Raw genomic sequence first — 55,490 nt, 5'->3', positions numbered from 1 at the left:
CTGTAGCCCAGGAGGTGCCGCATGACGATCACGTCGAACTGGCGTCCAGGGAGGCGTGCGATGGCCTCGTACAGGCCGAGGCTGCCCCCCTCCAGCCGTTCGAGGGCCCCCCTGGCCGCGTCCATCAGCTGGGGCAGCCGGGGCTCGGGCGTCCGGAAGCCGGGGTGGGACTGGACCGTGTGCCGCAGTACCTTCCACGCCCAGGCGGCCGGCTGTTCCGCGCTGAGGAAGCTGTGCCAGTTGGCGAGCAGCACGGCGAACGCCTCGGTGACCGCCTCCTCGGCCGCGGCCCGTGACGGCAGCTGGGCGAAGGCGTACTGCGCGTAGCCCCGGTAGTTCAGCGCGTGGAACGCCTTGAAAGAACGGGGCATCCGGGCGGTCGCCTCTGCGAGGTCGGAATCCGGCATCATCGCGAGGCCCGCCCCGCGGCCGCGAGGCCCCACGGATCCCGCCGACTGCCGGTCGGCATCGGCGGTACGCTCCGAAGGCGAGGCGCCCGGCGTCCTCGGGCCCGGCAGCGGCGCGGGGCCTCCGGGGGGCAGCTGGTCCCCCTCCGGCTCGTCCCCGTCGGCCTCGCCGCCCGTATCGAGGCCGGGCCGCCGCGTCGGTTGCCCGTATCCCGCCGCGGTGTCCGGCCCGCCTGCCTGGCCGCCCCGGTCCTCCTGCCCCTCCTGACCGGCCCGCTTCTCGATGGTGTTTCTGAGGGATGCCACGTGACGCGTTACCGCTTCGCATTCCCGCCGCAGCCGGTCGCGTTCATGCGTGACGGCGTCGAGTTCCTTGAGCGTCCGGGCGAGCCGTTTCCCGCACTCGGCGACGTTCATCTGAAGCCGAGAGACCAGCTGGAGCAGCTCTTCGACGTTCGTGCCGGGCACCACCGGCCGCCGGTTCGGCGGCACGACGGTCCCGGGCGCCCGATGCAGCGGCCCGGCCCTTCCCGCAGGCTGCCGTACCGGCGCCGGTACGGGAGAACGAAGCCCTTGCTTGGCCTGTTCCGCCTGTACCGATCTGGTCCGCTCGTCCGGGAAGCAGATGGCCGCGACGGCGTCGACGAACTCCTCGGTGAGGCCGCAACCCGCCAGCCGGAGCCCCACGGTGCTGCGGCTGGGGACCGGCTCGCCGGAGAAGTGATCCGAGGTCAGCGAGAGGTGCAGGGCGCTGATCGTCAGCCTGTCCGCCTGGTCCATCCACGTGCGCAGCACGCCGGCGGTGATGTTCTGCGCCTCGGTCTTACCTTGTAACGGTCCCCATGGTCGGGATGTGCGGCCGCCTGGCATCCGCGACTCCTCGTTCGTCTCGGAGCGCTCACTTTGCTGGCCTGACGACATTCAGGAAAGTTGTCCAACAGCGGCCCTTGGACAACTGCCACCTCCCTTCCGATCCGTCGGAGACGGCCTGGGTTCGCGCCCTCCGGAAGGAGGCGTACGCCGGGGCCCGGCCTGCGAGTTCACGCCGGCCGCCTGTTCACCAAGGCATCGGCGGGCATCGTGCCCGACGGCTGATCCGTGCTGACGCCGAGGTGCGCCACGGTTGGAGGTTGCGGCGGCGGCCCGGGCGTGTGAGCCGGGGCCGGAGCCCCTCCGCGGTGTTTGCTGGGGGGAGGGAAGAACCGCGTCCGCGGGGACCGCCGTACGCCAGGAGGAACCGAACAATGAAGTTCGCCCAGATCATCGACTTCGAGACGGAGCGTATCGACGAGGTGCGCGACCTGCTGCGCACCTACGAGGAGCAGGCCCGCTCGCAGGGCCGCACCGGTGCCCCGACCGCCCGCACCCTGCTCCGGGACCGGGCGAATCGCAGCCGCTATCTCGCCGTCGTCGAGTTCGAGTCGCACGAGGCGGCCATGGCCAACAGCAGCGCGCCCGAAACCAGCGAACTGGCCGCGCAGCTGTCGGCACTGATGACGAGGCCGACCGTCTACACCGACTGCGATGTCCAGGACGAGTGACGAGCGGTGGGAGGGCAGTGAGGCTCGGCGGGCAGCACGAGCAGCCGGCTGACCGCGCTCGGCACGCCGTAGGCCTTCCGGGCGCGTTCGCCTGCAGCGGCAGGGTGTGTGCCTGGAGGCGGCGCCTCGCGGTGGCCAGGTCGGGCACGACCTTGTGCGCGCCGACGCTCCAGACGGCCCGGCCGGTTCCGCCGGAGCGGGCGGGTAGTCGGCTGCCGCTGCCCGGGGCGACCACCAGGGAGCCGGTCTCCGTGACCGCGGCGACGCTGCCGGGGTCCGAGGGGCGGACGACGTTGGGCCGGACGGCCGGCGGACACAGACGACCGCGCCGCCCCGGGTGTGCAGGTGGAACTGGGCTCAGCGCGGGTCCTCGTGGCTACGGCTCCCGCCGCGGTCCGTGAGGAGGTCCGCCAGGCGGCGGGCCGGGGCGGAGGGGTCGGCCGGGTGGAGCAGTTCGGTGCGGTGGACCAGGCGGGGGGCCCGGACCGGGACCGCCGTCACGCCGGGAAGGGCGGCGGCCAGCGGCAGGGGCAGCGCGGCGAGGCCGTGATCTGCCGCGGCGAGTGCGGCCAAGCCGTGGACGTCGGTGCCGAGGTGGCGGAACCGGGGGCGGAATCCGTCTGCGCCGCAGACGGCGCGCAGCCGGTCGAGGGGGACGGCCGTGTCCGGGGAGTCGATCCACTGGGCCTGCGCCAGGTCGGTCAGCCGCACCGAGTCCCACCCCGCCAGCGGGTGGCCGTCCGGGAAGACCACGGCCAAGGGCCACTCGAATGCGGCGAGGGTGACGGTCGGGCCGAGGTCCGGCAGCGGAAGCGGGTCGCTGGGTGCGGCCACGCCGTCGACGAGGCCGAGGTCGGCGCGTGCCGTGAGTACCTCTTCGATCACCGCTTTCCGGCCCACCACCCGTACTTCGACGTCCACGCGGGCCCGGGTCCGCAGCCGGGCGAGGGCCTGGGCCACGGACGGGCCGAGCGCTGCGGGGGAGCAGGCGAGGGTCAGCCGGTCGGAGGGGGCACGGTGCAGACGGGCGATGTCGGCGCGGGCGGCGTCCAGCCGGAGCAGCAGCGCGGGAGCGTGTTCCATCAGCCGGGCGCCGGCCGGTGTGGCCGCCACGGGACGGCGCTCGACCAGCCGGGCGCCCAGATCCGCTTCGAGCGCGGCGATGTGCTGGGAGACGGCGGACTGGGTGTAGCCGAGGGCCGAGGCGGCGGTGGAGAAGGAGCGGTGGTCGAGGACCGCGACGAACGTGCGGAGGAGATGCGGATCCATGTGCATCAGTATCGCTAATGCGCGGACCGGCAATCATCGTTGGACCTGATGTCCTGCGGTCCGCAGGATGGTTCCCATGAACAGCGCCCCGCACCGCACCCCGATGCACCGGACTTCGACGCACCGGACTTCGAACGAGCCTCCGCAGTCCACCGCCTCCACCGCCCACACCGCACGCACCGCCCGCATCGCCCTCGTCGGCGACCGCTCCGAGGCCGTCCGCGCCCACGCCCGGATCCCCGGGCTGCTGCAGGCACTCTGGCTGCGCGAGGGGCTGGAACTGGACGCCTACTGGATCCCCACCGAGGACGCAGGCCAGGGCATGGACGGCTTCGATGCCGTCTGGGTGCTGCCCGGCAGTCCGTACCGCAGCGAGGGCGGAGTCCTGTCGGCGATCCGGACCGCGCGCGAGGGCGGCATCCCCTTCCTGGGCACATGCGGCGGCTTCCAGCACGCCCTGCTGGAGTTCGCCCGCAACGTCTGCGGCCTGGACCGCGCCGTACACGCCGAGAACGACCCGGCCACCGCCGAGGCGGACGCCGTGGTCGTCCCGCTGGCCTGCTCACTGGTCGGCCACGAGGGCACGGTCCGGGTCACCCCCGGATCGCGCGCCGCCCGCCTGCTCGGCGCCGACCGTACAGAGGCGCGCTACCACTGCAGCTACGGCCCCAATCCGCACCACCTGGACCTCCTGCGGGCCCACGGCCTGACCTTCACGGGCGCCGACGAGTCCGGCGACATCCGCATCGCCGAACTGGCCACCCACCCCTTCTTCCTGGCCACCCTCTTCCAGCCCGAACTCGACGGGGACGGAACCCGCGCCCATCCGCTGATCGCCGGACTCGCCGCGGCCGCCGTGGAGCACGCCCGCCGCCGCCGCTAGCCGCCGCCGGCGGCACGGCGGACCGGAGCAGGGGCTCCGGGCCGCTTCGACCCGGCGGGCGTCAGCGCGCGGCTGGTTCGCTCGCCACGGTCGCCCAACTGCCGCCGTTCACCGCGTACACCGTCAGCCGCCGGTTGACCGTGTCTCCGGCCGCGTCGAAGGCGACGCGACCCGTGACGCCGTCGAAGGTCAGTCCCGCCACCGCCCGGGGCAGCTTCGCCCGGGCGTCGCCGGGGAGGGTGCCGTTGCTGGCCGCCACGACGGCCTTCACCGCCTCGATGAGGGTCCAGGTCGCGTCGTACGCATAGGGGCCGTACCAGCCGGCCGCCTCGGGGTACCCCGCCTTCTGGTAACGGGAGAGGAAGTCCTGCCCCGCCGCCGATTCCTCGGCGGCCACGCCGATGTTGGTGGCGAGGTCGCCCTCGGCCTTCGCGTTCGCGGTGAGGTACTGCTGGTCGAAGATGCCGTCGCCGCCCATCAGGGGGACGTTCACCCCCGCCTGCTTGAGCTGCTGGGAGAGCGGTGCCGCGGTGTCGTAGTAGCCCCCGAAGTAGACGGCGTCGGCTCCCGAGGACCGCACCCTCGCGGCGAGGCCCGCGAAGGCGCGTTCCGCGGGATCGACCTGCTCGGTACCGACGACGGTCCCGCCGAGCTTCGTGAACTCGGCCGTGAAACCAGAGGTGAGGGCGGTGCCGTGGGCGCTCGCGTCGTCCACCACGTAGAGCTTGGTCTTCTTCGCCTCGCCGTGCAGGTACCGGGCGGCGAACGGCCCCTGGTCGACGTCCGTGGCGACGGTGCGGAAGTAGGTGGTGTAGGGACGGGACTTGGTACCTGCGGCCCAGTCGGGGCCCAGCGTCAGCACGGGGTCGGTGTTGCCCGGGGACACGACGGCCAGGTTCGCCTGCGCGAGCGGTGCCACCAGAGTCTTGGCGACACCGGAGTTGAGGGGACCGACGACGCCCAGCACCTTCTCGTCGGACACGAACCGGACGGCGTTGGGTTCCCCCTTGGCGGGGTCGGCGCCGTCGTCCAGGGCCTTGATCTCGAAGTTCACGCCGGGGACGTGCCGGGTTTCGTTGGCGGTCCTGACCGCCAGGTCGGCGGCGTTCTTGACACCGACGCCCATCGAGGACAGTGCGCCGCTGAGCGGTGCGTCCACCCCGATCACCACCGTGACGGAGGATCCCCCCGAGCCACTGCCGGCCGCCCCGCCACCGCGGGGCGCGTCATCGTCACGGGTGAGGGTCCAGGTCAGGACGGAGCTCGTGGTGAGGGTGGCCAGCACCGCGCCCAGGACCACGGCGCGCCGGGTGAGGGGCCGGCGCCGGGTGGACGCCCGCCCGGACGCGTCCTCGGCCGCGTCCTCGGCCGGGGGCTGCGGCACGGGCGGGCGGGCCGGCCGGTCCGGCACGGGTCGCCGCGGGGCGCCCGAGGCGAATCCGGAGTCCAGGGCCGTCGGGGTCTGCGGTGACGGCGTTGTCGACGGTGCCTGCTCGGGCACCGTCGGAGCGGAAGCGGTCGTCGCCGCGTCCGGTGCCGGTGCGGGGGTCGTCCTCGGGTCGGGGGTGGGTGGGGAACCGGGCTCGGATGCGTGCCCCTGCCCGGCGGACGCGTCGGGCCCGGGCGTCGAGGACCGCAGCACCGCTGCCAGCATCTCGGCCGCTGCTGTGGCGTCCACGCGCTGCGCCGGGTCCTTGGTGAGGAGGGCGTCCAGCACGGGTGCCAGCGGGCCGGCGTGGACCGCCGGCCGGTACGGGCGCGTGAAGACGGCCACGGCGAGGGCGTGGAGCCCCTCCGCGTCGAACGGTGGGTGCCCCTCGACGGCGTGGTACAGAGTTGCGCCGAGCGCCCACAGGTCGTTGGCCGGGGTCGGGCGCTTACCCTCCAGCTGCTCCGGCGGCATGTACTGCGGCGTGCCGATGACCATCCCGCTGTGGCTCAGCTTGGTCGTCGCGTCCGCGAGGTGGGCGATGCCGAAGTCGGTGAGGACGACGCGGTCCTTGGTGAGGAGCACGTTGTCCGGCTTGATGTCACGGTGGACGATCCGCGCCCTGTGTGCCTCGGCCAGCGCATCGAGCACGGCGGCGCCGATCTCGGCCACCCGCCGGACGGGCAGCCGGCCCTGGCTGCGGATGGTGGCGGCAAGGGACTGCCCGCGGATCAGCTCCATCACGATGACGGGGACGCCGTCGTGCTCCACGACGTCATGGATGGTGATGATCCCGGGGTGGCTGAGTGTGACCGCTGCGCGCGCCTCGCCGATGAAGCGCTGAAGCAGCGCGGCGCGGTCGCCGTCATCCATGCCCGGCGGGAAAAGGATCTCCTTGACGGCCACCTCGCGTCCGAAGAGGTGCTGGTCGAGGCCGCGCCAAACCCGGCCCATACCGCCCTGGCCGATACGTTCGACCAGCTGGTACCGGCCGGCGATGAGTTCGGGATTCTGCTCGGTCACGCGCACACTCTAGGTCCTGCTGAGCCGATCAGGTGACGAAAGAATGGCTTGATCACACCCATGGGGAGAGGCCGTGCCTTCGCGCCCGATGACGGCCGGCCCCCTGGTCCGCCTCGGCACGGACGACTGGTTCCAGCCCCGCAGTACGGAGACCCGTGCGCAGCCCCACGGCTGCTCGTCCCCGTGTGCGCAGGTGCCGGTGGTCTGCGGCTTGCGCGTCTCGACGAGTTGAGCGAAGGCGCCGACCGGGCCGACGGTCGAGGTCAGCGGCGGCGGCGGTTGAGTTCGCCGGGCGGGGCGTACACCCTGCGCGCCGGGGACAGCTTGTCGAAGCGGGCCTCCTGCCGGGCCCGGTCCTCCGTCTGCAGCCCGTCGAGGTTCTTGGTCCGTGTGGCTCTGTCACTCCAGAGGAGGAACGCGACCAGTGCGGCGACAGGCAGTCCCAGACATGCATAGAAAACGATCATGCCGTTCATCGCTCCCCCTTGCGAAGATCAGTAAGCGTGCCGAGTCTGCTGGCGGCGCGGGGCGTGAGTCAAGGCCCGAGGCGCCGAACTCGGTGCAACGCTCACCGCGCACCCGGCGACATCGAGATCGCCCTTGCCGGATTGGTGGTGCGGGGGAGTTTCAGACGACCGCTGCGCACTAAAGCCGCCCTCCGGTCATCCAGATGCGTGCCATCGCATCGGCCAGGGCGGGGTATCGGGCGGCCTCGCAGAGCATTTCCGAGAGCACGAGCATTCCGTGAGCGGTGCTCCGCGGATCGCGGTTCTGGTGCAGCCGGATGACCGCGTCGCCCAAGGGCCGCCGCCCGAGCAGGATCCCCGAACGCCGGACGGCTGCGGCCGTCTCCAGGTCGGCGCGGGCTCCGCCGAACGGCAGGGCTTGCGTTCGGCGGAGGCCCGACGGGGCGACCGCGTCCCGCACGTGGCGGACGTACGCTTCCGGCGGGGCCTGGCCGTTCTCGAAGACGTTCCGGAACCCGGCGATCCGGAGGCTCGTATTGCGTGGGCGGAGCTCGATGTAGAGCTCGATGAACAGACCGCGCAGTTGGACGTGGAGGGGGAGGTAGGGCATCTCGCCCACCTTGCGCCCGGCTCCGCCGAAGAATCCCTGTGCATCTTCCGCTTTCGACCGGATGGTCGACGTCAGGGATCGATACTCGTCGGCCGAGGCGAGTGCCGGGGAAAACAGCATCGGCATCAGCATGGCCGGCATCAGAGGAGAGGTCCAGAACTCGGACTTCCCGTGAGCGATCTGACCGCAATCGCTTGGATCCTGCTGCACTCACGCATGCAAATCACCACCTTCGCCATATTCCGACGAGGGGTTTATCACCCCTGTCGGTGCCGGGTTCGGTCCGATGCGCTCCTTTGTAGTCGCCCGGGTGGAGGCCAAGAGAATTGTTGGCCTCTGATGCTAAGAAATCAGGCAGCGGGACCGCAGCGAGACGGCCGGGGGCCGATCCGCTCTGAATGCCGGAGTTCCACTCGGTTTAGTCGGCAAGGGAGTCGGTGCCGCGCCGTCGAGCGGTGCCAGAAGTGCGCGCTTTCAATGCACCCTGTTCGGCGGCCCGGTGATGCATGACCTTGCCCGCCGGGTGCCGTGGTGGGCGGGGCGCACATACTTCGGGGCCCAACTGTGGTGACGCGCTACATGTGCGGCTGACCTGGGCGTTTCTATGGTGTGGCGACACGGAATCGTCCCCGCCCCCGTCGGAAGTGGTACTCATGGCCGCCGCTGCAACCGCTCCTCCAACCCCCGGCAGCATCAAGCGCGTCGTCGCCGCCAGTCTGATCGGCACCACCATCGAGTGGTACGACTTCTTCCTCTACGGCTCGGCCGCCGCCCTGGTCTTCAACGAGCTGTTCTTCCCCGGCAGCGAGCCCCTGGTCGGCACCCTCCTCGCCTTCCTCACCTACGCCATCGGCTTCGCCGCCCGCCCGCTCGGCGGGCTGGTCTTCGGCCACTACGGGGACAAGATCGGCCGCAAGCGGCTCCTCGTCCTCAGCCTGCTGCTCATGGGCGGGGCCACCTTCGCCATGGGCCTGCTCCCCACCCACGCGAGCATCGGCGTAGGGGCCCCGATCCTCCTCACCCTCCTGCGCCTGATCCAGGGGTTCGCGCTCGGCGGGGAGTGGGGCGGGGCGGTGCTGCTCGTGTCCGAGCACGGGGACGACAAGAGCCGCGGCTTCTGGGCCTCCTGGCCCCAGGCCGGCGCGCCCGGCGGGAACCTGCTGGCCACCGGGGTGCTCGCGGTCCTGGCCGCCGTCCAGTCCGACGAGGCCTTCCTCGCCTGGGGCTGGCGGATCCCGTTCCTGCTCTCCGGCGTGCTGGTGATGATCGGCCTGTGGATCCGGGTGTCGGTCTCGGAGTCCCCGGTCTTCCTGGCGGCCCAGGCGCGGGCCGCGGCACAGGCCGCCGCCGGTGTCCGGGCGAAGCCGCCGGTCGCCGAGGTGTTCCGTACGAACTGGCGCGGCGTCCTGACCGCGATCGGCACCCGCCTCGGCGAGAACATCTCGTACTACGTCATCACCGCCTTCCTCCTCGTCTACGTCACCAGCCACCTCGGGCTGCCCAAGAGCGACGGCCTGAACGCCGTACTGATCGGTTCCGCCGTCCACTTCGTGGCCATCCCCGCGTGGGGTGCGCTGTCCGACCGCGTCGGCCGCCGCACCGTCACCCTCATCGGCTCCGTTGGCATGATCGGCTGGGCGTTCGCGTTCTTCGCGCTGCTGGACTCCAAGTCCTTCCCGGTGATCGCCGCGGCCGTGACCGTCGGGCTGCTCCTGCACGGCGCGATGTACGGACCGCAGGCGGCCTTCATCTCCGAGATGTTCGACACCAAGGTCCGTTACTCCGGCGCCTCGATGGGGTCCCAGCTGGCCTCCCTCATCGGCGGCGCGCTCGCCCCGATCATCGCCGTGGCCCTGCTGCGCGACTACGACTCGTCCCTGCCCATCTCGGTCTACCTCGCCGCCGCCGCGGCGGTCACCACGCTGACCGTCCTGGTGGCCAAGGAGACCCGCGGGCGTAGCCTGGCCCGGGAACACACCCCGGAACGCGACGCCGTTCCCGCCGCGCGCCGGGCCGGGCACGACGACCCGGTGGCGGCCGACAACTGACCTGCCGGTCGCGGGCGGTACCGGGATACCGGATCACCGGGGCGACCGGTGCCGCCCACCCGTCCGCGTCCAGCACCACGGAGAGCGCCCGATGCCCACCACCGAAGACAGCGGGACGGTCGGCAGCGGTACCAGCACCGGCACCAGCACCGGCAGCGGCGTGCTGTGGCAGCTGCGGAACCTCCTCGACCTGCTGGATCAGGGCGCCCCCGCCGAGCAGTTCACCGCGCCCCCCGACGGCGAGCTCTCCGCCGCCGACGCGACGGTGATCGCCGACGCGACCCGCGTCGCGCTCCGCATCCGCCGCACCCTCAGTCAGCACCGCCGCCGCGAGGCCGAACTCTCCGCCCTCTTCGACACCGCCGGCGACCTCGCCCGGCTCCGCGAGCCGGACGCCGTGCTGAAGGCGATCGTCCACCGGGCCAAGCTGCTGCTGGGCACGGACGTGACGTACCTGTCCCTCAACGACGAGGAGGCGGGCGACACGTACATGCGGGTGACGGACGGCTCGGTCTCCGCCGCGTTCCAGCAGGTGCGCCTCGGCATGGGGGAGGGGCTGGGCGGACTGGTCGCGGAGACCGCCCGCCCGTACTCCACCGGCGACTACCGCGACGACCAGCGCTTCAGGCACACCACGACCATCGACAGCGCCGTCACCGAGGAGGGCCTGCGGGCCATCCTCGGCGTACCGCTGCGGCTGGGCACCCGGGTGATCGGTGTCCTCTACGCGGCGGACCGCACCGCCCGCACCTTCACGCCCGACGAGGTCGCCCTGCTGTCCTCCCTGGCCGACCACGCCGCCATCGCCATCGACGGCGCCCGCCTGCTGGACGAGACGCGCACCGCCCTGGTCGACCTCAACGAGGCCTCGCGGACCATCGAGGCGCACAGCGAGGCCATGCGCCGGGCCGAGGAAGCCCACGACCGGCTGACCGATCTCGTCCTGCGCGGCGGCGACGTCACCGACGTGGCCACCGCCATCGGTACCGTCCTGCAGGGCGGCACCCTCATCCACGACGCCGAGGGGGCCGAACTGGCCAGGGCGGGCACCGATTCCGGGCCCCCGTCCGCGCGGGCCGTCGCCGCCTCCCGCTCCGGCGGACGCGCCGTCTCCGTCCGCGGCACCTGGGTGTGCGCGGTCCTGGCCGGGCACGAACTGCTCGGCAGCATCGCCCTGACCGGCCGCGCCGACCTCGACGACGCCGACCGCCGCCTCTTCGAGCGCGCCAGCCTCGTCACCGCCCTGCTGCTGCTCCTGCGCCGGTCGGTCGCCGCGACCGAGGACCGGGTACGCGGCGAGCTGCTGGGAGACCTCCTCACCCGGGCCGCCGACCCGGCCGGGCTGTCGGCGAGGGCCCGCCGGCTCGGAGTGAACCTGGGCCGGCCGCACGCGGTGTTCGTCCTGCACACCGGGGCCGCGCCCCGGGCCCGCCTGCTGGCCGCCGCCGCCCGTATCGCCCAGGCCCGCAGGGGCCTGGCCGGGCTGCACCACGAGGATGTCGTCCTGGTCTGCCCCGCCGAAGCCCCCGGCAGCGAAGCCGACGACATCGATGCCGCCGACACCGATGCCGCCGACGCCCCCGGCGCCGATGCCGCCGGCCTCGCCGCCGAGCTGCGCCAGGCCCTCGCCGTTCCCGTCACCGTCGGAGCCGCCGGCCCGGTCACCGGTCCCGCGGAGTTCGCCGACGCCTACGCCGAGGCCCGCCGCTGCCGGACCGCACTGTGTGCCCTGGGCCGCGAGGGCACCGGCGCCGCCCTCCACGACCTGGGCTTCCTCGGCGTGCTGCTCGGCGACCAGACGGACCTGGGCGGATACGTACGCCAGACCCTCGGCCCGGTGCTCGCGTACGACGCGAAGCGCGGCACCGACCTCACCCACACCCTCCGGACCTACTTCGACACGGGCACGAGCCGGTCCCGCGCCGCGGAGGCCCTCCACGTACACGTCAACACCGTGGTGCAGCGCCTGGACCGCATAGGCAGCCTGCTCGGCCATGACTGGCAGCGCCCCGAGCGGGCGCTGGAGCTCCAACTCGCACTGCGCATCCACCGGGTGAACCGCCACGACCATCCCGGCCCGGGGGACTTCGCGGCGTAACCGGCGGGAACCCGCTTCGGATGGCAGGGTGGACGGCATGTGCGGCCGTTACGCTTCCACCCGCAGTCCCGAGGACCTGTCCGGCCTCTTCGAGGCCAGGCTCCCGGACCCGGGGCACCTGCTGGAGCCGAGCTGGAACGTCGCTCCCACCGATGCGGTGTGGGCGGTGCTGGAGCGCGCCGACCGGGAGAGCGGGGTGCTGGAGCGGCAACTGCGCCCCCTGCGGTGGGGCCTCGTGCCCTCGTGGTCGAAGAGCCTGTCCGGCGGCGCGAAGATGATCAACGCGCGGGTGGAGACGGTGCACGAGAAGCCGGCGTACCGGCGCGCGTTCGCCAAGCGCCGGTGCCTGCTGCCCGCCGACGGGTTCTACGAGTGGCAGCCCGTCCCCGCCTCCGGCTCGGTGAAGGCCTACAAGCAGCCGTACTTCATCCGCCCCGAGGACGGCGAGGTGATGGCGATGGCCGGGCTCTACGAGTTCTGGCGAGACCCCGCCGTCGCCGCCGACGACGATCCGGCGGCGTGGTGGGCGACCTGCACCGTCATCACCACCGAGGCCACCGACGCGGCCGGCCGCGTCCACCCCCGGATGCCGCTGGCCCTCGCCCCCGCGGACTACGAGGCCTGGCTCGACCCGGCCCACCAGGATCCGGAGGAGCTGCGCGGGCTGCTCGCCGCTCCCGCGGGCGGCCGCCTGGACGTCCGCGCCGTGTCGACCGCGGTCAACAACGTGCGCAACAACGGTCCCGAGCTCCTCGACGAGCCCTCCGCCCCGGGGCGCTGAGCCGCACCCGGAGACGGGACCGGCCGTGATCACCCCGCACCGCTCACCGGTGACCGCTGCCCGGTGAAGTAAAGAAGTATTGACACCATGTCCTGATTCCTTGACACTGCCGATGTCTGGTTTTCTTTACATGGGGAGTCGCATTGGCTGTCGAGGAGAAACGCGCGTGGATCATGATCGTGGTCACGGTCGTGTCGTACGCGGCGTACCTGGCCGTCGTCCTCGGACGGTCCGGGAGCGGGCCGCTGGCTCAGCAGCCGTACGCGGCCGCGCTGCTGTGGACGGTCGGTGCGGCGATCGCCGCCTCGATCGCCCTCCACATCGCCGTGTCGCTGCGCACTCCCGAGGAGGGCAGGATCAGGGACCAGCGCGACCGGGAGATCCACCGGTTCGGTGACCACATCGGACAGTCGTTCGTCGTGATCGGCGCCGTGAGCGGGCTGCTCCTGGCGATGGCCGAAGCGGACCAGTTCTGGATCGCCAACGCGATCTACCTGGGGTTCGTCCTGTCGGCGCTGCTCGCCTCCACGGCGAAGATCGTCTCCTACCGGCTGGGCTTCCACCCGTGGTGAGGCCCCCCACCCGGGTCACCAACACGATCCGGGCCCTGCGCTTCGCCAACGGCGAGATGACCCAGGCCGAGCTCGCCCGCCGGATCGGCGTGACCCGGCAGACCGTCATCGCCATCGAGCAGGGGCGCTACTCGCCCTCGCTGGAGAAGGCGTTCGAGATCGCCGGCGTGTTCCAGGTACCGCTCGACAGCGTGTTCCAGTACACCCCCACCGAGGGAGACCCATCATGAAGGCCATCGTCCAGGACACGTACGGACCGCCCGAGGTCCTGCGTCTCGAAGAAGTGGAGCGGCCGGCGCCCGGCCGGGGCGAGGTCCTCGTACGGGTGCACGCGGCCGGCATCGACCAGGGCGTCTGGCACCTCATGGCGGGCATGCCCTACGCGGTCCGCGCCGTGTCCGGCCTGCGTACACCCAGGACGCGCGTCCGCGGTATGGACGTCGCGGGGGTGGTGGAAGCCGTCGGTCAGGACGTCACACGCTTCCGGCCGGGCGACGAGGTGTACGGCAACTGCCACGGGTCGTTCGCCGAGTACGCCCGCGCCAAGGAGGGCACGCTCGCGCCCAAGCCGCGCAGCCTCAGCTTCGAACAGGCCGCGGCCGTGCCCGTCTCCGGGTGCACCGCACTGGGCGCCGTACGGGACAGCGGACAGGTCCGGGCCGGTCAGAGCGTCCTGGTCCTCGGCGCCTCGGGCGGCGTGGGCAGCTTCGCCGTACAGGTGGCCAAGGCCTACGGCGCCCATGTCACCGGAGTGTGCAGCACCGCCAAGACCGACCTGGTCCGCGCCCTCGGCGCAGACGAGGTCCTCGACTACACCCAGGAGGACCCCGTCGACGGCAGCCGCCGCTACGACGTCATCCTGGACATCGCGGGCAACCGCCCCCTCGCCCGGCTGCGCCGAGCCCTCACCGCCCGCGGAACCCTCGCCATCGTGGGCGGGGAAGGCGGCGGCAACTGGATCGGCGGCAATCAGCGCCAGCTCGGCGCGATGCTGCTGTCGCCCTTCGTCGGCCACCGGCTCCGCGCGCACGGCACCCTGGTGCGCCACCGCGACCTCGAAGCCCTCACGGAGCTCATCGAGGCCGGCTCGGTGACGCCCGCCGTCGACCGGACCTACCCACTGGCCGAGGTGCCCGACGCCATCCACTACCTGCGCGAGGGCCGCGTACGGGGCAAGATCGCCATCCGGCTATGAGGCGCCGAACCTGATACGGGCGGCGACCGGCAGGTGATCGCTACCGGTGGCGGGCAGGGTCCAGAGCTCGGAAGCGGTGGCCGAGCGGGTCAGGATCTGGTCGATCCGGGTGACCGGGAAGGCAGTGGGCCAGCTGAAGGCGAGCCCCCGCCGTGGCGCGCTCAAGCGGGAGGTGAGCGGGGCGAGTCCCCGGTCGTCCACCGTGCTGTTGAGGTCACCCAGCAGGATCACCCGCTCCAGCCCCTCCGCGGCTACGGCCGCGCCCAGCAGGCGCGCGCTCTCGTCCCGCGGGCCGGAGCCGAAACCGCTCGGCCGGATGCGGACCGAGGGCAGGTGCGCCACGTACACCGCGATCTCACCCCCGGGCACACGCACTCCGCACCGCAGGCCACGGCTCCAGCCCTCCCCGATGCCCGCCGGTCTGATGTCCAGCCGGCGGGCGTCCGTCAGAGGGTGCTTCGACCAGAGCCCGACCGTGCCCTCGACCGCGTGGTACGGGTACTCGGGCGCCAGCGCCGTCTCGTAGGCCGGCAGCGCGGCAGGCGTCAGCTCCTCCAGGGCGATGAGATCCGGGGCGGACCGGGCCAGGGCGCGCGCGGTGCCCGCGGGGTCGGGGTTCTCGTCGCTCACGTTGTGCTGGACGGCCGTGATCTCGTGTGCGCCGCCGTCCGCGGGGAGGAGCAGGCCTCCGAAGAGGCCCGCCCAGGCGGCCGCGGGCAGCAGCACGGCCACCAGCGCGGTGACCGAGCGGCGTACCAGAGCCGATACGAGCAGGACCGGGACCGCGAGGCCCAGCCAGGGCAGGAACGCTTCCAGCAGACTGCCCAGGCGCCCCACGGCATTGGGGACGGCGGAGTGGAACACGAGCAGGACGGCGGTCAGGAGGGCGAGCGCCGCGAGGACGCGCCCGCGCGTCCAGGACGTACGGCCCCGCGCGTCGGTGCCCCAGGACCACCGGGCGATGCGCCGCGCACCGCTCCTCTCCACGCCCACCACCGGAGCCCCACCCGTCTGTCCGCCTCGTCGCATCCCCTACGACGCGTGATCCGGCGGTCGGGTTCCCGCCGGAGCGTGTGTGGAAGAGTGACCGACCGGGGCTGCGGCCGCGCAGGGCGGTCCGAGGCGTGAGGACGGGAGGCCCGTATGGGTGCGGAACGAATCGCGGTCGTGACGAGCAGGAACGGCGCCGACGAGGACGCGGATCTCCCACTGGTCCTGGCGGCGCTGCGCGCCGCGGGCCTGTCGGCGGAGGCGGTGGCCTGGGACGCGGACCGGCCGGGATGGGACGGGTTCGACCTGGCGGTCATCCGGTCCACCTGGGACTACGCGGACCGGCTGCAGGAGTTCCTGGCATGGGCCGACGCGACGGCCCGGGTCACCCGGCTGTGGAACCCGGCGCCGCTCGTGCGCTGGAACAGCGACAAGCGCTATCTGCTGGAGCTCGCCGGGCGCGGGGTCCCCGTCGTACCGACCCGGTTCGTGGAACCGGGCGGGGGCTACGCCGCGGAGGACTTCGACGGCCCGCACGGGGTGGTGGTCAAGCCGGCCGTCTCCTCGGGCGCACGGGACACCGCGCGCTACGAGCCCGGCCGCCGGGCGGACGCCGAACGCCACGCGCGGATGCTGACGGACCAGGGCCGCACCGCGATGGTCCAGCCGTACCTGCCGCTCGTGGCGGAGGGGGAGCGGGCCCTGGTCTTCTTCGGCGGCGCCTTCAGCCACGCGATCCGCAAGCAGCCCGTGCTGACGGAGGCGGGGCTGATCGACAACTTCCGGGTGCCGCACCCCGGGGCCGCCCCCTACCGGCCTTCCGAGGCGGAGCTCCGTACGGCGCGGGCGGCGCTCGCGGCGGTTCCCACCCCGGGCGACCTGCTGTTCGCCCGGGTGGACCTGGCCTTGGACGAGGCCCGGGAACCGGTGCTCATGGAGCTGGAACTCATCGAGCCGAATCTGTTCCTCAGCCTCAACCCGCAGGGGCTGGAGCGCCTCGCCGGGGCGGTCACGGCCGCCCTGGCGACCGGCCGGGCGACGGCTTAGCCGAGCCGCTGCAGCCGTACGCGCCGGCGGCGGCGCAGGACGAGGCCCACGGCCGCACCGGCGACGGCGGTCACCGCCACGCCCGCCGTCGTCCACCAGAGCGCGTACCCTTCGGTGCCGGCGGCCGCTTCCGGTGTCTGCGCCAAGGACGCGGCCGGGGCCGACGCGGGGGAGGCCTGCGACGAGGCCGCGGCGGACGGAGTGACGGGAGCCGGTGCGACGGCTGTCGCGGTGCCCGGCGCCGGGTCCACCACGGGTACGCCCACCTCGAGTTCGCCGTGTCCCAGGGCCGGGAAGCCCACGTCGACGCTGACCTTCCACGAACCCGGCGGCAGGGCTTCGGCCGTGGTCCAGCCGGCCGGCGCTGCGGCGGGGTCGCGCACCAGGCGCCAGGGCCCCATGGTGCGGGAGCCGTCACCACTGACCGCGTTCACGGTGGCGGCGACTGCCTCGTCGACGGCGTCCCCGTCGTTCTCCCAGGTGACGTCGGCGGTGACATGGCCCTCCCGCTGCCCGGTGACCACCACCTTCACGGTGTCGCCGTGGGCGTGGGCCGCGGCGGGGAGCAGGAACATGAGGCCGAGTGCGGCCAGGGCGGCCGAGAAAACGATTCGTATGCGCATCGTCGGGGTGCTCCGGTCGAGATGAGGGGTACCGGCGGACGGCCGCTCGGGGCGGCCGTCCGCCGGGGTGGGTTCACGCCGTCAGGGCGTCAGGGTGCTGCTGCGCCGTGGCGGTGATCAGCCGGACTTCTGGAGGGTCCAGGCCTGCGCCGCGCGGCCGTCCGCACGCTGGAGGTCGAGCAGCCAGTTCCCGTAGTAGGGACGGTTGCTGACGGTGAGGGCGAAGCCGCCGCTCGGGTCCGTCACGGCCACCGTGCCACCGCGCGAGGTCAGCTTCCAGGCCTGCGCGGCGTTGCCGTTGCCGCAGGGCTGCTGGGCGACCCACATGCCCGCGGCGGGGGTGCCGCCCGGCTGGAGGCACTTGCCGGAGGCGGCGGAGCGGATGCGCACCTGGCCGTTGCCCGCGTCGTCGAAGTACCACTGCTGCTGGGCGTAGCCGTTGGTGCGGCCACCGACGAGGACCGTGCCGTCGGCGGTGCGGCCGCCCCACACCTCGGCGGCCATGCCGGTGCTGCCGTTGCCGAGCACGTAGCGGGCGCCCGGGGTGGTCGCGCCGCCGCCGGCTCCCGTCGTACGGAAGGACGCGGCCTTGCCGGGTCCGCTGTCACGGCCGGAGCCGTCGCGGACCGAGACGGTGACCTTGTACGCGGTGTTGGGCTGGAGGTTGTAGATGCGGAGCACCTGGGACTGGACCCACGTCAGGTGCTTGCCGTTCAGTTGCACCGCGTACCAGGTGGCGCCGTCGACCTTCGGCCAGCTCACGACGACGGAGGTGGACTGGATCTGTCCCGCCGTCGCGGCCGGTCCGCCGGTGGGCGTCTTGGTCGGCGTCGGCGTGGGCTTCTTGGTGGGCGTCGGGTTCGGGTTCGGACCCGGGTCCGTGCCGCCACCGCCCTTGGTCTTCATCAGGAACTGGTTGTCGGCGATGTTCCAGTGCGTGGCCAGGTAGCTGCCGGCCTTGGGACTGGTGTGGAAGTAGTCGTCGTGGTTGCAGTCCAGGATGTTCTCGGACGCCTGGTTGGTGCAGATGTTGCGCATCTGCGGGTAGTACGGGGTGTCCGAGTAGCACATGACGTCGTACTCGTCGGTGCAGTGCGCGCCGCGGCTGGTGTTCGGGGCGCTGTTGTTGACCGCGCCCAGGTTGTGGCCGAGTTCGTGCGCGGCGGTGTGGCCGCCCCAGCAGCCGGAGTCCGTACGCCCGTAGGAGGGGCCGAAGTTGCTCTGGTTGGCCTGGCCGGGCCGCTCGTCGCCCGCGAAGGTGCCGATGCCGCAGTAGATCTGGGTGTCGGCGAAGATCATGTACTTGCGGTCGCGACGGTCGAGGCCCTTGCCGGCGAGCGCGTTGTTGGTCGCGCTGAACTCGGCCAGAGCCGAGGCCGGGAGCTCGATGTTGAGCACGGTGGGGGTGCAGTCGCCGGCCGTCACATAGCGGATGTGACGTACCCCGCCGGTCTCCTTGGCGCTCGCCGAATAGATGAGGTCGGCGTCGGCCGCCCACTTGCGGAACGAGGCGACGTACTCGGAGAAGCGGTCCTTGCCGGGGGCGTGGACGTAGACGACCTGCACGCGGTTTCCGGTGCTGCCGTCGCCGTCGCACTGCACCGTCTGGCCCGCGGGGCCGGCGGCGACGTTCTGGTTGTCGGCCGCGGCCGCGGCCGCCGGTGCGGGGGCGGAGGCCTTGGCCGTCGAGGCGTCGGCCGCGGGCGCGTCCTGAGGACGCCCGCCGCCTTCCTTGCTGGCCGGGTCATCGGCCGCGGGGCGGCTCGGATCGGCCGCCGGGGCCGTTTCCTTGACGGCGGGCTCGATGTCCTTCGTGATGTCGACGCCCTTGGGCGGGGCGTCGGGGCCGTGGGTGCACAGGCCGGTGTCGGTGCGGTAGACACCCACGCACCGGTCGCCCTTGGGCGCGGCCTCGAGACCGTCGTAGATCATGCCGCGCGCGGTCTCGTTGGAGGGCGCGGCCGCGATGGGCTCCGGCTCCTGATCGCGTGCGGGTGCGGCGGCAGGTGCCTCGGCGGCGGCCTGCACGGGCGCCGCCGCCTGGGCGCCGTCGCCGATTCCGGAGTAGGCGATGCCTGCGGCTATGAGTCCCGCCGCCGCGGTGGCGGCGGTGACGAGTATCAACCGCCGGGGTTTGCGGCGGTGGTCGGCGGCGGCAACACGTCTGCGACGTCCTGTCATGGGCACCTCAAATCGTTGTCGGATGACTGGGTGCGCGGAAGCCTGCCAGACGAATGCGGAGGAAAATTCGGACAAACGGGTGCGTGCTTCGAGAAATCATTCCGTTACCTGTCGGCCTGATTTGACGAACACTCAACTTGCAATAGGCAAGGGCGAGTTACGCGCGTCGCACCTCAATGGTCCAGTCCTTTAGGGGCGGGTTGTTATCAAATCGAGATATGAAGTGGAGGCTTGTTGACGGGAATTCAGTCAGGAATTCACCTAATTACTACCTGCCGAATTCCCTCGGTCACGACCCGTGAGGTCCGGTGGCCCACAGGGGTGTTGGCGTGTAGCCGAAGCCTGTGCCGGGTAAAGGAGTACGCCCCGAGGGACGCCTGCCGAACCCGGCGGCCGGGTGCGGGTCCTGCGGTCGGCGGGCCGCTGCTGTGGCCCGCCGACGGGCCGTGGCCGCACTGCGACGTCCTGCACGCCCCGGGATTCAGCGCAGGGTCAGTGAGGTTTCGAAGGCGACACGGCTCAGCTTGTGCGGGTTGCGGACGTAGTAGATGCCCGTGATGAGGGCGTTCTCGAGGCGGACCGCCATGACGCCGTCGAACTCGCCGTCCAGGTGCAGGGCGAGCGCCGGGCTGCCGTTGACCACCGTGAGGGCGCTGGAGAGCGCGCCGCCGTTCTTGCCCTTGCTGCCGAGGATGAAGCGGGCCACCTTGCCGCCGCTGACGATCGGCCGCGGTGCCGCCTGCTTGATGCCGCCGCCGTCGCTCAGGAGGACGGCCTCGGGAGCGAGTACGTCCAGCAGGCCCTGAAGGTCCCCGGTTTCGAGGGCGCGCCGGAACGACTCCAGGACCGCCCTGGTCTGGCTCGCCGAGACCACCTCGCGGGGCCGGCGGGCGTCGACGTGTTGCCGGGCGCGGTGCGCGATCTGGCGAACCGCCGCCGGGCTCTTGTCGACGGCGGCCGCGATCTCCTCGTAGCCGACGTCGAAGACCTCGCGCAGCACGAACACGGCGCGCTCCGTCGGCGACAGCGTCTCGAGGACGAGCATCATCGCCATCGACACGCTCTCGGCGAGCTCGGCGTCCTCCGCCACGTCCGGCGCGGTGAGCAGCGGCTCGGGCAGCCAGGGGCCGACGTACGCCTCCTTGCGGCGGCTCATCGTGCGCAGCCGGTTGAGCGCCTGCCGGGTCGTGATCCGGACCAGGTACGCGCGCTGGTCGCGCACCCGCTCCGCGTCGACCTTCACCCAGCGCAGCCAGGTCTCCTGGAGGACGTCCTCCGCGTCGGCCGCCGAGCCGAGCATCTCGTAGGCGACGGTGAAGAGCAGGTTGCGGTAGGCGACGAAGGTCTCGGTCGCCGTGTTCGTGGCCTGGTCGCTCATGTGCCGGTCCCTGCTCTGTGCGAATCCACAGCAAGTCCTCCATCGCTTGGGGCCGTTCGGCCCGGTCCGCCCGGTCGGTCTTGATCGGGAGTGGGCACGTGTCCCGCCGCCCCGTCGCGGGGACGGTCAGGCCGTCTGATCAGCAGTGGCCGGCGTCTGGCCGCGCGCCGCCCGCAGCAGCTGCCCGCGCTGGTCCCCGCCCGAGATGCGCGGTGCGGGCCGTACGAGCCGGGCTTGCGCGCCTCGTCGGCCAGGTGCTTGACGACGCCGCTGAAACGGTTGGCCGCCAGGACGCCGGCGTATCCGCCACCGATGACGACCACATCAGTGTTCCGAGTCATGGTGCCACTCCTTCGCTCTCACGGTTCGTCCTCAAGACACCGCGTGCCCACGAGCTGTGACAGGGTGTGAGGCGCATCACTGCGCAGGGCGGGGGCGTTGCGTTGACCAGCGCCGCGTGCGCGGCCTCGGTGAACCGTGCGCCGCGCGAGGCGGCGAGGAAGGCGTCGACGACCGCGCGCAGGCGGGCCCGGTCGGGTCCGGAGAGGGCGCGCCGCGCCGTGGATGCGGGGGCGGGCGCGGCTCGGCCTGTCCCCCTACTTCCCGGCCTTGGCCGACGCCTTCTTGAGGCGGCGGTAGAGGCTGTTGCGATCGGTGTAGAGCGCCCGGCTGCCCGTAGGGATCAGGGTTCCGTTGATCGCCATGGTGGGGGTTCCCTTGACGGACGACGTGGTGAGCACCTCGTCGGCGGCTTCGACGAAGTCCCGGTACTTCGTGTCCAGCACGGCCGCGTCGAACTCCGGGCCGCGCAGGCCCGGAATCATGACGGCCAGTCCGAGCAACCGGTCCCTCGTGAAGCCCCCGGACTTCCGCACCGCGGCCTGCCGGCTGTACAGCAGCTCGTGGTACTCGGCGAACTTGCGCTGGTCCACGGCCGCGCGCAGGGCGTTCGCCGCGAACTTCGATCCCGGGCCGAGGAAGGATCCCAGGGTGAACTGCAGTTGCAGCGAGCCGTTGCGGGCCGCCCGCTTCAGGTACGGGGCGGTGCCCTCCGTCTCGAACTCGGCGCAGGCCGGGCAGCTCATGTCCTCGTACAGCCGGACGGCGAGCGGAGCGGCCGGGTCGCCGAGCACGATGGTGGTGCCGTCGGCGGCCATGGATTCCCGGGCCGGCGGCAGATCCGCACTCGCCGACACGTCGAGCGGATCGTCGCTCACCCCGTTCCTGCTGCGGCAGGCACCGACGGACGCCGACGCGGTGATGGCGGCAGCCGCGACCAGAAGGCCGCGTCTGGATCTGACCTGCATGAACGTCCTCTTCCCGTGATCAACAGGGAGACAGTACGCGGTCCCGGGACCCGACGCGCACCGGTATGTCCCGCCCGCCGGATCCCCGGTCGAACCGGCCGGAAACGAACCGTCGTTGAGCCGCGGGCTGAACGGCGCTCCCTCGCGCCGACGTGTCAGGGAGGGCGGCACGCGCCACCGGCCTCTCCGGCCCGTCTCTCCGGCGCGCCGCCCGAACCCGCACGCACCTCCCGCGAAAGGAACGAGGATGACCGCGACCGACACGATCCGGCTGCTGGCGGCGCTCGCCGTGATCTGCGCCGCGGCACACGGCTGCGGCTTCCTCTTCGGAGCCCTGCGCCAACCGCCGGTCATCGGCGAGGTCGTCGGCGGCACCCTGCTGGGGCCCCTCCCTCCTCGGCCTGGTCGCCCCCGAGGCCGGGCCGCCCTGTTCCCCGCCTCCGGGTCGGTGACCGTCGCCCTGGACGCGCTCTACCAACTGGGCCAGCTGCTGCTGATGTTCCTGGCCGGTGCGGAGCTGCGGATCCGGGCAGGCGGCCGGGAGCGGCGTACCGGGGCGATCGTCGCGACGGCCGGACTGGTGGCGCCCTTCGCGGTCGGCGCGGCCCTTGCGGCGCTGGTCCCGGGCGTGTTCGCGGGACCGGCCGGCTCCACGGCGACCACGGCCCTCGTCGTGGGACTCGCGATGGCGGTCGCGGCCATTCCGGTCATCTCCCGGATCATGATGGACCTGAAGATCATGGACACCGCCTTCGGCAGGATCGTCCTGATGGTCGCCGTGATCGAGGACGTCATCCTCTACGTCGTCCTGGCCGTGGTCCTCGGCCTCGCCGGCTCCGGCACCAGCCACTCGGCCGGGCTGTGGGCCGCGATCGGCACCACCGCGGTCCTTCCGACAGCCGCCTACTTCACCGGCGTCAGCCTCCTGTTCTTCGGGGCGAGCCTGACCTGGGGAGCCCACCTCTTCTCCCGCCTCGCCGCTCATCGCGCCAACATCGTCGCCCGGCAGAGCCCGGTGGCCTTCCGGCTGATCTTCCTGTGCGTGATGGTGCTGCTGTGCCTGGGCCTCGGCGTCAACGCGGTGTTCGGTGCGCTGATGGCAGGAATCTGCGCCGCCCACGGCGATCAGGCGGCCACCGAGGACGGGCCGGCCGTCTGGTCGGCCATCCGGCAGTTCTCGACGGCCTTCTTCATCCCCGTCTTCTTCGTCCTGGTCGGGATGCGCCTGGACCTGGTGCGCGCCTTCGACCCGCTGTTCTTCCTGTGGTTCCTGACGCTCGCCTGCGGCATCAAGACGGTCAGCATCTGGGCCGCGGCGCGCCTGGCCGGCGAAGACCAGCTCTTCTCCTCGTCGCTCGCCTTCGCCCTCAACGCCCGGGGCACGATCGGCATCGTCCTCGCCGGGGTGACCCGTCAGGCGGAGCTCATCAACGAGCGGTTCTTCGTGGTCCTCGTCCTCGTCTCCCTGGTGACCTGCCAGATCGCGGGCTTCCGGCTCTCGAGGGCCGCGGACCGCATCCGGACGGCGACCGTCAGCGGGCCCCCGCCGCGGCGGCGGTATCGACTGCGGCAGAAGTCGGCCCCCTGAACCCCCGTACGGGCGCCGCTTCGAGGAACTGGCGCAGGTCGATGACCTCGTAGCCGTCGGCCCGGGCGGCGTCGACGATCAGCGGGAGGGCTTCGGCGTCGAGGACGACACCGCCCGCGCGGCTGCCGACGTGCATCTGGATGATCGCCCCGGGGGCGAAGGCATCGACGGCCCGCCGGACGGCCCGGTCCACGCTCATGCCGCCCTCCGGGCCGAGGTAGCCATTGGTGTCCGCGCTGAACTCGATCGCCGCGTAGCCGAGGTCGTTGACATCGGCGATGGACTCCGGGGTGGTGGAGCTGTACGGGAACCGGAAGAACGGCAGCGGCTCGGTCCCGGAGGCCGTCCGGATGGCCGCGTGAGCGTCGCGTACCTCGTCCGCCCGCTCCGCCGTACTCAGGTCGTCGAAGTAGGGGTGGCTGTACGAGTGGTTGCCGAGGCCGTGCCCCGCGTCCGCCATGGCGCGCACCGCCGCCGGCTCGGCTTCGGCGAACTCACCGGTCAGGAAGAAGGTGGCGGGCAGCTTGCGCCGCCGCAGTTCGGCCAGCACCGTGGCCACCCCGGCATCGTCCCAGGCGGCGTTGAAGGTCAGGGCCAGGGCCTTGCGGGACGTGGGCAGCCGGCGGATCTCATCGCCGAGCAGCGAGGCCGGCGGACGGGGACCGGTGGGGCGGTCGGCGTGGGCGGGCCGGTCGGCGTGGGCGGGCCGGTCGGCGTGGGCGGGCCGGGCGGTACGCCGCGGCGCGGCGGCAGCGCCGGAACAGGGCGCCAGCCCCGTGAACCCGGCGGACAGCACGCCGGCCAGGGCCGCCAGAGCGGAGCGTCGTCCCACATCCACCACGGTCACTCCCCACGGTCACTGTCTTCGGCCCGGGCCTGCCACATGCCTGCTGCACGCCTGCCACCGACTATGCGACGGCACGAGCCACAGCCCCCGCAGCCCGTGCCGCGGCACCCGGGTGATCCCCATCTCCCGCAAGCGCGGACCTCAGGACGGGCGCTGCCGCAGGTGCGTCGTGAGGTGGTGCTGCAGGGGCTGTCCCACCGCGGCCATGTCGTGAACGACCGTCATCTCGCCGTTCCCGACCGTGTAGCGGCGCCGCGTGCCGGTGACCTCCTTGGCCAGCGGAGTCAGCGCCACGTCCTTGGTCTCGATCTCGATCTCCGTACCGGACACCCGCCCGACGTACGTCTCGACGATGCCGGTGGGATGGGCGAGCACGACCTCCAGAGCGGCGTCGGGAGTCACCCGCCACCACCCGGCCTCACGCCCGGCCGGCCGTACCGGGGTCCCGGACGGGTCGATCAGCCACGCGCGTGCCTCGTAGCGGAGGAAGGGGCGGCCGTCGTGGCTGAAGGTGATCTCCTGCTCGTAGCGGAAGTCCTTCTCGAGCGTCGGGTACTCGCCCTGCCCCCGGCCGTGCCAGCGTCCGAGCAGCGGCAGAACGGGCCGCAGCAGAGGGTGCGGATCGGGGCCCTCGCCGAGGACGTGGCTGTCAGGGTAGGGATTTTCCTGCACCGACTCGAACATGTTCACCTTGCCTGTCTGCGTGGCCCCCCGACGGCCGCAGCTTAACGGCCGGGCGAGCCCGCCCCGCCCCCGGCGAAGGGGGCGGGGCGGGCAGTGCGCCTCGCGGTCACCGGGCCGGCAGGGCCCCCGCGACCGACGCCGGAACCGGCGCGAGACCGGCCGGCCGGGTGGTGAACGTGCCCCGGCCCTGCGTCCGGCCGCGCAGCCGGGACGCGTAGCCGAAGAGCTCGGCCAGCGGCACGGCCGCCGTGATCACCGCGCTCCCGGCCTCGGCGGTGGACCCGCAGACCCGCCCGCGGCGGGCCGCGAGGTCACCCAGCACGCCTCCGACACCGTCCTCCGGGACCGTCACCGTGACCTCGACGAGCGGCTCCAGGAGCTCCATCGTGCTCAGGCGCAGGGCCTCGCGCAGCCCGAACCGGCCCGCCGCGCGGAACGCCATCTCCGAGGAGTCCTTGGAGTGGGTCGCCCCGTCGGTGAGCGTCACCCGCAGCCCCGTCACCGGGAACCCGCCGAGCGGACCCTCCGCCAGCGCGTCCCGGCAGCCGGCCTCCACGGCGCGCGCGTACTCCTGCGGTACGCGCCCGCCGACGACCGTCGACCGGAACTCGAAGCACGGCTCCTCCAGCGGCTCGACGTCGAGGACGACGTGCGCGAACTGGCCCGCACCACCGTCCTGTTTGACGTGCCGGTGGACCAGGCCGCTCACCCCGCGCACGACGGTCTCCCGGTAGGAGACCTGCGGTCGGCCGACGACGACCTCCACCCCGTGACCGCTGCGGATCTTCTCCACCGCGACCTCCAGATGCAGTTCGCCCATCCCCGACAGCACGGTCTGGCCGCTCTCCGCGTCGGACCGCACCACCAGGGAGGGGTCCTCCTCGGCGAGCCGCGCCAGTGCCGCCGAGAGCCGGCCCGTGTCGCTGTTGCGCCGGGCCTCGACCGCGACCGACACCACGGGCTCGGCCACCGACGGCGGCTCGAGGACCAGCGGTGCGCCCGGCGCGCACAGGGTCGTGCCCGCCCGGGCGGCCTTCAGCCCGATCACCGCCACGATGTCACCGGCCACCGCCTCCTCCCGTTCCTCGTGCCGGTCGGCCTGGACCCGCAGGATCCGGCCGACCCGCTCCGTACGGCCCGTGGCCGCGTCCAGTACGGTCGCGCCCTTGCGCAGCGTGCCCGCGTAGACCCGCAGGTAGGTGAGCCGACCGGTCGCCGTCGCCGTCACCTTGAAGGCGAGGGCCGTGAACGGCGCCGCCGGGTCGGGGGCGCGCTCCTGCTCCACGCCGTCCGCCGCCAGCCCCCGTACCGGAGGCATGTCGGAGGGCGACGGCAGGTACGCGAGCACCGCGTCCAGCAGCGGCTCGATCCCGCGGTTGCGGTACGCCGAGCCGCACAGCACCACCACGCCGTCCCCGCACAGCGTCAGCTCCCGCAGGGCGCGCACCAGGGTGCGCTCCGTGAGGGCCGAAGCCGAGCAGAACTCCTCCAGGGCATCGGCGTGCAGCTCCGCCACCGTCTCCTCCAGGAGCCGGCGCCGCCGGGCCGCCTCCTCCCGGAGCGGCTCGGGGACCGGTCCCACCTGGTAGGTGTCGGAGCCGGGCCGCCAGGTCAGCGAGCGCATCCCCAGCAGGTCGACGACGCCGGAGAACGAGTCCTCCGCTCCGATGGGCAGCTGTACCACCAGCGGAACCACGCCCAGCCGTCCACGGATCGACGCCACCGCCGTGTCGAGGTCGGCGCCCGCCCGGTCCAGCTTGTTGACGAACGCGATCCGCGGCACACCGTGCCGGTCGGCCTGCCGCCAGACCGTCTCGCTCTGCGGTTCGACTCCGGCGACGGCGTCGAACACCGCGACCGCCCCGTCCAGCACCCTCAGGGAACGCTCGACCTCGTCGGAGAAGTCGACGTGACCCGGGGTGTCGATCAGGTTGACGCGGTGACCGCCCCAGGCACAGCTCACGGCCGCGGCGAAGATGGTGATGCCGCGATCGCGTTCCTGGGCGTCGAAGTCGGTGACGGTCGTGCCGTGATGGACCTCGCCCCGCTTGTGGATGGCACCGGTCGCGAACAGGATGCGTTCGGTGATGGTGGTCTTGCCGGCGTCCACGTGGGCGAGGATGCCCAGGTTGCGGACGGTGGCGGGGGAAGCGGTGGTGAGGGGGTGCCTGTTGGCGCGCATGGCCCGAGGCCTTTCGAGTGTGCAGAGGAAGAGGGCAGCGCGATTCCCTGACCCGGGACGCCGGCCCCGGCTCCCGGGCAGCCGCAAAGCCGCCGTCCGGTCCGGAACAGGTCCGGAACAGGTCCGGGCAGGAGGACGCAAGGGCGTACGGGGGAGCGGGAGCAGGAGGGAACGGAACCCTAGAAGTGGGTTACGGGCATACGGTGACGGCCGCGCAGCCGGCACCGCGCGCTGCGAGACACCGGGATCACGTCGTACCGGGACGGGGGAGCGAAGGCGGCAGTGCGGTACGTGCACATGGCGCGGCTCCCCTTCTCTATCACTCGGCATGAGGCGCGCGGTGCCCCTGTCGGCAGCACGCACGGCGAGTCTAGTGATCAGGCCTTCCCGGGGCACCGGGTTTTCCGGGCCTTGCACCGGGGCGGGTTGACGCCGCGTCACCGGCAACCGGGGCGGCCCCGGCGGCGTCCCACCTCACGGGGGTGGTGTGCGTGCCGGGAGGAGAGCGGCGGCGGATGCGGTGGTTCACCGTGGCCATGCCGGTGGTGGCCGCGGCGGCCGTGTACGGCTGGACCCACTGGTACCTGGCGGGCCCGGCGTCGCCACCGATCGCGGTCGCGGTGACGGGCGGGGCCGTCCTGATCGCCGCCGCGTGCGTGGCGTACTTCGTGCGCGTCGACGGCGGCGGGGGCTTCTTCGGGGTGCTCTTCCTGGCCGTGGGGCTGCTGCTCACCGTGGCGGCCGCGGATCAGGCGACGGCCCGCGCGGAGGTCGCCACCTGTGTCGTGGGCGCGGTCCACACCAAGGTGCAGGCTTCGGCCGGTGAGGGCGGCCCGCCCGAGAAGTCCGTGTACCGCCTCGAACTGCACTGCCCGGACGGCTACCCTGCCGAGCTCAAGGACGACCGCCCCCTCGCGGCGGCGGGGGAGGAGATCGAGGTGGCCTACGATCCGCAGCGCCGGGTCTCCCCGGCACCGGCGGGCGAGACCTCGCCCTGGCGGGCCGGCCTCTGCGCGCTGATCCTCCTCGCCGCCGCGACCGGGCTCGCCCGGCGCAGCGCCCTGCGGCCGGACGTCACGGCCGGGGCCTCGTAGGCAGCCGCAGCACCAGCCGGGCGCCCTCGCCGCCGTCCCCGCCGCCCTCGGCCGTCAGTGTGCCGCCGTGGTGGGTGCTCAGGTCGCGGGCGATGGCCAGGCCCAGGCCGGCTCCGCCGTGGTCGCGGCTGCGCGAGTCGTCGAGGCGGGTGAAGCGTTCGAAGACCCGCTCCCGGTCCGCCGCCGGGATGCCCGGGCCGTCGTCGACGACCTCCAGGACGGCGGTGCCCGGCCGGCGGCCCTTCGTGGTGCGCAGGGTGACGTCCACGCGCCCGTCGGCGTAGCGCTGGGCGTTGTCGACGAGGTTGGTGACGACCCGGCCGAGCCACAGCGCGCCGGCGGTGACCTCGACATCGGGTTCCAGCCACAGCCGTACGGGGACGGGGTCGCCCAGGCGGCTCTCCACCACCTCGCGCACCAGGGCGGTCAGGTCCAGCGGGGCGGTGACCACGGGCTGGGCCGCGTCGATGCGGGCGAGCAGCAGCAGATCGGCCGTGAGGTGCTGGAGCCGTTCGATGTCCTCCAGCGCCCCGCCGATCAGCTCGGGCCACAGGTCCGGGTCCTGGACGGCCAGGGCCACCTCCAGCTGGGTGCGCAGGACGGTGATGGGGCTGCGCAGTTCGTGGGAGGCGTCGGCGATGAACTGCCGCTGGCGGATACCGGAGGCCTCCAGCCGGTCCAGGGTGGCGTTCATGGTCGCGGCCAGCCGGGCGACCTCGTCGCGGGTGGCCGGCACCGGCACCCGGCGGTGCAGGTCGCGGTCGGAGATCTCGGCGACCTCCGCCCGGATCGCCTCCACCGGCCTGAGCGCATGGCCGGTGACGCGCCAGGTCACGAGGGCGACGGTGGCCAGCAGCAGGGGCATGCCGATGACGAGGGCGGCGGTGGTGGTGTCGTCCGCCGCGTCCGCGTCCCGCAGGGAGGCGCCGGCGTAGACGATGGCCATGCCGTCCGGGGTCTGCGTGACGACCTGGACGACCCGCTGCCGGTACTCACCGTCGACCGGGCGGACCCGCCACGTGTGGAAACGGGTCCCCGGGACGCCGGGGGCGGGCGGCGGGAAGGCGGGCACACCGGCCAGGTTCGGGCTGGCGAACAGGATGCGCCCGTCGGCGGCCACCACCTGGACGAAGTCGATGCCGCGGGCAGGTGGACGTACGCGGCCCAGCTTCCCGGTGGCGGCGAGCTGCGCCACGGTCTCGGCCTGCCGCCGGGCGTCGTTCTCCGCGTTGCGGAGCAGGTTCGCCTCCAGCAGCCCGAGCAGGGCGAACGAGGCCAGTGCCAGGGCCGCGGCCACCACCACGCTGGCGCCCACGGTGGCCCGCGCCCGTACGGTGGTCGGCCACATCCGGCGCAGCACCGGCCACCGCCGCAAGGCCGTGACCGAGGACGTACGCACGAGGGTGCCCACGCGCTCGCGCACGCCCGGACGCTCAGCCACCGTCGGCCGCCAGCCGGTACCCGGCTCCGCGTACGGTCTCCAGCGCGGCCCGGCCGAACGGGGCGTCGATCTTGCGGCGGACGGCGCTGACGTGGACCTCGACCACGTTCGGATCGCCGTCGAAGGCGCTGTCCCACACCTGTTCCAGGATGTCCCGCTTGGGCACCACCTCGCCGGATCGCCGGGCCAGGTACTCCAGGACCGCGAACTCCCGCGCGGTCAGCCGTATCTCCGTACCACTGCGGGAGCAGGAGTGCCGGGCGGGGTCGAGCTGCAGGTCGCCGAACCGCATCACCTGGGGCCGTCGGCGGCCCGTGCGGCGGCCGAGCGCGCGCAGCCGGGCGACCAGGACGAGATAGGAGAACGGCTTGGACAGGAAGTCGTCGGCGCCGGTGTCCAGTGCCTCCGCCTCGTCGTACTCGCCGTCCTTCGCCGTGAGCATCAGGATCCCCGACTCGTTGCCGGCCGCGCGCAGCTTCGCGCACACCCGGTAGCCGTTCAGCCCGGGCAGCATGATGTCGAGCACGATCAGGTCGTAGTCGTGCTCCGTGGCCATCCACAGGCCCTGGGGCCCGTCGTGGGCCACGTCCACCGTGAACCCCTCGGACTGCAGCCCACGCTGCAGGGCCACGGCGAGCCGCCGTTCGTCCTCCACCACCAGTACGCGCATGCCGGACAGGATCTCAGTAGTGCTCCGCTGCCGGCTGAAGAGGTCTTCAGGTGGCTTCAGCGGAGCTTCAGCATCCGCTGTACATGCTCTGGAACGAGCCGCGCACCACGCCCGGTTGTCCTGAGGAGTGCCCGTATGACTGATTCTGTCCCGCCGTCCGAGCAGGCCGTGACCGCCCCCGTGACCGCCCCCGAGGCCGGAACCCGTAAGTCCGCGGCCCTGGGCCGTCTCGTCCCCCGCGGCAAGAGCGCCCGCTGGGTGGCGGCGGGCGCGGTCGCCGTCGTGGTCGTCGGCGGGGTGACGGCGGTGGCGGTGGCCGAGCACCACGACCACCACGGGCGCGTCGACCGGGGCCCGCGCATCGCCTGGGCCGGACCCGGACCCGAGGGAGGCTCCCGGGGCGGCCCGCAGGACGCCGGACCGCGGGCCGAACGGGGACCGGCGGCACCCGGCCACCCGGACGGCCCGAAGGTGCACGAGGAGCCGGGCCGCCCCAAGGGCGTCAAGGAAGCCCCGGCGCCCGCACCCATCCCCTCGCTGGCCATCGGCGAGGCGGCCGAGAAGGCCGCCGCGGCCGTGCCGGGCGGCAAGGTGGAGGGCCTGCGCGCCGTCGCCCAGGAGGGGGGCGGCAGCGCCTGGCTGGCCGTGGTCATCGGCTCCGACGGCGTCCGGCACGCGGTCACCGTCTCCGGCACCGACGGCACGATCACCAGCAACACCACCAAGGACCGCTGAGCGCAGCGCTACGGAGTCATGGCCCGGCCCCCGATACCGGTGGCCGGGCCGAGCTGCCCCCGCCACCAGACCTCCATCTCGCCGCCGTTCATGCCCGCCCAGGGCGGGGTCCGCTCGACCTGAGCGCGGCCCAGCCGGCGGGCGAGGGCGACCAGCTCCCGTCCGGCGGCGCCGCGGGTCTCCTCGTAGCCGCGCAGCAGCTCCTCGAAGGACCCGCAGCGGCGCCAGCCGTCGGCGAGGGCGGTGGCGTCCTGCAGTGCCTTGGCGGCTCCGCTCGTGTTGTGCGGGCGTACGACGCTCGCCGCGTCCCCCGCGAGCACCAGCCGTCCGGCGGCGGCGCGCGGGGTCTCCATGTCGTAGATGGGCTGGACGAAGGTGTCCGCCGGGGCGGTCAGCGCGAGCGCCCGCCCCCAGTACGGCGGGAACTCGCGATCGAGCAACGCCGCCAGGTGCCCCGCCAGTTCGGGCGTGAGGCCGCCCGCCGGGAAGCTCGTCGGATCGTCGAGGCGCAGCCCGCCGTCCTGCGGCGGAGCGGCGTAGAGCACCCAGTTCACCCGCGGTCCGTCCGGCCCGGGGATGCGGTAGACGACGCAGGAACCGCCCGGGAAGCAGACCGTGGTGACCGCCTCCGGCGCCGAGTCCGCGACGCTGCCGAGGTCCGCGAGCCGGCCCGCGTCGACGTTGCCGCGCCAGCACACGTAACCGGCGTACTGCGGACGGGAGTCCGGGCAGAGCGCCGCGCGGACCACCGACCGGTACCCGTCGGCTCCGACGACCAGGTCGTACCGCTCCACCGAGCCGTTCGCGAGCCGTACTCCGGCGCCCGGCGTCCCGGTCCCGCTCTCCTCGACGCCCGTCACCGTTTCGCCCTGCCGGTAGACCACCGAGTCCGGAACCGACTCCCGAAGGCCCTGCCAGAGCAGGCCCCAGTGGTAGGAGTGGAAGGGGAACGGCTGCTCCCAGATCACCCGGCCACCCGTCCCGTGGGCGTCGTCCCGGACCACCCAGCGGCGCTGCCGCAGCGGGTGCGCCGCGATCCCTTCGGGCAGCGCACCGCTCGCGCCGAGCTCGACGGCCCGCTCGTCGTGGATGCACAGCCCGAGGCCCCGGTCCTGGAGCCGGCCGCGCGTGCGCTCCAGTACCACGACCTCGCCGGCGCCCGCCCGCGCCGCCGCCGTGGCGATGGCGCAGCCCGCAATGCTCCCGCCGACCACCGCGATCATTCCGCCCCGCATAACCGCCTCCTGCCGAAGTGCACCACGGACGAGACCCGCACAGGGCCGGTCACTCTACTCAGAACGCCGCGCCGTCGTCGGCGCGGTGGCCGGAACGCGCTGCGCGGTCGGCCACCCTGCGCACCATGCAGGCATCAGGCATCAGGCATCAGGCATCCGGCAACCGACAACCGACATCAGGCATCCGGTAGCGGGGAGCGCGCCGGGGCGCGCGCGGGCGGACCGGGGCGCACGGAGAAGCGGATGCACTTCCTCCAGAAGATTTCCGAGGGCCGGCTTGCACGATCGGGCTCGTTTTCCGATGGGGTGGTGATTGGGAGCGCCTGGTGCTCCACGGCTGCCGGTTCGGGGGCAGGCAAGCCGGCTACTCATGATCCACTTGGAAGGTTCCGCGCCGACGTGAATGTTGCCGAGACGGCCGCCCTCGCGCTGTTAGTCACCACTGCCCGTTTTCTCGTCATCGAGGTGTTCAGGGCGCCCATGCGCCTGCCGGGCGCCGGGGTACGGACGGGCACCGGCGGGCCATCCACCGGCCCCCGCCGTGCCGCTCCCCGCGCCCGCCACCATGAGGTCCCCGCCGCCCCGGTGCGCGGGGACGAACAGCTGTGGGGGAGCGTATGAGCGAAGGCGAATTCGATCCATCGGGAGACCGCGCGGTCTCCAACGAACTGGCCGGCGTCCTGCCGGTGGACTTCACCGCTTTCCACTCCCAGCAGCACCGCGCCTATCTGCGCTACGCCCACCTGCAGCTGGGCAACCGCAAGGACGCCGAGGAAGTCGTCGACGACGTGTTCACCTTCCTCCTGAAGGTGTGGCGCCAAGCCCTGAAGGAGGCGAGTCTCCACGGCTTCGCGTGGGCCGTGCTGCGCGAGCACGTCGAGCGGCGGCTGGCGGCCCTGGGCCGGCAGGTGGCGATGGTGGAGACGGCGTGGTTCGCCGCGCTGCGCCGCTCCTCCAGAGAGCGGCTGGAACTGCTGGAGTCGAAACTCGGGCTGTACGCGGCGATCGCGGGCCTGTCCGAGCGGCAGTACGACGTGGTGCTGCTGGCCTTCCTCCTGGGCAACGACTCCGACACGGTCGCCCGGATGATGGGCATCACCCCCGCCACGGTCCGCTCGCACATCCGCGGCGCCCGCCGAACACTGTCCCGCAAGCTCGGGGTGGACTGGATCCCCGGAGAGGAGAAGGACGAGTGAGCGACATGCCCCGCCACCGCGACATGCCGCTGTGCGAACTGGACGCGGCCCTGGAGGACGCGACGGTCCTCGCGGAGGAGTACGCCGGATACGACGAGGGCGCCGCCCGCCGCCGGATCGCCCGGCGGATCGTCGCCGACCGTGCCCGCTCGGCGACCGGCACCACCGGCCCTCCCGGGGCCGTGACCCCGCCGGCGCGCCGGGAGGCCACTTCCGCCACGGCCGACGACCTCGTCCTCGACGCCGCCTGCCACGTACGCGCCGCCCGCGGCCTGGACGACCTCACCTGGTGCCTCGTGGAGAGCCGGGCCTTCGCCGAACTGGCCCTCGACGCCGACTCCTGGCCCCACGGCGTGGACTCGGCGCTGCTGTTCGGCTGCCTGCTCCACCTGGCCGACCGGATGGAGGGCGCGCAGTTCTGGTTCCAGTACGCGGCCGGGGCGGGATCGCGGACCGCCGCCCGCTGCCTCTACCTGCTCCACCTCTCCCGGGCCGAGGTCGCGACCGCCCGTTACTGGAAGCACCAGGCCCTGACCCTGGCCCCGGAAGAGCACCTGCCGCCCCTGCCGCATCTCCCCGAAGACCTCGAAGAGACCCTCGGGGCCTCGGTCATCTGGACCTCCCCGCCCATCACCACCCAGGACCTAACCACCCTCACCACCGGTCCCGGACGGGCCGGTCGACCCCCGTGCCGGCTCCCCGTACGACTGAGCCAGGCACTCATGGCCCGCGCCCGAAAGGAGCACCCCGACCTGGGGGAGGTCTTCACCCCCGGCCCGCAGGTCGCCGTCGCCGTCGCACGCAACGCACGGCTGAACCCCCTGCACCTGACGGAGCAGGCGAACGCGTGGGCGCTCGACGCACTGAAACAACCGCACCTGACCCAGGCCGCCCGGAAGACCCCCGAAGGGCGCCCGGCCCCCGCCCCGCTGGAATCCGTACACCAGGCGCTGCGCGTCCTGGAAGTCATCAACCGCTATTCGGGCGGGGTGAACCTGACCCAGATCGCCCGCGAGACGTCCCTGCCGCAACTGGTCCTCGCCCGGGCCGTGGAGCAGCTGATCCGGGCCGACCTCGTCACCCCGATCGGACCGGACGCGTACGTCGCCGGCAACGCCCTCCTGCCGGCCGAGTCCGCGAACGGAGAAGGACGCGGGCACCTGCGCGAGACCCTCGCCTGGGTGCGGGACGCCGTCGGCGCCGCCGTCTACGTCGCCCGCTACACCGACGGCGAGGTCTCCATCACCCAGTACGCCGACGGCCCGGCCGCCCCCGTGGTCGAGGAGTGGGTCGACTTCCGCGTCGCCGCCCACGCCTCCGCGGTCGGCAAGGCGCTGCTGACCCAGCTCGACTACGACGACCGCACGGACCACCTGGCCCGCCACCGGCTGACCCGCTTCACCTCCCACACCCTCACCAGCCAGCAGGACCTCTTCCACCAGCTCGACAACCGCCCGCCCAACGCTCCGCTGCTCGACCTCCAGGAGTACGCGATCGGCACGGTGTGCGCGGCGGTCCCGATCACCGCGGGCCCGAACGCGGAATGCGTGGCCCTGTCCATCCCGGTCCCCGACCCCGGCCGGCTGAAGCAGGCCGCCCGGATCCTGCAGAGCGAGGCGGCCGCGGTCTTACTCGCCCTGATCGTCGCCGGCAGCACCCCGTCCACGGCACGCCGGCCGGAGGACACCATCCTGTCGCCCACGGCCTAGAAGAAGACACACCCCGGGCCGATCCGATCACCGCGGACGACGGGCCCGCCGCACCTGGGGTGCGGCGGGCCCGTCCGTCGTGTGACACCGGCGATCAGCCGTCCGGTCCCGCCCGCAGGATCTCCGGGCCGGCGGCCTCGCCGAGCAGATCGAGCAGGACCGCCGGGTACAGGCCCCACAGCGCGAAGCGCGAGGCGATGACGGCACGCAGCCAGTGTCCCGTCACCGTCACGCCCGGCAGGACCGGCAGGAGCACGGGCACCGCCTGGACGGCGAATCCGGACGTCACGGTCAACGCGAAGAGCAGGACGGGCACCAGGGCGAGCTCGCACAGGCACACCCGTCTCCCCGGTTGCCCGGCGGCCTGTTCCGCGAACCCCACCGCGGTCCCCAGCGTGTGGCGGCCAGGAACAAGGAGACGGTCGCTGCGGGCAGCAGGGTCACGGCGGCCGGGATGCACCGCAGCAGCCACAGGCGCACCCGGTGGACGGGGTCCGTCGGGGCAGGCCCCGAGGTCCAGCCGGTGCCGGAGGCACACGTACCAGCCGACCCCGGCGACCGAGCCCAGGAACAACCCGAACCCGTGGAGGGCCGCGGAGTCGTCGTACGGGTGTGTGGGGGTGACGGCCCCGACCAAGCCGGGAAGAGCCACATCAGCAGGCTCAGCACGGCCGCCTCGGTGCCTGCCCTGAGCCGGGCCGATGGCGGTGCTGCTCCCGGAAGAGGCGCCCGCCGCCCGCGTCACGGTGGTTGCGGTACGGCGAGAACGAGCCGACGAGGTGCTGGACCAGCCGCAGCTCCAGGGATTCGACGGTCGCGTCCTCGGCGACCACCTCGGAGGGAACGGCGCGGCCGTCGGTGTAGAGCAGCCTCGCCGCGCCCGCGAGCGTCGGGTCGGCGAGGACGGCGGCGGCCGGCAGGTCCGGTCGGGCGGCGACGGCCGCCAGGACCGGCGCCCATTCCTGGTCCTTGGTACGGGAACGCCCCGGCCCCGCCCCTGCTCCCGCTCTCAGAGCTCGGCGAGCAGGCCGGGCAGCTTGCGCATGTCGTGGAAGACGACCGTGTCGGGGCCCTCGAGCCGTGCGGCCGGGGTCAGTCCCCCCGCGTAGCCCAAGGCCCGCATACCGGCGGCGCGGGCCGCCTCGACACCGGGACGGCTGTCCTCGACCACCATGCAGGCCGCCGGGTCGACACCCATCCGCTGGGCCGCGTACAGGAACAGGTCCGGAGCCGGTTTGCCACGGCTGACCTCGGTGGCGCTGTAGATGCGGCCCTCGAAGTGCTCGTACAGGCCGGTGCGACCGAGGGTGTGGCGCATCTTCTCGTGCGAGCCGCTGGAGGCGACGCAGGTCGGCAGGGTGATCGCACCGAGTGCCTCGGGCAGTCCCTCGACGGCGGACAACCCGGTGTCCACCGCGTCGCGGTGGAGCTCTTCGAAGCGCACCCGCCAGAGGGCGGCGGTCTCCTCGCCGACCCGGGCCGCGATGTCCTCGTGGATGGAGGCGGTGGAGCGCCCGATGAACCGGTCCATCACCTCGGCCTCGGTGAGCGGCCAGCCCAGCTCCGCTCCCAGCGCGACCTGGAGGGGCAGCGCGATGCGTTCGGTGTCGACCAGCACCCCGTCGCAGTCGAATATCACGAGTTCAATCGGCTTGATCATTCCCGCAGCATAGAGCGGGGCCGAGGGCGGGCCGTCAGGGGGTGACGAGGGCGAAGTCCGGGTCGGGGGAGTCGAGATGGCGAAGAGTCCGGCGATGACCGCGGGTTGCCGTCGAGGGCCGCACCCTCGTGCCGTAGCAGGTCGTCGGGGTCACGGCGCCGAGCAGGAGTCCGTGCAGGACGAACCGGAAACGGTGACCACGAGGGTCTACTTCTCGGTAACTTGATGTCGTCCAGGAGGGCCGCCGAAAGGAGAGGGCGCGTGGCAGACCACGACCTGAGCGGGTTCGGGAAGAGCACGTTCACCCATGACGGCGCCACCCGCCGGATCCTGCGCCGGGGCACGGGCCCCGCGGTGATCGTGATGGCGGAGATACCCGGCATCACTCCCAAGGTCCTCGAGTTCGCCGAGCACGTCGCGGCGGCCGGCTGCACGGCCGTCCTCCCGGTGCTCTTCGGCGAGCCCGGCCGTGACCCGAATCCCGCCGCCGTCGGCCGGGCGGGCGCCGGCCGCTACCTGGCGTCGACGATGTGGCAGGTGTGCGTGAGCCGCGAGTTCACCCTGTTGGCCACCGGGCGGAGTTCGCGCGTCGTCGGCTGGCTGCGGGCCCTGGCCGCCGCGGAGCACGAGCGCTGCGGCGGCCCCGGGGTCGGCGCCGTCGGCATGTGCCTGACCGGCGGATTCGCCCTGGCCATGGCCACGGACGAGCGCCTCGTCGCCCCGGTGCTGTCCCAGCCGTCGCTCCCGCTGGCCTGCACCGCGAGCCGCGCGGGCGCCATCGACATCAGCCCGGAGGACCTCGCGGTCGTCCGCGGGCGCTGCGAGCGCGAGGGGCTCCAGGTCCTGGGGCTCCGCTTCCGGGGCGACCGGCTCGTACCCGGCGGCCGGTTCGCGTACCTCCGGCGCGAGCTCGGTGACGCGTTCGTCGCCGTCGAGCTGGACGACGGCGCGGCGAACCCGGAGGGCGCCCTCGCGCCGCACTCCGTCCTGACGGAACACCTCATCGACGAACCCGGACAGCCCACCCGGCAGGCGCTCGACACGGTCCTCGACCTGTTCCGGACCCGGCTGCTCGGGGAACGGCCCGCGCCCGTCGTATGACCTGATCGCGCGGCCGAAGTCGTGCGCTGCCGACCGGCCCGGCCCCGCCGGGCCCGCGTCTTCAGTTCCGTTCCCCGGTGATCACCGCGTCGACCTCGACCTCGACGAGCCAGTCCGGATCGATGAAGCGGGACACTTCCACGAAGGTGGTGGCGGGCCGGACGGAGGCGAACCGCTCGCCGTGCGCTCGGGCGGCCTCCTTCCACCGGGTCACATCGGTGAGCATGATGCGGGTCCGCACCACGTCCTCCACCGAAGCCCCGGCGTCCTGCAGGGCCCGCTCGGCGATGTCCAGACACCGTACGGTCTGGGCGTGCACGTCGCCGGGGCCGACGGTGGAGCCGTCGTCCCCGATGGGAGCCGTCCCGGCGACGGCGACGTACCGGCCCGCCCGCACCGCGCGGGAGAAGCCGATCTGCGGCTCCAGGGGTGATCCCGAACCGCCGGTCCGGCGTATGTCTGTCATCTCTTCATGCTGCCAGAGGGGCGACTGACGAGGCCTCATCCCCTCGGGCGCGTTGTGTGGACCCGCAGGACGCCGAGTGGCAATCTGGGTGATATCGCCACAATCACCCTATCCGCGACCCCCCGTACGCCGCGTGGCGCCTTCTGCTTCCCGGGATGCTCCAGTGGTTTGTATATGTCGGCGACCGACGTATGGTGGGGGGCCTGAAGATCCTTCCCGGTGGCAACGGCTTCCGCCGGGGATTCACGTTGCGATGGAGACGGAGCGCTCATGGCCACCAGGAAGAACCTCACCGCGAACCGGGAGTCCCTCGTCCACAAGGTCCGCTACGCCGCGAGCCGCCCGCACCGCATCGCCCCCTACCTGAAGCGGGCCGCCCGCGACCGGTGGCTGGCCTTCAAGCACCCCGACCACGTCAGCTACTACCGGGCCGTGATGGCCTCGGACACCCGCCGCAACCCCGAAGCCGCGGTCGGCAGCCAGACCCACGAACGCTGGCTGGCGCTCGGGCAGATGCAGTTCGACTACCTGCTCGGGCACGGTCTGACGCCCGGGGCGCGCATGCTGGACATCGGCTGCGGCAACCTCCGCGCCGGCTGGCGGTTCATCGACTACCTCGAAGCCGGCCACTACTACGGCATCGACATCTCGCCCGACATCCTCATCGCCGCGAAGCGGACCCTGACCGACCGGAAGCTGCAGGCCAAGGTCCCGCACCTGACCATCACCAGGAACCTGACGCTGGACTTCCTCCCCGACGGCTACTTCGACGTCGTCCACGCCCACAGCGTCTTCTCGCACTCGCCGATCGAGGTCATCGACGAGTGCTTCGCCCACGTGGGCCGCGTCCTGGCGCCCGGGGGCTACTTCGACTTCACCTTCGACCGCACCACCGGCACCGAACACCAGGTGCTGCGCGAGGACTTCTACTACCGCACCCAGACCCTCGTCGACCTCGCCGCCGGGCACGGGCTGGCCGCACGCTTCATGGAGGACTGGGAGGAGCTCGGCCACGGCCAGTCCAAGATCCGCATCAGTGCCGCCGGCGCCGACGCCGGTGCCGAGGTCTGACGCTCGGTTCAGGCGGGGTCCTCGGTTCAGGCGGGGTCTCGGATCGGGCATGGCTTCGGTTCAGGCGTGGCTTCGGTTCAGGCGTGGCCGGCCGTGTCCGGGCGCCTACGTTGCCACAGGCGCACGGCCAGGCCCGTGGCCGCGAGCAGGACCAGGCACGGCAGCGCGGTGTCCTCGCCCACCACCCCGGCGAAGTGGCCCAGGACGAGGAACGGGGCTGCGGCCAGGGTGAACCGGCCGAAGGTGCGGACGCCGAACAGGGCCTGGCGGCCCGCCAGGACCAGGGCGGCGGCCACGGTCACGCCGAACCGCCACAGCGTGATCATGCCGAACCCGCCCGCGTCGAGCAGGGCGAGGAGCACCACGGACAGCGGGGCCCAGACCAGCAGCGCCACGAGGCCCGTGGTGGTCCTGATCCGGCACGGCGGGCGCAGGTCCGGCGGGCAGAGCAACGGGAGGGCGGCGATGGCCAGCGGGGGCGCCAGGTAGGCCACGTGCTCCAGCGGCATCTCCAGGGCTCCCGGCAGCACCGAGACGACCAGGCAGACCGCAGTGCCCGCGGCTCCGGCGAACGCGCACCGCGCGCCGACGGCGAAACGCCCGCTCAGCGCCACCACGGCGCCGACGAGGGTCAGGAGATGGAAGCCGTTCATCGCGTACCCGAGCGGCGTCTCGAAGTCGGGGCGGCCGGTGACGTAGGCGCGGTTGAGGGTCGAGGCCAGCAGGAAGGCGGCATGCGCGCCCGTCGCGGCGAGCGCGAAGGGGGCCGCCGCCGCGAAGAGGCGGCCGCCGCGGTGCGCTGAACCCACCCCCAGGCGAAGCCGCAGCGCGTGCGCCACGATGTCCCCCGCCTCCCGCAGCCGGGTGAACGGGCCGGCGCCCTCGGTCGCCTCCCGGTAGGCCTCGGCTATCTCGTCGCCGAAGGCGCGGCGGAAACCGGCCGGGTACAGGCGCAGCAGCCGGAGGTTCACGCCGTGGCCGTCTCTCCGGAGACGCCCAGGCGGCGCGCGGCCTCGCGCGCGGTGGCGGCGATCCGCTGCGCCTCGGCGCCCAGGCTCTGCCGGCCGGCCGCCGTGAGGGTGTAGGTGCGGCGCAGCCGGCTGTCGACGATCTGCTCCTCGTGGACCTCGATCAGCCCCTGACCCAGCAGGCGCTCCAGGGCGCCGTACAGGGTGCCGGTGCGCATCTTGACGCGGCCGTCCGAGATCAGCTCCACCTCGCGCGCGATCGCGTACCCGTGGCGGGGCTCGTCCGCCAGGGCGGTCAGGAGGAGGAGGGTCGGTTCCTGCATCGCACGATCACTCATGCCTGCATGGTAGGTCACTCACCGGCATATGACGCCGGGGTGCGGGCCTGTCGTGGCGCAGGCCTCCCCGCCGCCACGACAGGGCCCCGCGCCGCACGGCGGTCGTCGGCGGTGTCAGCCGCGGAAGGCCTCCGGGCGGACCGGAGAGGCCTCGGTGAGGGCCTTGGTGACCGCGTCGACGCCTTCCCGGAGCCCGTAGACGGGGGTGTCGGGCTGCTGGCGCCAGGAGTCGTCGAGTCCGCCCGCGTCGACCGTGTCGAAGCCGAGTTCCTCGATGAGGGCGCGGACCGTCTTCTTCGCCGCCGCGTCGTCACCGGCGACGGGCAGCGCCACCCGGTCCGCCGCGCCCGCCGGGCGGTGCCGGTCGAGGATGTCCTGGGCGTACGTGCCGTTGAAGGCCTTGATGACGGGGTGTCCGAGGTGCCCCTCGGTCCAGCGGCTCTCGGTGAGGCCCTCGTCCTCGACACCGGCGATCCGGCCGTCGCGCTGGCGCGGGTAGTAGTTGCCGGTGTCGATGACGGCGAAGCCCTCGGCGGCTTCGTCGAAGAGGCCGGCGGGCAGGTCCGGCACCTTCTTGAAGGGGATCGTGACCACGACGATCTCGGCGCCGCGGGCCGCTTCCGCCACGGTGACGGGGGTGGCGCCGGTCTCCTCGGCCAGGGCGGCCAGGGTCTCGGGGCCGCGCGAGTTCGCCACGGAGACCTCGTGCCCGAGGGCCGTGAGCCGGCGGGTGAGGTTGCCGCCGATGTTGCCCGCGCCGATGATGCCGATCTTCATGAGCTCTCCAGTGCATCCGGAATCAGTGTCGGGTTCGCACCAACCCCCTTCGGCGGCACCGCATTCCGGGCCGCGGTGGCCGCCCCCCGGACGGGCGATGTGATCGGGCCGCCATACGGGGCCCGATCCGTGAGCGAGCGCGTTCCTGACGGGCCCGATACGGCCGGAGGCGTGACTTTTCGGCCATTTTCCGCATTCCGTGAACCGGGCGGGGGCGGGACCGCGTCGGTCAGTGCAGCCATTCAGCACGGGGAAAGGGCCAGTCGATGTCCAAGCTCTCAGCCAAGCGAACCGCCACCCTCACTCTCGCGGCCACGGCCGTCCTCACGCTCGCCTTCGTCACCAGCGCCTCGGCGGACGGCTCGACCGCGCGGCAGGCACCGGCCGCCGCGGCGGCCGCTCCGGCCCCGTCCGTCTCGGGCAGCCCCGAGGGCGCCTTCACCCGGATCGCCGACTTCTACGGCTCCTACATCGACGCGGTGTACGACGGGGACGGCCCGACCGCCGACCGGCTGCGCGCCTTCTACCTCTCGGAGGCCCTCCAGGCGGAGCTGAGGGAGTGGGAGGAGACGCACCACGCGAACGGCGTGCTGCGCGCACAGAACGTGCCGCTCAAGTGGAAGGTCACCTCCACCGGCAGCGGCATGGGCCGGACCAACGCCACGGTCACCCTGACGTGGGGCGGCGATACGACACAGGTCTTCGTACAGGCCGACCTGGCCACCCGCAAGATCGTCTCCATCCGGGACTGACCCGCCCGGTCAGGAGATCGCGTACCACTGGCTGGCCCAGCCGGTGTTGATGGTGCTCGTGGACTGCTCGGCGAGGTTCAGGGTGGGCGGCAGCGAGGTCTGACCGGTCAGCAGGGTGCTGTACCGCAGGTTCGGCGGCGTCAGGCCGGCGTTGACCGAGATGCCGGCGCCCGTGGACTTCAGGGTGAGGCCGTTGGTGGCCCAAGTGCCGTTGAGCAGGAGCGCGATGAAGTAGGTCCCGGGGGCGGCCGTGAACGGCTTGCCGAGGGCGAACGGCTTGGCGATCGCGTCGGTCATCAGCTGGGGGGAGATGTCCGGGGTGGTCGCGACGAGGGCGCCCTTGGCGTCGTACACGCCGAGGTAGCAGTCGGCGAGCTGCGCGTTCGGGTCGATGCCGGCCAGGCCGAGCCACACGTTCGACCAGGTGATCTGCTCGCGCAGGACGATCCGTACCAGCGTGACCCGCCCACCGACCCCGGCCGCCGACTGGGCGGTGACGTGTCCCGCGTCATTGGGATCCCCGGTCCACGCCAGCAGGTTCTGGTCCTGCGGCCGGGGCCCCTCGAATCCGGACCCGCCACCGCTCGGCGCGGGCGCGGAGGCCACGGGGCTCCCCGCCGCGGGCCGGCCCCCTCCCGACGCGGTGCAGCCGGCCAGGACGAGCAGCGCGGCGAGCGCGGTCGCGAGAGTGGTCGTGGCGGTGGTGGTGCGGGTGCGCATGGTCCCCCCATGAGGTGCGGATCTGTCGACCGACATGATCACACGGCCGCCGGGCCGCACCAGGCCGCCCGACCTGGCCCTTCACGGCTCCGGCCGTGCGGTCAGGCCAGGGGTTCGGCGTCGAGCCGGATGACTTCCGCGGGTCCCGCCCGGAACGCCGGGCCGGCCGCGTCGGCCTCGATCATGTGCGGTGTGGCGTCATGGGCGGCGAGGGCCGCCTGCGAGGACCACCGCTCGATGAGGACGAAGCGGTCGGCCTCGCCGCTCACCCGGTGCAGGTCGTACTGCAGGCAACCCGCTTCGGCCCGCACGATCGGTGCGAGACGCTCGAACGCGGTGACCTGTTCCTGGCCGCGGCCCGGAAGGGTGTCGATGTGGATGACGAGTTGAACCGGCTGTGACATGCGCCGGAGCCTACGGGGGAGCGCTCAACGCCGGTTCGCCGGGTGCGTATCGACCGAATCGCGGGAGATGCCCCGAGTCGTTCCTGTGCCTACCCTGCGGGCTTCCTTAAGGGAAGCTGAAGTACCCCTCCGGCGCGCTGTTTTTGCTGATCACAGCCCTAGGCTCGGTCGCACCCCACCCCCTTTCCTCTGTGAGGTGCTACAGGCATGAGCAGCCGAACTCCCGGAACCCCGTCCCGAGTCGAGGCCCGGCGGAAGAAGACGGTGCGCACGCGCATCGTGCTGTCCCTCACCGCGGCGGCCGCGGCGGTGGCGGTCGGCGTCGCCGTGGCCGACTCCGACGGCGCTGCGCAGGTGGACCAGCGGGCCGACGGCGCCGGGTCGAAGTCCGGGACGGCGGCCTCCGGCGACGCGGCCGGGACGGCGGGTACGGCCGGGTCGGCGAGCCCCACGGCTCCGCTCCCCGAGGTCACCGCCGACGCCGCGGCCGCGACGGGCTCGCTGCCGCCCGAGACGCCCGCCGCCGACGGTACGGAGTCCAGCGCTCCGGCGAAGGCCGCGGCGGGGGAGGACGGCCCGGCCAAGTCGACCCCGGCGGGCAAGCCCGCGCGTACGTCCGGCGGGACCACCGGCGGCGGGTCCGGGGGATCCGGCGGCTCGTCGGGTGGCTCGTCCGGCGGGTCCGGCGGGTCCGGCGGTTCCGGCAGCTCCTCCGGCGACTCGGAATCCGCGGTCCTCGCCCTGGTCAACAAGGAGCGGTCCGCGGCCGGCTGCGGCCCCGTGACCATGAACGCCAAGCTGAGCGCCGCGGCCCGGGGGTACAGCGACACGATGGCCCGCAGCGGCGTGATGTCCCACACCGGGCCCGACGGGTCCACCATGACCACCCGCGTGGAGGCCGCCGGATACGCGTGGTCCCGCCTGGGCGAGAACATAGCCCGCGGCCAGTCGGACGCCGACGCGGTCATGAAGGCGTGGATGAACAGCTCCGGCCACCGGGCCAACATCCTCAACTGCGCCTTCCGGGAGATCGGCATAGGCGTCCACAAGGGCGACGGCGGCCCCTGGTGGACGCAGAACTTCGGTGCGCCGAAGTAGGAAGCCCCCTCACCCCGGCGCCGGCCACATCACCGATCCGATCCGATCCGATCCGATCCGAGCCGATCCGATCCGATCCGAGCCGTACACGTCCTCCGACCCGTCCGCGGGTCAGGAGGACGTCGGCGTTTGGCCTGGGCCGTCTCTGTCGGATCTTGCCGGGTGAGCCGGGTCGTTCGGTGGGGTGCATCGCAAGGCGAAGGGGCGCCCGTGTGCTGGACGTACTCGGTGTCCCGCACATCGCGGCGAGGTGCCGTGCCGGGCGGGCGGGCCCGGCACGATCCGGAAGAGACGGCCTGGGCGTGTCCTGCCGGTCGGCGCCGAGTGGGGGAGGCGGTGTCGGGCGGCCCGGCCCGTCGGCCACTATGGGGCCGTGCCCCGATTTCCGCGCTACCTGTTCATATGGCTGTCGTGCACGGCCACCAGCGTGACCGCCGTGCTCGCCACGGTCCAGTTCGTCGTCGGATCCACCAGCCATACGCCCCCGGTGGCCCGGTCCGCCCCCATGGTCTTCGACTCGCCGCCGGCCTGGCTGGCGATGCAGGACCCGTCACCGAGCCCGCCGTCCCCGACCGCCTCCGCGTCCGCGAGCAGCTCGCCCTCCGCGACCGAGCGGCCCACGCCCCCGGCCGCGTCCTCCCCGCCCGTCAAGGCCTCGGGAGCCGCCCGGAGCACCGCACCCAAACCCGGCGTCGACTGCGAGAACGGCGGACCGGGCCTGCACACCATCCCCTCGCAGGGCGGCAAGGCCACCGTGCGGTACGGGAGCCGGGGCGTCTGCCTGATCTCCGCGATCCCCAGCCGCGGTTTCAAGGCCACCACGTCACAGACCGACGACGACACCCTGACGGTCACCTTCACCAGCGCGGACCACCGCTCGGTCATCACCGCGACGATCGACCCCGTGGCCAAGGCCAGCGTCCGCGAGACCTCGTTCTGACGGCCGGACCCATTCGGCCGGTCCGTACCCGTAGTTCCTCCCCATCCCTTTCGCGCGGTTTGCCTCCCCGTATGCGCTCATCGGACGGGTCCCGGCGAAGCGGAAGGTGAGCTGTTCCTTAGGGGAACCTCAAGATCGCGTCCAGGCGGTTCGGACGGCCCGGCGCGGTCCTATGCTCACCTCAGCCGAGCGGCCTTCGGCGCCCGGGCACACTGCCCCGGCCCGCCGCACGATCGCCGGCTTCGCCGCGTCGGGGCCTCTCGCCCCTCCCGTAACCCTCACCGCGCCTTGGGGTGTCTTCGCCATGACTTCTCGCATACTCCGACCCGTCCGTGCCGGCCGCTCCGCGCAGCAGCCCCGCTCCGCCGCGTCCCTGAGGGCGCGACTGCCGCTCGTCACCGCGGCCGTGGTCGCGGCGGGTCTGTGCGCCGCTTGCGGGCCGTCCTCCCAAAGCGTCGGCTCCGCCTCCCCGGCCACCGGCCAGTCCTCGCAAGCCCTCAGCTCCGCCACACCGCCGGCCTCCGCGTCCGCCTCCGCCGAGGCGTCCCCGAGCGCGTCGGCCTCGCCGTCGGCGTCCGCCACCGCTCAGCCCAGCTCCTCGCCCACCCCCTCCCGGGCCCAGAGTCCGGCCGCCCCCAAGCCGGCCCGTACCTCCGCCGCGCCCGCGCCGGCCCGCGTCCCCGGGCCGGGCTACGACAGTTCGGCCGACGGGCAGAAGCTGATCGACGCGGCCCTGAGTGCGGCCAAGGCCGACGGGAGGATGGTGCTCCTCGACTTCGGGGCCAACTGGTGCGGCAACTGCAAGGCGGCCGACAAGGTGTTCGCCCAGCCGCAGACGGCGGCGATCCTCGGGGCCTCCTACCACCTGGTCAAGATCGACATCGGTGGCAACAGCTCCGCCAACTCCGCGCTCCTGCGCAAGTACAGCCCTTCGGGCGGCACCTACACGATGCCGGTGCTGATCGTCGTCAACTCGTCCGGCAAGGTGCGCACCGACACCCACGCCACGGGCAACCCCTCCCTCACGGCGGAGGGGATCAACGCCTTCCTGCGCAAGTGGGCCTCGTGAGACGAACGGGCCCGCGCCGGCCCCAGATGCGTACCACGGCCCTGGCCGGAGCCGCCCTCGCGGTGGCCGTGGCCGGCTTCGTCTTCGCCGCCGTCGGCACGGTCGCCGCCGACGGCAGCCGCGCGGAGGCGGCCGCCGGGCCGATGACCGCCGTCAGGGCCGCGGCCGAGGCCGCGGTCATCGATCCCGCGGACCGGCCGGCCGCGCCCGAGCTGGCGGGCGACGACCTCGACGGGAAACCGGTCGGACTCGCCGGGTTCCGGGGGCACGTCGTCGTACTCAACGTCTGGGGTTCCTGGTGCGGCCCCTGCCGGGCGGAGGCCGACGACCTGGAGCGGCTCGACCGGCAAACCCGGGACGAAGGCGTCCGGTTCCTCGGGATCAACACCCGCGACCCGGACCGTGCTGCGGCGCGGACCTTCGTACGCACGCACGGCCTCGGCTTCCCCAGCCTCCACGATCCCACCGGTGAGCTCCTGCTCCGCTTTCCCCCCGCGCTCCTCAACCCGCAGGCCATCCCCTCGACCCTGGTGATCGACCGCCGCGGACGCATCGCCGTCAGCATCGGCGGCGCGGTCACCGAGGGCGAACTGGCGCCGCTGCTGGCACGCGTGACGCAGGAGGCGTCATGACGGCGGGCCTGGCGCTCGCCGCCGCGGACACCCCGTCCCTGCTCCACGGAGCCCTCGCCGTCGCCGCTCCGGTGGCGTTCCTCGCGGGACTCGTCTCCTTCCTCTCGCCGTGCGTCCTGCCACTCGTACCGGGCTACCTCAGCTACGTGACCAGCCTGTCGGTCTCCGACCTGGCGGACGCCCGCGGCGGGCGCCGCAGCCGGATGGCGGTCGGCGCGCTGCTGTTCGTCCTCGGCTTCACGGCGGTCCTCGTCTCCGGGGGCGCCCTGTTCGGGTACTTCGGCCGCACCCTGCTGGCCCACCAGGAGGTGGTCACCCGGGTGCTCGGTGTCTTCACCGTGCTGATGGGGCTGTCCTTCATGGGGTTCCTGCCGGGATTCGCCCAACGGGAGTTCCGCAGCCACCGGCGCCCCGCGCTGGGACTTGCCGGAGCCCCCGTGCTGGGCGCGGTGTTCGCGGTCGGCTGGACCCCGTGCATCGGCCCGACGCTGGCCGCCGTACAGGCACTCGCCTGGAGCGAGGCCAGTGCGGCCCGCGGGGCCCTGCTGATGGCGGCGTACTGTCTCGGGCTGGGGCTGCCGTTCGTCCTGGCCGCGCTCGCCTTCCGCCGGGCACTGGGCGCCTTCGGCCTGGTCAAACGCCACTACGCGTGGGTGCTGCGGATCGGCGGCGGCATGCTCGTGCTCGTCGGCGCACTGCTGGCCACCGGCGTGTGGAACGACCTGGTGTACCGGCTGCAGTTGTGGAGCGCGGACTTCACCACCGCCGTGTGAGCGGGCCCGGCGGCCCGGCCCTGAAGATCAAGAACCGATTCGCCTTCCCGACACAAGAGGCACAGATGAACGTTTCCCCGCACACGAGGCACTCCCGGAAGGCCCGGGCGGCAGCGGTCGCCCTCCTCTGCCTGGCCGCGCTGACGGCATGCGGCGGGCAGTCCACCACGGCCGCCGCCCCCGCCGCCGCACCGCCGCCCACGACGCGCTTCTCCGAGAACGGGGTCACCGTCACCCTCTCGGTGTCCGACTGGCACGCCGCGAAGGGCACGCTGACGGCGGTCTTCACCCCCGAGGAGAAGGGCTTCCACCTCTACAGCACCGAACTGCCGCTCACCGGCATAGAAGGCGTCGGCAGACCGACCGCGATGGCCGTCTCCGGGGCCCTCGCGGCGGACGGGAAGCTGACAGCGGCCGCCGACGTACGGACCATCAGCGTGCCCGGCGTCGACGCCCCGGTCCCCGTCTACCCGGACGGCCCCGTCACCACCACCCTGCCCATCCGCGCCGACGGCACCGGGGACGCCACGGTCCTGCTCGGGTACGCGAGCTGCAGCACGGAGAAGGGCTGCACCATCCCCGTCGCCGACCGCCCCGTACCGCTGCGCATCACCGACGAAGGCCCCACCTTCACCGCCCCTTAGAGGGGGTGCCCGGACCGAACCCCTAAGGTGTGCCCATGCCCAGCGTCCTGGTCGTGGAAGACGACCCCAGCATCCGCCAGTCACTCATCGAGGTCCTGGCGGAGCACGGGTATGCCGTACGCAGCGTGGGCGACGGGTTCGGCGCCCTGCGCGAGGTCACCCAGACGCCCGTCGACGCGGTCGTCCTCGACCTGGGGCTGCCCGATCTGGACGGGGGAGACGCACTGCGCATGATCCGGGGCATATCCTCCGTTCCCGTACTGGTGGCCACCGCCCGCGACGACGAGACCGAAATCATCAAGCTCCTCAACGCGGGCGCCGACGACTACCTGGTCAAGCCCTTCTCCGGGGGACAGCTCATCGCCCGGCTCTCCGCCGTCCTGCGGCGCACCAGCCACGTTCCCCCCACGGGCGCCGCCCACGCCGCGCAGGGCGTGCGGCCGGCGCCGACCGCCGAACCGCTGCGCGCCACCACCGTGGGCGAGCTGGCGGTCGACCCCGGCGCGCGGACCGCCTACCTGGGCGGCCGGGAGCTCCACCTCACCCGGCGGGAGTTCGACCTCCTGGCCTTCCTCGCCCACCACACCGGCCAGGTCGTCTCCAAGCGGCGGCTGCTGACGGAGGTGTGGCGCGAGCCGTACGTCGACGACCAGACCGTCGACGTGCACCTGTCCTCGCTGCGCCGCAAACTCGGCGAACGCGCGGCCGCCCCGCGCTACCTGCTGACCGTCCGCGGCGTCGGCATCAAACTGGTGGCCCCCCGGTGAGACGCTCACTGGCCGGAGTGGCGCTCGCCGTGACCTCCATGGTCGCCCTCTCCTTCCTCATACCCCTGGGCGCACTGGTGATGTCGCTGGTCAAGGAGCAGAGCGTCACCGCTGCCGAGCAGCGCGCCGCAGCCCTCGCACCCGTCCTCACGCTCACCACGGACCCGTCCGCGCTGCGGGAGTCCGCCGCCGGCCTGGACGCGGCCGAGCACTTGGTCGTCCACCTGCCGGACGCCCAGACCCTCGGCGACTCCCAGGCCCCCGCGCCCCTGCTCGAACGGGCCGAGAAGGGACGCGAGTCCATCTCCCAGAAGATCCGCGGCGGATGGATCTGCCTGCAGCCGGTGGTCCTCCCCGGCGACCGGGTCGCCGTCGTGGAGAACTTCGTCCCCGACGAGGAACTGACCCGCGGGGTCAAGGCCTCCTGGGCGATGATGCTCCTGCTGGCGGTCGGCCTGGTCGGCGGCTCCGTACTCGTCGCCGACCGACTCGGCGCGAAGGTCGTCCGCTCCTCCAAGAAGCTCGCCCAGGCCTCGCACACCCTGGGTCAGGGCAATCTGGACACGCGGGTGGAACCCATGGGCCCCAAGGAACTGCGCGACGCCGGCGACGCCTTCAACGCCATGGCCCACCGGATGACGGAACTCCTCGCCATCGAGCGCGAACTGGTCGCCGACCTGTCCCACCGGCTGCGCACCCCGCTCACCGCCCTGCACCTGGCATCGGAGCGGATGGCCGGTACGCCCGAGTCGGCCAGGGTCGAGGCGGCGGTGCACGCGCTCGAGGCGGAACTCCAGGCCATCATCACGGCGGCCCGGACACCGCTCGCCGTGGGCCCGATGGGCCACGGCATGCGCAGCGCGGAAACCGGTACGGCCCAGCAGCCCACCGGGGCCGGGCCGTCCGAGTGCCCCCGCTGCGAGGTCGCCGACGTCGTCCGGCGCAGGACCGCCTTCTGGGCGGTACTGGCGGAGCAGCAGAGCCGGCCCTGCTCCCTCGAACTCACCCAGGAGCCCACGGCCGTCAGCCTCAGCGACGACGACATCGCCGCGGTGGTGGACGCGCTCATCGGCAACGTCTTCAGCCACACCCCGCCCGGCACCGCCTTCGGCGTCCGCGTCGTCCGCACCGCCCAGGCCGTGGAGCTGGTCGTGGAGGACTCCGGGCCGGGCATTCCGGAACCGGACCGGGCCCTCTCCCGTGGGAGCAGCACCGGCTCCTCCGGGCTCGGCCTCGACATCGCCCGCAGGGCCGCGGCCGTCACCGGCGGCTCGATGCGCATCGCGCACGGCCCGCGGGGAGGAGCCCACCTCACCGTGGTCTTCGCCCTGGCGCCTCCCCTGCCGACCCAGCGAGGGCCGCGCGGCTCGCGGAGGCGGACCGGATGGTGGCCGCCCCGCATGCGGTGAACGCCGCGGTCGCGACCCGCAGTCGCGACCCGCAGTCGCGACCGCGTTCCCGACCGCGTTCCCGACCGCGTTCCCGACCGCGTTCCCGACCGCGCTCGCGGTCAGCCGGAGGTCGGACGCAGCACCAGGGAGAGGAAGCCGAAGCTGTCCCGGTAGGTGTGCAGCCACTCCGAACGCCGGGCGGCGGCCGTCTTCAGTGCTTCGGCGCTGTCCGGATCGGCAGGGTGGTCCAGAGCCCACGAGGAAAGCGAGCCCCAGAGGGCCCACTCGTAGTCGTCCAGCTCACTGCGCGTGCTGACATGGGCCTGGACCGGCGCCCACCCGTCGGCGACGACGCGGTCCACGGTGGTCGCCAGGTCGTCGAGTTCACCGAAGATCTCGAAGGCCTCCGGGGACGGCTCGCGGTCCCAGAACCCCTCACCGATCAGCACCCGGCCGCCGGGAGCCAGGTGTGCCCGGGCCGCCTCCAGCGTCGGGAGCAGACCACCGAAGGCGTGGGTGGCCCCGACACTGACCACCAGGTCGAACGACTGGTCGGAGACGAAGCCCGCCGCCTCCTGGTGGTGGAGGACCAGGCGCTCCTGGAGGCCGAGCAGTGCCGCCGACCGGCGGGCCTGCTCCATGGCCTCCTCGGAGACGTCCACGCCCACGGCGTGCAGGCGCGGGTGCGCGGACAGGGCGCGCAGGAGCCATTCCGCGGTACCGCACCCCAGGTCGAGCACCCGCTCGTCGCCGCGCGGGGCGCCGTGTTCGAGCAGCCGGCGTACCGATTCGTCGTCGAGCGGCGCCTTGATGGGGTGGTCGGTATGGGCGATCCTGGAGATCTGTTCGCGGTTCATCCGATCACCCTTTCAATCCCGGAAGCCGCGCGCACCTCAATTCCACCCGCGCACCCGAACACCCCCTCAGGGGTGTCTTGTCGGCCGGCGGACCTCCGGGCCCAGGCCTCCGCGAACATCTCGTGGAGGGGCGCCGTCGGCAGTACCCGGCCGAAGGGGGCGTGGACCGAGTGCCCCACAGCGGGCGCACCAGGTGGCTCGCCAGCTTGACCGTCTCCAGCGGCAGGTGCGGCGCCTTCAGGTCGGTCCACTCCCCGGGCAGGAACACCGTCCGGCCCGCTCGCGCCCGCTTGGCCTCCATGACCGCGCCGGTCGCGAGGAGTACCGCCTGGACCTCCTTGTGCCGCTTGGCGGACCAGCCGTTCCACCGCCGTACGTTGCGGTCGGTGGGGGAGGCCAGCGTCGCCACCTGGAGGTACAGCGCCGCCGCGTCCGCGCCGGCACCGAGCTCCGCCGCCACCCGCGTCACCAGCTCCGGGCAGGACTGCCGGGGATCCGCCTCGTACGCCCCGGCCGGCACCGGTCCCGAGCGGGCCCGGAGCACCATCCGCTCCAGCCCGCCACCGGCCAGCAGTGGCGCCACCCGGTCGAGATCCCCGGCGAGGTCGGTGACCTCACGGACCCGCCCCCACACCTCGGGGGCGGCGACCGCCGCGGGCCGCAGGAAGGAGGCGCCGCCGGGCGCGCACACCACCAGCGGTCCACCGTCGTACGCGGTCACCGGGACCGGGCCCTCCTCCTTGCGGTCGTCCCCGGCCACCGGCAGCCGCCCGGGCCCGAACCGCTCCGCGATCCGCGCCGAGGCGTCCTGGACCCGCCCGCCGGGCAGCGCCAGCAGCAGCTCCGGGCGCGCCAGTTCGGCCCGCAGCCGCTCGTACACGTCCATCGCGCCGGCCACTGCGGGATCCCCGGCCGGCCGGTCCGTCCAGGCCCACACCAGCGCGCTCGCGATCTGCCGGAGGTCGAGACCCACCGGGGTGCGGTACGGCAGCTCGGACCCGGCCGGGGGCACGGCCCGGACCTCCACCCCGCTGCCGTACCGCGTCGCCGCCAGCTCCCACCGGCCGCTTCCACGGCCGAATCGGCCGCGGCCCCGTACCCGCCCGCCAGCCGCCGGGCCCACACCTCGCCGAGCCCCAGGTCTGCCTCCAGGGCATCCGCGGACTTCGCGGACTCCGCGAACTCGGCGTACACCGACTCGAGGGCAGGCCAGGCCAGTTCCTCCGGCAGACCGGCCGCCAGCGAGCGCCGGAGCGCACCCGGCCCGGCCGCCTCGGCGAGGGCGTCGACGATTCCGTCGAGGGCCGCCACCGTCGGACGGTCCAGCAGGGTCTCCAGCTCGGCCACGGCCTCCTCGGCCCCGGCCATGCCGCCGCCCGCGACCGTGTCGACGAGCTTGCCGACCCGCACGGCCACCTCGTGGGCGATGCCCTCGATCCCCGGCAGCAGCGTCACCGCGGACCCGGAGCGGCGCGGGCGCACCGTCCAGTGGCCGGGGAGCAGATCCGCATGGACCGTCCCCTCCAGCCGGGGGCCGAACACCGGATCCGCGGCCAGTGCGGCGAGGTCCCGCCGGGACCCCTCGCCCCAGAAGCGCATCCGGACCTCCGGGCCCGGGTCGACCACCGCGACCCCGGCGGCCAGGCAGGCGTCCAGCACGTCCGCGTCGAAGCCCTGGTAGTGGTACCGGGTGGTGTGCACCGCGACCGGGGTGCCGCCCGCCCGCAGCCGCGGCCCCAACCGGCCGACCAGGTCGAGGAATTCCGCCGGCAGCGGCTGACGCGCGACCCCGCCGCCGGACTGCAGCGCGTACTGGTACATGCAGACGGAGCGTCCGACCCAGTGCACGAGCCCGCCCTCCGGCACCAGCCGCCCGGCCTCCATCGCCTCCGCGGCGCCACAGCCGATCAGCATCCGCAGCCAGGCCCCGCCGTCGGTGACCCCGGCCGGAAAGACCTCGACCAGTCCGGCCAGGACGGCGTCCGCCGGCGGACGGGCCGTCAGGACCGTTTCCGCGGCGGTCAGCAGCGCTTCGGGCACCGACTTCTCGCGGGTGACCGACAGGATCGCGCCCACCATCCGTGCGGCCTCCTCGTCCCCGTGGCCGGCCGCTTTGGCGGAGGCCCGTACCCGGCGCACGAGATCCGCCGGCAGGTCCGCCCGCGAGCCCGCCCACGCGGTCAGGAACGCCTCCAGGGCCGTGTGCGCCGCCGCCGGATCCAGCGTGTCGGCAAGGAACCGCTGATGGGCCCCGAACTCCTTGGCCGGCATGGCCCCGCCCGCGGCGAACAGCAGGGCGTTGGCCCGGCGGTAGCCGGGGTCCACCGGCAGCCCGTGCTCGGCCTCGGCCGCGCGCGCAGCCGCGTAGGCCCGCCCGCCGGGCCGGCTCCCGTAGCCGATCAGCCGATGGCCCACCGTGTCCCAGAACCACGGCAGGTGCGCGGCCGGCAGCCGCCTGGCCCGCGCCGTCATCCTGTCGACGAACCGGCCGGGCTTGTGCCGGGACCGGGCGAGCTCGGTGCGCATGTCCTCGACCAGGTCCCGGGCGACCCCGGCCGCGCCCGGGTCGTGGGCGGCGACCCAGTCGGCGTAGGTGGTCGAGGAGTGCGGACCGGATACGGGCAACAGGGCATCGAGCGAGACGATCACGCTCCGCATCGTCGCACGGGCCACTGACACCCCCGGCGGGGGCGGCCGGGCCGAGGCATGCCGGCATTCCTCTAGAGTGCTTCCGTCCCGTACACGTGACTGTGACCCCGGCCGGGCGGCGCGTGCCGACCCGCGCACGGGCCCGAGCGAGGAGCAACCGTGACCGACCTGGCGTCCATATCCCTGCAGCAGGAGATCGCCCGGGATCTCCAGGTGAGCGCGTCCTTCGACGTACGGCAGGAGATCGAGCGCCGAGTGGCCTTCCTCGCCGAGCGGCTGACCTCCACGGGCCTGCGCGCACTGGTCCTGGGCATCAGCGGCGGAGTGGACTCCACGACCGCGGGCCGGCTGTGCCAGCTCGCCGTCGAGCGCGTGCGCGCCGCCGGGCACGAGGCGACGTTCTACGCGATGCGCCTGCCCTACGGAACCCAGGCCGACGAGAAGGACGCGCAGCTGGCGCTGGACTTCATCCGGGCCGACCGGGTCCTGACCGTGGACGTTAAGGCGGCCAGCGACGCCGCCCTGGAGGCGGCGCTGGCCGGCGGCACGGAGTTCCGCGACGCGCACCACCAGGACTTCGTGCACGGCAACATCAAGGCCCGGCAGCGCATGATCGCCCAGTATGCGGTGGCGGGCGCGCACGAGGGCCTGGTGGTCGGCACCGACCACGCCGCCGAGGCGGTCTCCGGCTTCTTCACCAAGTTCGGCGACGGTGCGGCCGACGTGGTGCCGCTGACCGGCCTCACCAAGCGGCGGGTACGGGCGGTGGCGGGCGAGCTGGGCGCGCCGTCCGACCTCGTGCACAAGACCCCGACCGCGGACCTGGAGACGCTGGACCCGGGCAAGCCCGACGAGGACGCGCTCGGCGTCAGCTACGACGACATCGACGACCTGCTGGAGGGAAAGCCCGTCGAACCGGCCGCCTTCGCGGCCATCGTCGGCCGCTACCGGCTCACCGAGCACAAGCGACAGCTGCCGATCGCCCCCTGAGCCGGTCCTGAGCCGGTCCTGAGCCGGTCCTGAGCTGTCCTGAGCTGTCCTGAGCCGGTCTGCGTCGATCCCGCTCCGGCTCCGCGCCGTGGCCGGGGGGGGGGGGGGCGCCCCCCCCCCCCGGGGGGGGCCCCCCCCCCCCACACGGCCGGGATCCGCGTGCGGGGCGGGGGCGCCAGACGGATAGAAATCA

Annotated in this window: 53 protein-coding genes and 1 pseudogene (1 of these 54 running past the window's edge); 26 read left to right on the top strand and 28 right to left on the bottom strand. The window is 73.1% G+C overall.

What is annotated here, in order from left to right:
* Window positions 1-1,202, bottom strand: partial view of a sigma-70 family RNA polymerase sigma factor gene (locus ACGFZK_RS10015; protein WP_393848365.1) — the 5' portion only. 127 nt of this gene lie to the left of the window's left edge; only the first 1,202 of its 1,329 coding nucleotides appear in the window; it begins with the start codon at window positions 1,200-1,202; the stop codon falls past the left edge of the window.
* Window positions 1,203-1,651: 449 nt separating this feature from the next.
* Here ACGFZK_RS10015 and ACGFZK_RS10010 point away from each other — a divergent pair, with 449 nt between their 5' ends.
* Window positions 1,652-1,948 carry a hypothetical protein gene (locus ACGFZK_RS10010; protein ID WP_393848364.1) on the top strand — a complete coding sequence of 99 codons (297 nt, stop codon included), beginning with the start codon at window positions 1,652-1,654 and terminating at the stop codon, window positions 1,946-1,948.
* Between the two features lie 118 nt (window positions 1,949-2,066).
* On the opposite strand, the pseudogene ACGFZK_RS10005 reads toward ACGFZK_RS10010, so the two are convergent.
* Both ACGFZK_RS10005 and ACGFZK_RS10000 read right to left on the bottom strand, forming a co-directional pair.
* Window positions 2,067-2,183, bottom strand: a pseudogene (locus tag ACGFZK_RS10005) (hypothetical protein); the annotation flags it as partial.
* Window positions 2,184-2,305: 122 nt separating this feature from the next.
* On the bottom strand, window positions 2,306-3,217 hold the full coding sequence (locus tag ACGFZK_RS10000; RefSeq protein WP_393848363.1) for a LysR family transcriptional regulator: 912 nt from the start codon (window positions 3,215-3,217) through the stop codon (window positions 2,306-2,308).
* A gap of 76 nt (window positions 3,218-3,293) precedes the next feature.
* On the opposite strand from ACGFZK_RS10000, the gene ACGFZK_RS09995 reads away from it, so the two are divergent.
* On the top strand, window positions 3,294-4,100 hold the full coding sequence (locus tag ACGFZK_RS09995) for a hypothetical protein (RefSeq protein WP_393848362.1): 807 nt from the start codon (window positions 3,294-3,296) through the stop codon (window positions 4,098-4,100).
* A gap of 61 nt (window positions 4,101-4,161) precedes the next feature.
* Here ACGFZK_RS09995 and ACGFZK_RS09990 read toward each other — a convergent pair whose 3' ends face one another.
* The 3 genes from ACGFZK_RS09990 to ACGFZK_RS09980 form a co-directional block, all read right to left on the bottom strand.
* Entirely contained in the window at window positions 4,162-6,552 is a 2,391-nt protein-coding gene (locus ACGFZK_RS09990) for a bifunctional serine/threonine-protein kinase/ABC transporter substrate-binding protein (protein WP_393848361.1), read from the bottom strand.
* 263 nt (window positions 6,553-6,815) lie between these two features.
* Window positions 6,816-7,028 carry a hypothetical protein gene (locus ACGFZK_RS09985; RefSeq protein ID WP_393848360.1) on the bottom strand — a complete coding sequence of 71 codons (213 nt, stop codon included), beginning with the start codon at window positions 7,026-7,028 and terminating at the stop codon, window positions 6,816-6,818.
* Window positions 7,029-7,197: 169 nt separating this feature from the next.
* Window positions 7,198-7,761, bottom strand: coding sequence for a ribosome-inactivating family protein (locus tag ACGFZK_RS09980; protein ID WP_393848359.1), 564 nt, complete (start codon window positions 7,759-7,761; stop codon window positions 7,198-7,200).
* A 521-nt stretch (window positions 7,762-8,282) separates the two neighbouring features.
* Here ACGFZK_RS09980 and ACGFZK_RS09975 point away from each other — a divergent pair.
* From ACGFZK_RS09975 to ACGFZK_RS09950, 6 genes are all read left to right on the top strand, one after another.
* Window positions 8,283-9,677, top strand: coding sequence for an MFS transporter (locus tag ACGFZK_RS09975; protein ID WP_393848358.1), 1,395 nt, complete (start codon window positions 8,283-8,285; stop codon window positions 9,675-9,677).
* Between the two features lie 91 nt (window positions 9,678-9,768).
* A complete protein-coding gene (locus ACGFZK_RS09970; RefSeq protein ID WP_393848357.1) occupies window positions 9,769-11,775 on the top strand; it encodes a helix-turn-helix domain-containing protein in 2,007 nt (668 codons plus the stop codon).
* Between the two features lie 37 nt (window positions 11,776-11,812).
* On the top strand, window positions 11,813-12,556 hold the full coding sequence (locus ACGFZK_RS09965; protein WP_393848356.1) for an SOS response-associated peptidase: 744 nt from the start codon (window positions 11,813-11,815) through the stop codon (window positions 12,554-12,556).
* A gap of 143 nt (window positions 12,557-12,699) precedes the next feature.
* Complete coding sequence (locus ACGFZK_RS09960) at window positions 12,700-13,128, top strand: hypothetical protein (RefSeq protein WP_393848355.1); 429 nt, start codon at window positions 12,700-12,702, stop codon at window positions 13,126-13,128.
* A 26-nt stretch (window positions 13,129-13,154) separates the two neighbouring features.
* Window positions 13,155-13,358: a helix-turn-helix transcriptional regulator gene (locus ACGFZK_RS09955; protein ID WP_393848498.1), complete on the top strand. Its 204-nt coding sequence runs from the start codon at window positions 13,155-13,157 to the stop codon at window positions 13,356-13,358.
* Window positions 13,355-14,323, top strand: a complete 969-nt coding sequence (locus ACGFZK_RS09950) for an NAD(P)-dependent alcohol dehydrogenase (protein ID WP_393848354.1) — start codon at window positions 13,355-13,357, stop codon at window positions 14,321-14,323. The genes ACGFZK_RS09955 and ACGFZK_RS09950 overlap by 4 nt, the downstream gene beginning before the upstream one ends.
* Here ACGFZK_RS09950 and ACGFZK_RS09945 read toward each other — a convergent pair.
* Window positions 14,318-15,352: an endonuclease/exonuclease/phosphatase family protein gene (locus ACGFZK_RS09945; protein ID WP_393848353.1), complete on the bottom strand. Its 1,035-nt coding sequence runs from the start codon at window positions 15,350-15,352 to the stop codon at window positions 14,318-14,320. The genes ACGFZK_RS09950 and ACGFZK_RS09945 overlap by 6 nt on opposite strands.
* A 114-nt stretch (window positions 15,353-15,466) precedes the next feature.
* Here ACGFZK_RS09945 and ACGFZK_RS09940 point away from each other — a divergent pair, with 114 nt between their 5' ends.
* Window positions 15,467-16,360, top strand: a complete 894-nt coding sequence (locus tag ACGFZK_RS09940; RefSeq protein WP_393848352.1) for a RimK family alpha-L-glutamate ligase — start codon at window positions 15,467-15,469, stop codon at window positions 16,358-16,360.
* On the opposite strand, the gene ACGFZK_RS09935 is transcribed toward ACGFZK_RS09940, so the two are convergent.
* The 4 genes from ACGFZK_RS09935 to ACGFZK_RS09920 all read right to left on the bottom strand — a co-directional run bounded on the left by ACGFZK_RS09935 (window position 16,357) and on the right by ACGFZK_RS09920 (window position 21,759).
* Window positions 16,357-16,983: a hypothetical protein gene (locus ACGFZK_RS09935; protein WP_393848351.1), complete on the bottom strand. Its 627-nt coding sequence runs from the start codon at window positions 16,981-16,983 to the stop codon at window positions 16,357-16,359. The genes ACGFZK_RS09940 and ACGFZK_RS09935 overlap by 4 nt on opposite strands.
* A gap of 117 nt (window positions 16,984-17,100) precedes the next feature.
* Window positions 17,101-19,164, bottom strand: coding sequence for an RICIN domain-containing protein (locus tag ACGFZK_RS09930; RefSeq protein WP_393848350.1), 2,064 nt, complete (start codon window positions 19,162-19,164; stop codon window positions 17,101-17,103).
* Window positions 19,165-19,645: 481 nt separating this feature from the next.
* Window positions 19,646-20,542 carry an RNA polymerase sigma-70 factor gene (locus tag ACGFZK_RS09925; protein WP_393848349.1) on the bottom strand — a complete coding sequence of 299 codons (897 nt, stop codon included), beginning with the start codon at window positions 20,540-20,542 and terminating at the stop codon, window positions 19,646-19,648.
* Window positions 20,543-21,138: 596 nt separating this feature from the next.
* Window positions 21,139-21,759 (bottom strand): DsbA family protein, encoded by a 621-nt coding sequence (locus ACGFZK_RS09920; RefSeq protein WP_393848348.1) that lies wholly within the window; start codon window positions 21,757-21,759, stop codon window positions 21,139-21,141.
* 337 nt (window positions 21,760-22,096) lie between these two features.
* On the opposite strand from ACGFZK_RS09920, the gene ACGFZK_RS09915 reads away from it, so the two are divergent.
* Complete coding sequence (locus ACGFZK_RS09915) at window positions 22,097-23,437, top strand: cation:proton antiporter (protein ID WP_393848347.1); 1,341 nt, start codon at window positions 22,097-22,099, stop codon at window positions 23,435-23,437.
* Here ACGFZK_RS09915 and ACGFZK_RS09910 read toward each other — a convergent pair.
* The 3 genes from ACGFZK_RS09910 to fusA all read right to left on the bottom strand — a co-directional run bounded on the left by ACGFZK_RS09910 (window position 23,382) and on the right by fusA (window position 27,150).
* A complete protein-coding gene (locus ACGFZK_RS09910; protein WP_393848346.1) occupies window positions 23,382-24,269 on the bottom strand; it encodes a polysaccharide deacetylase family protein in 888 nt (295 codons plus the stop codon). The genes ACGFZK_RS09915 and ACGFZK_RS09910 overlap by 56 nt on opposite strands.
* 156 nt (window positions 24,270-24,425) lie before the next feature.
* Entirely contained in the window at window positions 24,426-24,968 is a 543-nt protein-coding gene (locus tag ACGFZK_RS09905; protein WP_393848345.1) for an FABP family protein, read from the bottom strand.
* A gap of 106 nt (window positions 24,969-25,074) precedes the next feature.
* The gene (fusA, locus tag ACGFZK_RS09900) at window positions 25,075-27,150 is read right to left on the bottom strand and encodes an elongation factor G (RefSeq protein ID WP_393848344.1); all 2,076 of its coding nucleotides are present in this window, start codon (window positions 27,148-27,150) and stop codon (window positions 25,075-25,077) included.
* 515 nt (window positions 27,151-27,665) lie between these two features.
* Here fusA and ACGFZK_RS09895 point away from each other — a divergent pair.
* Window positions 27,666-28,244 (top strand): hypothetical protein, encoded by a 579-nt coding sequence (locus ACGFZK_RS09895; RefSeq protein ID WP_393848343.1) that lies wholly within the window; start codon window positions 27,666-27,668, stop codon window positions 28,242-28,244.
* On the opposite strand, the gene ACGFZK_RS09890 is transcribed toward ACGFZK_RS09895, so the two are convergent.
* Both ACGFZK_RS09890 and ACGFZK_RS09885 read right to left on the bottom strand, forming a co-directional pair.
* Complete coding sequence (locus tag ACGFZK_RS09890) at window positions 28,225-29,592, bottom strand: sensor histidine kinase (protein ID WP_393848497.1); 1,368 nt, start codon at window positions 29,590-29,592, stop codon at window positions 28,225-28,227. The genes ACGFZK_RS09895 and ACGFZK_RS09890 overlap by 20 nt on opposite strands.
* 85 nt (window positions 29,593-29,677) lie before the next feature.
* Window positions 29,678-30,355, bottom strand: coding sequence for a response regulator transcription factor (locus ACGFZK_RS09885; RefSeq protein ID WP_393848342.1), 678 nt, complete (start codon window positions 30,353-30,355; stop codon window positions 29,678-29,680).
* 135 nt (window positions 30,356-30,490) lie between these two features.
* On the opposite strand from ACGFZK_RS09885, the gene ACGFZK_RS09880 reads away from it, so the two are divergent.
* Window positions 30,491-31,090: a hypothetical protein gene (locus tag ACGFZK_RS09880; protein ID WP_393848341.1), complete on the top strand. Its 600-nt coding sequence runs from the start codon at window positions 30,491-30,493 to the stop codon at window positions 31,088-31,090.
* Window positions 31,091-31,098: 8 nt separating this feature from the next.
* Here ACGFZK_RS09880 and ACGFZK_RS09875 read toward each other — a convergent pair whose 3' ends face one another.
* Entirely contained in the window at window positions 31,099-32,325 is a 1,227-nt protein-coding gene (locus ACGFZK_RS09875; protein ID WP_393848340.1) for an FAD-dependent monooxygenase, read from the bottom strand.
* A 617-nt stretch (window positions 32,326-32,942) separates the two neighbouring features.
* Between ACGFZK_RS09875 and ACGFZK_RS09870 the strand changes: the two genes are divergently transcribed.
* Together ACGFZK_RS09870 and ACGFZK_RS09865 are read left to right on the top strand one after the other, a co-directional pair.
* Entirely contained in the window at window positions 32,943-33,521 is a 579-nt protein-coding gene (locus ACGFZK_RS09870; protein ID WP_393848339.1) for an RNA polymerase sigma factor, read from the top strand.
* An 878-nt stretch (window positions 33,522-34,399) separates the two neighbouring features.
* Window positions 34,400-35,230 carry an IclR family transcriptional regulator C-terminal domain-containing protein gene (locus tag ACGFZK_RS09865; RefSeq protein WP_393848496.1) on the top strand — a complete coding sequence of 277 codons (831 nt, stop codon included), beginning with the start codon at window positions 34,400-34,402 and terminating at the stop codon, window positions 35,228-35,230.
* 94 nt (window positions 35,231-35,324) lie between these two features.
* On the opposite strand, the gene ACGFZK_RS09860 is transcribed toward ACGFZK_RS09865, so the two are convergent.
* From ACGFZK_RS09860 to ACGFZK_RS09850, 3 genes are all read right to left on the bottom strand, one after another.
* Window positions 35,325-35,612 carry a hypothetical protein gene (locus ACGFZK_RS09860; RefSeq protein ID WP_393848338.1) on the bottom strand — a complete coding sequence of 96 codons (288 nt, stop codon included), beginning with the start codon at window positions 35,610-35,612 and terminating at the stop codon, window positions 35,325-35,327.
* 280 nt (window positions 35,613-35,892) lie between these two features.
* Window positions 35,893-36,063: a hypothetical protein gene (locus tag ACGFZK_RS09855; protein WP_393848337.1), complete on the bottom strand. Its 171-nt coding sequence runs from the start codon at window positions 36,061-36,063 to the stop codon at window positions 35,893-35,895.
* A 176-nt stretch (window positions 36,064-36,239) separates the two neighbouring features.
* Window positions 36,240-36,890, bottom strand: a complete 651-nt coding sequence (locus ACGFZK_RS09850; RefSeq protein WP_393848336.1) for an HAD family hydrolase — start codon at window positions 36,888-36,890, stop codon at window positions 36,240-36,242.
* A gap of 261 nt (window positions 36,891-37,151) precedes the next feature.
* On the opposite strand from ACGFZK_RS09850, the gene ACGFZK_RS09845 reads away from it, so the two are divergent.
* Entirely contained in the window at window positions 37,152-37,991 is an 840-nt protein-coding gene (locus tag ACGFZK_RS09845) for a dienelactone hydrolase family protein (RefSeq protein WP_393848335.1), read from the top strand.
* Between the two features lie 61 nt (window positions 37,992-38,052).
* Here ACGFZK_RS09845 and ACGFZK_RS09840 read toward each other — a convergent pair whose 3' ends face one another.
* Window positions 38,053-38,457, bottom strand: coding sequence for a RidA family protein (locus tag ACGFZK_RS09840; protein WP_393848334.1), 405 nt, complete (start codon window positions 38,455-38,457; stop codon window positions 38,053-38,055).
* 270 nt (window positions 38,458-38,727) lie between these two features.
* Here ACGFZK_RS09840 and ACGFZK_RS09835 point away from each other — a divergent pair, with 270 nt between their 5' ends.
* Window positions 38,728-39,528 carry a class I SAM-dependent methyltransferase gene (locus tag ACGFZK_RS09835; protein ID WP_393848333.1) on the top strand — a complete coding sequence of 267 codons (801 nt, stop codon included), beginning with the start codon at window positions 38,728-38,730 and terminating at the stop codon, window positions 39,526-39,528.
* A 77-nt stretch (window positions 39,529-39,605) separates the two neighbouring features.
* Here ACGFZK_RS09835 and ACGFZK_RS09830 read toward each other — a convergent pair whose 3' ends face one another.
* From ACGFZK_RS09830 to ACGFZK_RS09820, 3 genes are all read right to left on the bottom strand, one after another.
* Entirely contained in the window at window positions 39,606-40,499 is an 894-nt protein-coding gene (locus ACGFZK_RS09830; protein ID WP_393848332.1) for a hypothetical protein, read from the bottom strand.
* Window positions 40,496-40,834: a PadR family transcriptional regulator gene (locus ACGFZK_RS09825; protein WP_393848331.1), complete on the bottom strand. Its 339-nt coding sequence runs from the start codon at window positions 40,832-40,834 to the stop codon at window positions 40,496-40,498. The genes ACGFZK_RS09830 and ACGFZK_RS09825 overlap by 4 nt, the downstream gene beginning before the upstream one ends.
* Window positions 40,835-40,948: 114 nt before the next feature.
* A complete protein-coding gene (locus ACGFZK_RS09820; protein ID WP_393848330.1) occupies window positions 40,949-41,860 on the bottom strand; it encodes an NADPH-dependent F420 reductase in 912 nt (303 codons plus the stop codon).
* Window positions 41,861-41,877: 17 nt separating this feature from the next.
* On the opposite strand from ACGFZK_RS09820, the gene ACGFZK_RS09815 reads away from it, so the two are divergent.
* Window positions 41,878-42,363 (top strand): hypothetical protein, encoded by a 486-nt coding sequence (locus tag ACGFZK_RS09815; protein ID WP_393848329.1) that lies wholly within the window; start codon window positions 41,878-41,880, stop codon window positions 42,361-42,363.
* Between the two features lie 9 nt (window positions 42,364-42,372).
* Here the strand turns inward: ACGFZK_RS09815 and ACGFZK_RS09810 are convergent, their stop codons facing one another.
* The gene (locus tag ACGFZK_RS09810) at window positions 42,373-43,083 is read right to left on the bottom strand and encodes a hypothetical protein (protein WP_393848328.1); all 711 of its coding nucleotides are present in this window, start codon (window positions 43,081-43,083) and stop codon (window positions 42,373-42,375) included.
* A gap of 101 nt (window positions 43,084-43,184) precedes the next feature.
* A complete protein-coding gene (locus tag ACGFZK_RS09805; RefSeq protein ID WP_393848327.1) occupies window positions 43,185-43,487 on the bottom strand; it encodes a putative quinol monooxygenase in 303 nt (100 codons plus the stop codon).
* A 207-nt stretch (window positions 43,488-43,694) separates the two neighbouring features.
* Between ACGFZK_RS09805 and ACGFZK_RS09800 the strand changes: the two genes are divergently transcribed.
* The 8 genes from ACGFZK_RS09800 to ACGFZK_RS09765 all read left to right on the top strand — a co-directional run bounded on the left by ACGFZK_RS09800 (window position 43,695) and on the right by ACGFZK_RS09765 (window position 50,819).
* Window positions 43,695-44,585, top strand: coding sequence for a CAP domain-containing protein (locus tag ACGFZK_RS09800; RefSeq protein ID WP_393848326.1), 891 nt, complete (start codon window positions 43,695-43,697; stop codon window positions 44,583-44,585).
* 373 nt (window positions 44,586-44,958) lie between these two features.
* Window positions 44,959-45,525, top strand: a complete 567-nt coding sequence (locus ACGFZK_RS09795; RefSeq protein ID WP_393848325.1) for a hypothetical protein — start codon at window positions 44,959-44,961, stop codon at window positions 45,523-45,525.
* A 304-nt stretch (window positions 45,526-45,829) separates the two neighbouring features.
* A complete protein-coding gene (locus tag ACGFZK_RS09790) occupies window positions 45,830-46,594 on the top strand; it encodes a thioredoxin family protein (protein WP_393848324.1) in 765 nt (254 codons plus the stop codon).
* Window positions 46,591-47,226: a TlpA disulfide reductase family protein gene (locus tag ACGFZK_RS09785; RefSeq protein ID WP_393848323.1), complete on the top strand. Its 636-nt coding sequence runs from the start codon at window positions 46,591-46,593 to the stop codon at window positions 47,224-47,226. Before ACGFZK_RS09790 ends, ACGFZK_RS09785 begins: the two co-directional genes overlap by 4 nt.
* Window positions 47,223-47,999 carry a cytochrome c biogenesis CcdA family protein gene (locus ACGFZK_RS09780; RefSeq protein ID WP_393848322.1) on the top strand — a complete coding sequence of 259 codons (777 nt, stop codon included), beginning with the start codon at window positions 47,223-47,225 and terminating at the stop codon, window positions 47,997-47,999. The genes ACGFZK_RS09785 and ACGFZK_RS09780 overlap by 4 nt, the downstream gene beginning before the upstream one ends.
* A 65-nt stretch (window positions 48,000-48,064) precedes the next feature.
* Complete coding sequence (locus ACGFZK_RS09775; RefSeq protein ID WP_393848321.1) at window positions 48,065-48,643, top strand: hypothetical protein; 579 nt, start codon at window positions 48,065-48,067, stop codon at window positions 48,641-48,643.
* Window positions 48,644-48,678: 35 nt separating this feature from the next.
* Window positions 48,679-49,410: a response regulator transcription factor gene (locus ACGFZK_RS09770; protein ID WP_393848320.1), complete on the top strand. Its 732-nt coding sequence runs from the start codon at window positions 48,679-48,681 to the stop codon at window positions 49,408-49,410.
* Entirely contained in the window at window positions 49,407-50,819 is a 1,413-nt protein-coding gene (locus tag ACGFZK_RS09765; RefSeq protein ID WP_393848319.1) for an ATP-binding protein, read from the top strand. Before ACGFZK_RS09770 ends, ACGFZK_RS09765 begins: the two co-directional genes overlap by 4 nt.
* A 101-nt stretch (window positions 50,820-50,920) precedes the next feature.
* Here ACGFZK_RS09765 and ACGFZK_RS09760 read toward each other — a convergent pair whose 3' ends face one another.
* Both ACGFZK_RS09760 and ACGFZK_RS09755 read right to left on the bottom strand, forming a co-directional pair.
* Window positions 50,921-51,658 carry an SAM-dependent methyltransferase gene (locus tag ACGFZK_RS09760; protein WP_393848318.1) on the bottom strand — a complete coding sequence of 246 codons (738 nt, stop codon included), beginning with the start codon at window positions 51,656-51,658 and terminating at the stop codon, window positions 50,921-50,923.
* A 717-nt stretch (window positions 51,659-52,375) separates the two neighbouring features.
* Entirely contained in the window at window positions 52,376-54,307 is a 1,932-nt protein-coding gene (locus tag ACGFZK_RS09755) for a hypothetical protein (RefSeq protein WP_393848317.1), read from the bottom strand.
* Between the two features lie 159 nt (window positions 54,308-54,466).
* Here ACGFZK_RS09755 and nadE point away from each other — a divergent pair, with 159 nt between their 5' ends.
* Window positions 54,467-55,297, top strand: a complete 831-nt coding sequence (gene nadE / locus ACGFZK_RS09750; RefSeq protein ID WP_393848316.1) for an ammonia-dependent NAD(+) synthetase — start codon at window positions 54,467-54,469, stop codon at window positions 55,295-55,297.
* Window positions 55,298-55,490: the final 193 nt, after the last annotated feature.

Source organism: Streptomyces sp. NPDC048257, assembly GCF_043201855.1.
Lineage (GTDB): Bacteria > Actinomycetota > Actinomycetes > Streptomycetales > Streptomycetaceae > Streptomyces.
Note: the sequence above shows the minus strand (reverse complement) of the source record. Positions and strands in the feature narration are given on the sequence as shown.

Coding starts and splice junctions, on each gene's coding strand:
- ACGFZK_RS09880 (WP_393848341.1), top strand. CDS start 30,491: ATGACTGATTCTGTCCCGCCGTCCGAGCAGGCCGTGACCGCCCCCGTG.
- ACGFZK_RS09965 (WP_393848356.1), top strand. CDS start 11,813: ATGTGCGGCCGTTACGCTTCCACCCGCAGTCCCGAGGACCTGTCCGGC.
- ACGFZK_RS09890 (WP_393848497.1), bottom strand. CDS start 29,592: ATGTGGCCGACCACCGTACGGGCGCGGGCCACCGTGGGCGCCAGCGTG.
- ACGFZK_RS09775 (WP_393848321.1), top strand. CDS start 48,065: ATGAACGTTTCCCCGCACACGAGGCACTCCCGGAAGGCCCGGGCGGCA.
- ACGFZK_RS09875 (WP_393848340.1), bottom strand. CDS start 32,325: ATGCGGGGCGGAATGATCGCGGTGGTCGGCGGGAGCATTGCGGGCTGC.
- ACGFZK_RS09850 (WP_393848336.1), bottom strand. CDS start 36,890: ATGATCAAGCCGATTGAACTCGTGATATTCGACTGCGACGGGGTGCTG.
- ACGFZK_RS09915 (WP_393848347.1), top strand. CDS start 22,097: ATGACCGCGACCGACACGATCCGGCTGCTGGCGGCGCTCGCCGTGATC.
- ACGFZK_RS09825 (WP_393848331.1), bottom strand. CDS start 40,834: ATGAGTGATCGTGCGATGCAGGAACCGACCCTCCTCCTCCTGACCGCC.
- ACGFZK_RS10000 (WP_393848363.1), bottom strand. CDS start 3,217: ATGGATCCGCATCTCCTCCGCACGTTCGTCGCGGTCCTCGACCACCGC.
- ACGFZK_RS09835 (WP_393848333.1), top strand. CDS start 38,728: ATGGCCACCAGGAAGAACCTCACCGCGAACCGGGAGTCCCTCGTCCAC.
- ACGFZK_RS09840 (WP_393848334.1), bottom strand. CDS start 38,457: ATGACAGACATACGCCGGACCGGCGGTTCGGGATCACCCCTGGAGCCG.
- ACGFZK_RS09780 (WP_393848322.1), top strand. CDS start 47,223: ATGACGGCGGGCCTGGCGCTCGCCGCCGCGGACACCCCGTCCCTGCTC.
- ACGFZK_RS09940 (WP_393848352.1), top strand. CDS start 15,467: ATGGGTGCGGAACGAATCGCGGTCGTGACGAGCAGGAACGGCGCCGAC.
- ACGFZK_RS09805 (WP_393848327.1), bottom strand. CDS start 43,487: ATGTCACAGCCGGTTCAACTCGTCATCCACATCGACACCCTTCCGGGC.
- ACGFZK_RS09985 (WP_393848360.1), bottom strand. CDS start 7,028: ATGAACGGCATGATCGTTTTCTATGCATGTCTGGGACTGCCTGTCGCC.
- fusA (WP_393848344.1), bottom strand. CDS start 27,150: ATGCGCGCCAACAGGCACCCCCTCACCACCGCTTCCCCCGCCACCGTC.
- ACGFZK_RS09930 (WP_393848350.1), bottom strand. CDS start 19,164: ATGACAGGACGTCGCAGACGTGTTGCCGCCGCCGACCACCGCCGCAAA.
- ACGFZK_RS09975 (WP_393848358.1), top strand. CDS start 8,283: ATGGCCGCCGCTGCAACCGCTCCTCCAACCCCCGGCAGCATCAAGCGC.
- ACGFZK_RS09980 (WP_393848359.1), bottom strand. CDS start 7,761: ATGCTGATGCCGATGCTGTTTTCCCCGGCACTCGCCTCGGCCGACGAG.
- ACGFZK_RS10010 (WP_393848364.1), top strand. CDS start 1,652: ATGAAGTTCGCCCAGATCATCGACTTCGAGACGGAGCGTATCGACGAG.
- ACGFZK_RS09950 (WP_393848354.1), top strand. CDS start 13,355: ATGAAGGCCATCGTCCAGGACACGTACGGACCGCCCGAGGTCCTGCGT.
- ACGFZK_RS09760 (WP_393848318.1), bottom strand. CDS start 51,658: ATGAACCGCGAACAGATCTCCAGGATCGCCCATACCGACCACCCCATC.
- ACGFZK_RS09905 (WP_393848345.1), bottom strand. CDS start 24,968: ATGTTCGAGTCGGTGCAGGAAAATCCCTACCCTGACAGCCACGTCCTC.
- ACGFZK_RS09895 (WP_393848343.1), top strand. CDS start 27,666: ATGCGGTGGTTCACCGTGGCCATGCCGGTGGTGGCCGCGGCGGCCGTG.
- ACGFZK_RS09815 (WP_393848329.1), top strand. CDS start 41,878: ATGTCCAAGCTCTCAGCCAAGCGAACCGCCACCCTCACTCTCGCGGCC.
- ACGFZK_RS09945 (WP_393848353.1), bottom strand. CDS start 15,352: ATGCGACGAGGCGGACAGACGGGTGGGGCTCCGGTGGTGGGCGTGGAG.
- ACGFZK_RS09925 (WP_393848349.1), bottom strand. CDS start 20,542: ATGAGCGACCAGGCCACGAACACGGCGACCGAGACCTTCGTCGCCTAC.
- ACGFZK_RS09935 (WP_393848351.1), bottom strand. CDS start 16,983: ATGCGCATACGAATCGTTTTCTCGGCCGCCCTGGCCGCACTCGGCCTC.
- ACGFZK_RS09790 (WP_393848324.1), top strand. CDS start 45,830: ATGACTTCTCGCATACTCCGACCCGTCCGTGCCGGCCGCTCCGCGCAG.
- ACGFZK_RS09995 (WP_393848362.1), top strand. CDS start 3,294: ATGAACAGCGCCCCGCACCGCACCCCGATGCACCGGACTTCGACGCAC.
- ACGFZK_RS09970 (WP_393848357.1), top strand. CDS start 9,769: ATGCCCACCACCGAAGACAGCGGGACGGTCGGCAGCGGTACCAGCACC.
- ACGFZK_RS09770 (WP_393848320.1), top strand. CDS start 48,679: ATGCCCAGCGTCCTGGTCGTGGAAGACGACCCCAGCATCCGCCAGTCA.
- ACGFZK_RS09810 (WP_393848328.1), bottom strand. CDS start 43,083: ATGCGCACCCGCACCACCACCGCCACGACCACTCTCGCGACCGCGCTC.
- ACGFZK_RS09870 (WP_393848339.1), top strand. CDS start 32,943: ATGAGCGAAGGCGAATTCGATCCATCGGGAGACCGCGCGGTCTCCAAC.
- ACGFZK_RS09800 (WP_393848326.1), top strand. CDS start 43,695: ATGAGCAGCCGAACTCCCGGAACCCCGTCCCGAGTCGAGGCCCGGCGG.
- ACGFZK_RS09885 (WP_393848342.1), bottom strand. CDS start 30,355: ATGCGCGTACTGGTGGTGGAGGACGAACGGCGGCTCGCCGTGGCCCTG.